General features: G+C 71.6%; 55 protein-coding genes and 2 pseudogenes (1 of these 57 cut by a window edge). 29 read left to right on the top strand and 28 right to left on the bottom strand.

The window, feature by feature from the left end; all coding sequences use genetic code 11:
- Positions 1–699 carry the 5' portion of an aldo/keto reductase gene (locus tag AB0A94_RS05730; protein ID WP_361739905.1) on the bottom strand. Its footprint begins 321 nt before the window's first position, so only the first 699 of its 1020 coding nucleotides appear in the window; the start codon lies at positions 697–699; its stop codon lies beyond the left edge, outside the window.
- Positions 699–1166, bottom strand: a complete 468-nt coding sequence (locus AB0A94_RS05725; RefSeq protein ID WP_361739330.1) for a MerR family transcriptional regulator — start codon at positions 1164–1166, stop codon at positions 699–701. The genes AB0A94_RS05730 and AB0A94_RS05725 overlap by 1 nt, the downstream gene beginning before the upstream one ends.
- Before the next feature lie 95 nt (positions 1167–1261).
- Between AB0A94_RS05725 and AB0A94_RS05720 the strand changes: the two genes are divergently transcribed.
- On the top strand, positions 1262–1732 hold the full coding sequence (locus tag AB0A94_RS05720) for a GNAT family N-acetyltransferase (protein WP_361739327.1): 471 nt from the start codon (positions 1262–1264) through the stop codon (positions 1730–1732).
- Positions 1733–1750: 18 nt separating this feature from the next.
- On the top strand, positions 1751–2572 hold the full coding sequence (locus AB0A94_RS05715) for a serine hydrolase domain-containing protein (RefSeq protein WP_361739324.1): 822 nt from the start codon (positions 1751–1753) through the stop codon (positions 2570–2572).
- Positions 2573–2632: 60 nt separating this feature from the next.
- Here AB0A94_RS05715 and AB0A94_RS05710 read toward each other — a convergent pair whose 3' ends face one another.
- Together AB0A94_RS05710 and AB0A94_RS05705 are read right to left on the bottom strand one after the other, a co-directional pair.
- A complete protein-coding gene (locus tag AB0A94_RS05710) occupies positions 2633–2902 on the bottom strand; it encodes a hypothetical protein (RefSeq protein ID WP_361739321.1) in 270 nt (89 codons plus the stop codon).
- A 226-nt stretch (positions 2903–3128) separates the two neighbouring features.
- Positions 3129–3449, bottom strand: a pseudogene (locus AB0A94_RS05705) (ATP-binding protein); the annotation flags it as partial.
- On the opposite strand from AB0A94_RS05705, the pseudogene AB0A94_RS05700 reads away from it, so the two are divergent.
- The 3 genes and pseudogenes from AB0A94_RS05700 to AB0A94_RS05690 all read left to right on the top strand — a co-directional run.
- A pseudogene (locus tag AB0A94_RS05700) lies at positions 3336–3611 on the top strand (hypothetical protein); the annotation flags it as partial. The pseudogenes AB0A94_RS05705 and AB0A94_RS05700 overlap by 114 nt on opposite strands.
- Entirely contained in the window at positions 3496–3753 is a 258-nt protein-coding gene (locus tag AB0A94_RS05695) for a DUF397 domain-containing protein (RefSeq protein WP_361739903.1), read from the top strand. The pseudogene AB0A94_RS05700 and the gene AB0A94_RS05695, both read left to right, overlap by 116 nt.
- Positions 3754–4077: 324 nt before the next feature.
- A complete protein-coding gene (locus tag AB0A94_RS05690) occupies positions 4078–5640 on the top strand; it encodes a serine/threonine-protein kinase (protein ID WP_361739318.1) in 1563 nt (520 codons plus the stop codon).
- A 30-nt stretch (positions 5641–5670) separates the two neighbouring features.
- Here the strand turns inward: AB0A94_RS05690 and AB0A94_RS05685 are convergent, their stop codons facing one another.
- Positions 5671–6330 carry a pirin family protein gene (locus AB0A94_RS05685; RefSeq protein ID WP_361739900.1) on the bottom strand — a complete coding sequence of 220 codons (660 nt, stop codon included), beginning with the start codon at positions 6328–6330 and terminating at the stop codon, positions 5671–5673.
- Positions 6331–6392: 62 nt separating this feature from the next.
- On the opposite strand from AB0A94_RS05685, the gene AB0A94_RS05680 reads away from it, so the two are divergent.
- From AB0A94_RS05680 to fabF, 5 genes are all read left to right on the top strand, one after another.
- Positions 6393–7598: a helix-turn-helix domain-containing protein gene (locus AB0A94_RS05680; protein WP_361739315.1), complete on the top strand. Its 1206-nt coding sequence runs from the start codon at positions 6393–6395 to the stop codon at positions 7596–7598.
- Between the two features lie 89 nt (positions 7599–7687).
- Positions 7688–8599 (top strand): ACP S-malonyltransferase, encoded by a 912-nt coding sequence (locus AB0A94_RS05675; RefSeq protein ID WP_361739897.1) that lies wholly within the window; start codon positions 7688–7690, stop codon positions 8597–8599.
- A 22-nt stretch (positions 8600–8621) separates the two neighbouring features.
- Complete coding sequence (locus AB0A94_RS05670; protein WP_361739312.1) at positions 8622–9623, top strand: ketoacyl-ACP synthase III; 1002 nt, start codon at positions 8622–8624, stop codon at positions 9621–9623.
- A gap of 80 nt (positions 9624–9703) precedes the next feature.
- A complete protein-coding gene (locus AB0A94_RS05665; protein ID WP_085571157.1) occupies positions 9704–9952 on the top strand; it encodes an acyl carrier protein in 249 nt (82 codons plus the stop codon).
- A 111-nt stretch (positions 9953–10063) separates the two neighbouring features.
- Entirely contained in the window at positions 10064–11335 is a 1272-nt protein-coding gene (gene fabF, locus AB0A94_RS05660) for a beta-ketoacyl-ACP synthase II (RefSeq protein WP_361739309.1), read from the top strand.
- A gap of 219 nt (positions 11336–11554) precedes the next feature.
- Here fabF and AB0A94_RS05655 read toward each other — a convergent pair whose 3' ends face one another.
- Positions 11555–12049: a DUF3145 domain-containing protein gene (locus AB0A94_RS05655; RefSeq protein ID WP_217128946.1), complete on the bottom strand. Its 495-nt coding sequence runs from the start codon at positions 12047–12049 to the stop codon at positions 11555–11557.
- A gap of 239 nt (positions 12050–12288) precedes the next feature.
- Here AB0A94_RS05655 and AB0A94_RS05650 point away from each other — a divergent pair, with 239 nt between their 5' ends.
- The 3 genes from AB0A94_RS05650 (at position 12289) to AB0A94_RS05640 (ending at position 15868) form a co-directional block, all read left to right on the top strand.
- Entirely contained in the window at positions 12289–13197 is a 909-nt protein-coding gene (locus AB0A94_RS05650) for an SGNH/GDSL hydrolase family protein (protein WP_361739306.1), read from the top strand.
- Positions 13198–13212: 15 nt separating this feature from the next.
- Positions 13213–14190, top strand: a complete 978-nt coding sequence (locus tag AB0A94_RS05645) for an aldose epimerase family protein (protein ID WP_361739304.1) — start codon at positions 13213–13215, stop codon at positions 14188–14190.
- A 427-nt stretch (positions 14191–14617) separates the two neighbouring features.
- The gene (locus AB0A94_RS05640; protein ID WP_361739302.1) at positions 14618–15868 is read left to right on the top strand and encodes a pyroglutamyl peptidase; all 1251 of its coding nucleotides are present in this window, start codon (positions 14618–14620) and stop codon (positions 15866–15868) included.
- On the opposite strand, the gene AB0A94_RS05635 is transcribed toward AB0A94_RS05640, so the two are convergent.
- The gene (locus tag AB0A94_RS05635; RefSeq protein ID WP_361739300.1) at positions 15840–16454 is read right to left on the bottom strand and encodes a LysE family transporter; all 615 of its coding nucleotides are present in this window, start codon (positions 16452–16454) and stop codon (positions 15840–15842) included. The two genes, AB0A94_RS05640 and AB0A94_RS05635, sit on opposite strands and share 29 nt — an antisense overlap.
- A complete protein-coding gene (locus tag AB0A94_RS05630) occupies positions 16451–17245 on the bottom strand; it encodes an EI24 domain-containing protein (RefSeq protein ID WP_361739297.1) in 795 nt (264 codons plus the stop codon). The genes AB0A94_RS05635 and AB0A94_RS05630 overlap by 4 nt, the downstream gene beginning before the upstream one ends.
- 68 nt (positions 17246–17313) lie before the next feature.
- Here AB0A94_RS05630 and AB0A94_RS05625 point away from each other — a divergent pair, with 68 nt between their 5' ends.
- Complete coding sequence (locus AB0A94_RS05625) at positions 17314–17922, top strand: hypothetical protein (RefSeq protein WP_361739294.1); 609 nt, start codon at positions 17314–17316, stop codon at positions 17920–17922.
- Positions 17923–18014: 92 nt separating this feature from the next.
- Here the strand turns inward: AB0A94_RS05625 and AB0A94_RS05620 are convergent, their stop codons facing one another.
- Complete coding sequence (locus tag AB0A94_RS05620) at positions 18015–19034, bottom strand: NADP-dependent oxidoreductase (protein WP_361739291.1); 1020 nt, start codon at positions 19032–19034, stop codon at positions 18015–18017.
- 93 nt (positions 19035–19127) lie between these two features.
- Between AB0A94_RS05620 and AB0A94_RS05615 the strand changes: the two genes are divergently transcribed.
- Positions 19128–19565: a MarR family transcriptional regulator gene (locus tag AB0A94_RS05615; protein WP_361739288.1), complete on the top strand. Its 438-nt coding sequence runs from the start codon at positions 19128–19130 to the stop codon at positions 19563–19565.
- Positions 19566–19752: 187 nt separating this feature from the next.
- Here the strand turns inward: AB0A94_RS05615 and AB0A94_RS05610 are convergent, their stop codons facing one another.
- Positions 19753–20544, bottom strand: coding sequence for a hypothetical protein (locus AB0A94_RS05610; RefSeq protein WP_361739285.1), 792 nt, complete (start codon positions 20542–20544; stop codon positions 19753–19755).
- Between the two features lie 241 nt (positions 20545–20785).
- Between AB0A94_RS05610 and AB0A94_RS05605 the strand changes: the two genes are divergently transcribed.
- The 8 genes from AB0A94_RS05605 to AB0A94_RS05570 all read left to right on the top strand — a co-directional run bounded on the left by AB0A94_RS05605 (position 20786) and on the right by AB0A94_RS05570 (position 31311).
- Complete coding sequence (locus tag AB0A94_RS05605; RefSeq protein WP_361739282.1) at positions 20786–21949, top strand: mandelate racemase/muconate lactonizing enzyme family protein; 1164 nt, start codon at positions 20786–20788, stop codon at positions 21947–21949.
- 25 nt (positions 21950–21974) lie between these two features.
- Complete coding sequence (locus AB0A94_RS05600) at positions 21975–22979, top strand: alcohol dehydrogenase catalytic domain-containing protein (RefSeq protein ID WP_361739279.1); 1005 nt, start codon at positions 21975–21977, stop codon at positions 22977–22979.
- A 123-nt stretch (positions 22980–23102) separates the two neighbouring features.
- A complete protein-coding gene (locus AB0A94_RS05595; RefSeq protein ID WP_361739277.1) occupies positions 23103–24071 on the top strand; it encodes a hypothetical protein in 969 nt (322 codons plus the stop codon).
- Positions 24072–24209: 138 nt separating this feature from the next.
- Entirely contained in the window at positions 24210–25319 is a 1110-nt protein-coding gene (gene chvE / locus AB0A94_RS05590; RefSeq protein WP_361739275.1) for a multiple monosaccharide ABC transporter substrate-binding protein, read from the top strand.
- 32 nt (positions 25320–25351) lie between these two features.
- On the top strand, positions 25352–26902 hold the full coding sequence (gene mmsA, locus AB0A94_RS05585; protein ID WP_361739272.1) for a multiple monosaccharide ABC transporter ATP-binding protein: 1551 nt from the start codon (positions 25352–25354) through the stop codon (positions 26900–26902).
- Entirely contained in the window at positions 26899–28146 is a 1248-nt protein-coding gene (gene mmsB / locus AB0A94_RS05580) for a multiple monosaccharide ABC transporter permease (RefSeq protein ID WP_361739269.1), read from the top strand. The genes mmsA and mmsB overlap by 4 nt, the downstream gene beginning before the upstream one ends.
- 55 nt (positions 28147–28201) lie before the next feature.
- Positions 28202–29356, top strand: coding sequence for an aldose epimerase family protein (locus tag AB0A94_RS05575; RefSeq protein ID WP_361739266.1), 1155 nt, complete (start codon positions 28202–28204; stop codon positions 29354–29356).
- Between the two features lie 158 nt (positions 29357–29514).
- A complete protein-coding gene (locus AB0A94_RS05570; RefSeq protein WP_361739263.1) occupies positions 29515–31311 on the top strand; it encodes a histidinol-phosphate transaminase in 1797 nt (598 codons plus the stop codon).
- Positions 31312–31323: 12 nt separating this feature from the next.
- Here AB0A94_RS05570 and AB0A94_RS05565 read toward each other — a convergent pair whose 3' ends face one another.
- The 17 genes from AB0A94_RS05565 to AB0A94_RS05485 form a co-directional block, all read right to left on the bottom strand.
- Positions 31324–32757 carry a family 43 glycosylhydrolase gene (locus AB0A94_RS05565; RefSeq protein ID WP_361739261.1) on the bottom strand — a complete coding sequence of 478 codons (1434 nt, stop codon included), beginning with the start codon at positions 32755–32757 and terminating at the stop codon, positions 31324–31326.
- Positions 32739–33716, bottom strand: coding sequence for an arabinan endo-1,5-alpha-L-arabinosidase (locus tag AB0A94_RS05560; RefSeq protein ID WP_361739258.1), 978 nt, complete (start codon positions 33714–33716; stop codon positions 32739–32741). The genes AB0A94_RS05565 and AB0A94_RS05560 overlap by 19 nt, the downstream gene beginning before the upstream one ends.
- Before the next feature lie 260 nt (positions 33717–33976).
- On the bottom strand, positions 33977–34429 hold the full coding sequence (locus tag AB0A94_RS05555; RefSeq protein WP_361739894.1) for an MmpS family transport accessory protein: 453 nt from the start codon (positions 34427–34429) through the stop codon (positions 33977–33979).
- Positions 34430–34516: 87 nt separating this feature from the next.
- Positions 34517–35776, bottom strand: coding sequence for a lytic transglycosylase domain-containing protein (locus AB0A94_RS05550; protein WP_361739255.1), 1260 nt, complete (start codon positions 35774–35776; stop codon positions 34517–34519).
- A 62-nt stretch (positions 35777–35838) separates the two neighbouring features.
- Complete coding sequence (locus AB0A94_RS05545; protein ID WP_361739253.1) at positions 35839–36660, bottom strand: hypothetical protein; 822 nt, start codon at positions 36658–36660, stop codon at positions 35839–35841.
- 45 nt (positions 36661–36705) lie between these two features.
- A complete protein-coding gene (locus AB0A94_RS05540) occupies positions 36706–37254 on the bottom strand; it encodes a nuclear transport factor 2 family protein (RefSeq protein ID WP_361739250.1) in 549 nt (182 codons plus the stop codon).
- Positions 37255–37281: 27 nt separating this feature from the next.
- Positions 37282–37965, bottom strand: a complete 684-nt coding sequence (locus tag AB0A94_RS05535; RefSeq protein ID WP_361739891.1) for a hypothetical protein — start codon at positions 37963–37965, stop codon at positions 37282–37284.
- A gap of 2 nt (positions 37966–37967) precedes the next feature.
- Positions 37968–38483, bottom strand: a complete 516-nt coding sequence (locus AB0A94_RS05530) for a hypothetical protein (RefSeq protein WP_361739248.1) — start codon at positions 38481–38483, stop codon at positions 37968–37970.
- Positions 38480–39757: an MlaD family protein gene (locus AB0A94_RS05525; protein ID WP_361739245.1), complete on the bottom strand. Its 1278-nt coding sequence runs from the start codon at positions 39755–39757 to the stop codon at positions 38480–38482. The genes AB0A94_RS05530 and AB0A94_RS05525 overlap by 4 nt, the downstream gene beginning before the upstream one ends.
- A complete protein-coding gene (locus AB0A94_RS05520) occupies positions 39754–41088 on the bottom strand; it encodes an MCE family protein (RefSeq protein WP_361739242.1) in 1335 nt (444 codons plus the stop codon). The genes AB0A94_RS05525 and AB0A94_RS05520 overlap by 4 nt, the downstream gene beginning before the upstream one ends.
- A complete protein-coding gene (locus tag AB0A94_RS05515; RefSeq protein ID WP_361739239.1) occupies positions 41085–42104 on the bottom strand; it encodes an MCE family protein in 1020 nt (339 codons plus the stop codon). The genes AB0A94_RS05520 and AB0A94_RS05515 overlap by 4 nt, the downstream gene beginning before the upstream one ends.
- Entirely contained in the window at positions 42101–43177 is a 1077-nt protein-coding gene (locus AB0A94_RS05510) for an MCE family protein (RefSeq protein ID WP_361739236.1), read from the bottom strand. The genes AB0A94_RS05515 and AB0A94_RS05510 overlap by 4 nt, the downstream gene beginning before the upstream one ends.
- Positions 43174–44232, bottom strand: coding sequence for an MCE family protein (locus AB0A94_RS05505; protein WP_361739233.1), 1059 nt, complete (start codon positions 44230–44232; stop codon positions 43174–43176). Before AB0A94_RS05505 ends, AB0A94_RS05510 begins: the two co-directional genes overlap by 4 nt.
- A complete protein-coding gene (locus AB0A94_RS05500; RefSeq protein ID WP_361739231.1) occupies positions 44229–45482 on the bottom strand; it encodes an MCE family protein in 1254 nt (417 codons plus the stop codon). The genes AB0A94_RS05505 and AB0A94_RS05500 overlap by 4 nt, the downstream gene beginning before the upstream one ends.
- Position 45483: 1 nt before the next feature.
- The gene (locus AB0A94_RS05495) at positions 45484–46290 is read right to left on the bottom strand and encodes an ABC transporter permease (protein WP_217128914.1); all 807 of its coding nucleotides are present in this window, start codon (positions 46288–46290) and stop codon (positions 45484–45486) included.
- A 6-nt stretch (positions 46291–46296) separates the two neighbouring features.
- Positions 46297–47061 carry an ABC transporter permease gene (locus AB0A94_RS05490; RefSeq protein WP_217128913.1) on the bottom strand — a complete coding sequence of 255 codons (765 nt, stop codon included), beginning with the start codon at positions 47059–47061 and terminating at the stop codon, positions 46297–46299.
- Entirely contained in the window at positions 47058–48068 is a 1011-nt protein-coding gene (locus AB0A94_RS05485; protein WP_361739226.1) for an ATP-binding cassette domain-containing protein, read from the bottom strand. Before AB0A94_RS05485 ends, AB0A94_RS05490 begins: the two co-directional genes overlap by 4 nt.
- A 718-nt stretch (positions 48069–48786) precedes the next feature.
- Between AB0A94_RS05485 and AB0A94_RS05480 the strand changes: the two genes are divergently transcribed.
- From AB0A94_RS05480 to AB0A94_RS05465, 4 genes are all read left to right on the top strand, one after another.
- Positions 48787–49422, top strand: a complete 636-nt coding sequence (locus AB0A94_RS05480; RefSeq protein WP_361739223.1) for a hypothetical protein — start codon at positions 48787–48789, stop codon at positions 49420–49422.
- 107 nt (positions 49423–49529) lie between these two features.
- Positions 49530–51092, top strand: a complete 1563-nt coding sequence (locus AB0A94_RS05475) for a DUF6801 domain-containing protein (protein WP_361739221.1) — start codon at positions 49530–49532, stop codon at positions 51090–51092.
- 40 nt (positions 51093–51132) lie between these two features.
- Entirely contained in the window at positions 51133–52074 is a 942-nt protein-coding gene (locus tag AB0A94_RS05470; RefSeq protein ID WP_361739218.1) for a hypothetical protein, read from the top strand.
- 217 nt (positions 52075–52291) lie between these two features.
- The gene (locus AB0A94_RS05465) at positions 52292–53503 is read left to right on the top strand and encodes a helix-turn-helix domain-containing protein (protein WP_361739216.1); all 1212 of its coding nucleotides are present in this window, start codon (positions 52292–52294) and stop codon (positions 53501–53503) included.
- A 51-nt stretch (positions 53504–53554) separates the two neighbouring features.
- Here AB0A94_RS05465 and AB0A94_RS05460 read toward each other — a convergent pair whose 3' ends face one another.
- Complete coding sequence (locus AB0A94_RS05460; RefSeq protein ID WP_361739213.1) at positions 53555–54016, bottom strand: ATP-binding protein; 462 nt, start codon at positions 54014–54016, stop codon at positions 53555–53557.
- A gap of 130 nt (positions 54017–54146) precedes the next feature.
- Here AB0A94_RS05460 and AB0A94_RS05455 point away from each other — a divergent pair, with 130 nt between their 5' ends.
- Positions 54147–54995, top strand: a complete 849-nt coding sequence (locus tag AB0A94_RS05455) for a helix-turn-helix transcriptional regulator (protein ID WP_361739210.1) — start codon at positions 54147–54149, stop codon at positions 54993–54995.
- Positions 54992–55174 (top strand): DUF397 domain-containing protein, encoded by a 183-nt coding sequence (locus tag AB0A94_RS05450; RefSeq protein WP_361739208.1) that lies wholly within the window; start codon positions 54992–54994, stop codon positions 55172–55174. The genes AB0A94_RS05455 and AB0A94_RS05450 overlap by 4 nt, the downstream gene beginning before the upstream one ends.
- Positions 55175–55273 lie beyond the last annotated feature (99 nt).

Genomic DNA, 55273 nt, shown 5'->3' with positions numbered 1-55273 from the left:
GAAGTCGTCGGCCGTCAGGTCCTGGTCGGCGTCGGCGAAGGAGCCGGTCAGGAAGCCCCGCCCCAGCGGGGAGTACGGGACGAGGGTCACGCCCAGTTCACGCGCGGCCGGTACGACCCTCGCCTCGATGTCCCGGCTGAACAGCGACCACTCCGACTGCACGGCGGCGATCGGGTGCGCCCCGTGCGCGGCGCGCAGTTCACCGGCCGTGACCTCGCTCAGGCCCAGCTGCTTGACCTTGCCCTCGCGCACCAGCTCGGCCATGACGCCGACGGTCTCCTCGATCGGCACGTCCAGATCGCGCCGGTGCATGTAGTAGAGGTCGATCACGTCGACGTCCAGGCGCTTCAGGCTCGCCTCGACGGCCTCGCGGATGTACGGCGCGTCGTTGCGGATGATCCGCCGGGTCGGGTCCTCCGGCGGGATCGACAGGGCGAACTTGGTGGCGACGACCACCTCGTCCCGGTGCGCCTTGAAGAAGGGGGCGAGGAACCGCTCGTTGTCGCCCGCGCCGTACGCGTCCGCCGTGTCGTAGAGCGTGACCCCGAGTTCCAGGGCCCGCTCCAGGGTCGCCCGGGAGGCGTCCGCGTCCGTGGGGCCGTAGGCGAAGCTCATGCCCATGCAGCCGAGGCCCTGCACGCCCACCGAGGGGCCGTCCTCGCCCAGTGCGGCCGTACCGATCCTGCCGACGTCGGTCATCATGCCCTCTCCGACGCCAGGGCCCGCCCGGCGTCCGCGTAGAACCCGATCTTCCGGTCGAGCACGGCGAGCGTGCCCTGGAGTTCGGCGATCCGGGACAGTACGTCCTCGCGGGTCTGCTGGAGCAGCTCGAAACGCTCGGTGTACGTGTGATCGCCCGCGCGGACCAGTTCCGCGTACCGCACCATGTCCGCGACCGGCATCCCGGTCAGGCGGAGCTTGCCGACGAGGGCGAGCCAGTCGAGGTCGCGGTTGCTGTAACGGCGCTGGCCGGTGTGGGACCGGTCGATGTGCGGCATCAGCCCGATGCGCTCGTACCAGCGCAGGGTGTGCGCCGTCAGCCCGGTGAGGGCGACGACCTCGCTGATCGTGTACTTGTCCGCGCCGTCCGGCCGTCGATTCCCCTGCGGCGGCCCGGCGCAGGTGTCGGCGCTGGCCCCCGTGGTCTCCGTCTCCGTCACCGTCATGCCCCCACGCTAAAACGCTGGAGTGCACTCCAAGCAAGCGGCGGAGGCGAGAAACGGGCGGGACTCGGAGGCGGGTGGCTGATTAGCGTGCGGTCATGACCTCTGTACGCCGTGCGACACCGAAGGACGCGGAGGAAGTGCTGCGTCTGCGCCAGGTGATGATCGACTCGATGCCCCTGTCCGACCCGTCCACGGCCTGGCACGCCGAGTCGCTGCCCGTGCTGCGCGACAGGCTGTCCGAGCCGGACGGCGCCTTCGTGGCGTTCGTCGTGGACCACCCGGAGCGGCCGGGCGCGCTGGCGGCACTGGTGGCCGGCTCGCTGGAGTACCGCATCGGCGGCGCGCGCAATCCGCACGGCACCGACGGTTACGTCTTCAGTGTCGCCACCGACCCGGGCGCCCGCCGCCGCGGCTACGCACGCGCGTGCGTGGAGGCACTGCTGGAGTGGTTCCGCGAGCACGGCGCCCGGCGGGTCCGCCTCACCGCGTCCCCGCAGGCCGAGCCGCTGTACGTCGCGCTGGGCTTCAGGCCCAAGCCGGACCCGTTGCTGGAGCTGACCCTCTGAGCGCTTAGGCTCGACGGCATGTCGTTGAAGAGCCTCGCGTTGATCGAGAACTGGCCGGTCCCCACCGCCGCGGCGGGTGTCGTACGGGCGGACGGCGCCGTCCTCGGCACCCGGGGTCCTGCCGGTCACCGTTTCCCGCTGGCCTCGGTCACCAAGCCGCTCGCGGCGTACGCGGTGCTCGTGGCGTACGAGGAGGGTGCGATCGAGCTGGACGAGCCGGCGGGCCCGGAGGGCTCGACGGTCCGGCACCTGCTCGCGCACACCTCGGGGCTCGCCTTCGACGAGCACCGGGTGACGTCGGCGCCCGGTGAGCGGCGGCTGTACTCCAACGCCGGGTTCGAGCAGCTCGGCGACCATGTCGCGAAGGCGACGGAGATCCCGTTCGCGGAGTACCTGCGGCAGGCGGTGCTGGAGCCGCTCGGGATGACGCGGACGTCTCTCGACGGCTCCCCCGCCAAGGACGCCGTCTCCACGGTGGACGACCTGCTGCGGTTCGCGGCCGAGGTGCAGGCCCCGCGCCTGCTGGACCCGCGCACGGTCGCCGCGGCGATGACGGTCCAGTACCCGGGCACCAAGGGCGTCCTGCCGGGTTACGGTCACCAGAACCCCAACGACTGGGGCCTCGGCTTCGAGATCCGGAACTCCAAGTCGCCGCACTGGACGGGCGCGTCGTCCTCCCCGCGCACCTTCGGCCACTTCGGCCAGTCGGGTACGTTCCTGTGGCTCGACCCCGACGCGGGCGCGGCCTGCGTGGCCCTCGCCGACCGTGCCTTCGGTCCCTGGGCGATCGAGGCGTGGCCGCCGTTCACCGACGCGGTGCTGGCGGAGCTGCGCGGCTGAGCATCGCGCGCCGGCCGGTGGCCCCCACGGCCACCGGCCGGCCCCGGCTTCCTGTGCCGGTCACCCGCCCGTCGGCGGCTGGTCCTTCGCGGGAAGGGCCCACAGGACCCAGTACGGGTCATCCCAGTCGCAGTAGAAGTTCACCCAACCCTGGGCGAGGAGCTCCTGCCCGTCCCGCGCGCACTCGAGCTGGCTCACCGTCCCACCGACCGCCCGGTAGCCCCAGGGGTTGGTCTCGGCGGCGGACGCCGGACCCGCGGTCAGCGGAATGGCGACCATCGCGGTGCCGACCGCGGCAGCGGCGGCGATACGCGAACGCCACGACTTCATACGTCTCTCCTCGTGGAAGGAGCCGGCCCCGGCGATGCCGGCCACCGGCCCGATGTGATGTGCCAGGGAGTATGACGGTGGAATCACGACTGCAGTTCAACGCGCAGAGGACGTCGGATGAACGCGGACGGGTCGACTCACAGCCGCACGAGCGGAATTGACGGTTCGTGACCTCATCGCGCGCACCTCGGGGTTCGCCCTCGACGAGCACCGTCCGACGTCGGCACAGGCACTCGAACCACACCGTCTTGCCCCGCCCGCCGGGGCGGACGGCGACACCCCACCGGTCGGTGACAGCGTCCACGATCACCAGCCCGCGCCCGCTCTCGCCGAGCCCTCCGCCGACGGCCGACGCGGGCAGCTTGGGGCAGTCGTCCGCGACCTCCACCCGCACTCCGCCGGGCTGGAGCAGGAAGCAGATACGACAGCGGCGATCCGGTACGCGCCGTACGGCGTGGGCGACCAGCTCGGTGAGCGCCGGCTCGGCCGCGTCGGTCACCTCGGCCAGCCCCGAGCCGACGAGATACGGCCGCAGGATGCGGCGCAGATGCCGGGCCGAGTGCTCCCCCCTGGCGAACTCGGCGTGGCACTCGGTGCGGACGGCCTGTTCTCCCGCCTCATCGGACTGGCCCTGCGCCGCCGACTCCCGAACCGGTTCCAGCCGTACGCGGAGACGGAGGCGAGGGCGGCGTACATCTCCACCGGGCAACACCGGCGGCGACTGCGTCGAGGCCGCCCCGCCCCACCGGTGCCGTCCCGTCCGCGACAGCAAGGACCCGTCCGGCCCTGTCGTCACCGTAGGCGCCGACGCCTGGCAGGCGTTCGTCGGCGGACTGCGCCGGGTCCCGTGACACCCATCTCCCTGAAAAGCGTGAGCACTCGGCAGGCGAATGCAACTCGCACGCTCAAACGAGCGTCGCATGAACGCAGAGGGCCGATCTGCTCACACATCTCGGAACACCACATGAGATCCGCGCCTCGGCGGAGCACCCCGAGCGGGGCCGGGCTCACACCGCGTGCATCTCCCACAGCGGGAGCTCCGCCGGCGCCGCCCCGATACGCGGCAGCGGGGCCCCGTCCGGCCCTGTCGTCGCCGTCGGCGCCCGTGCCCGGCAGGGACACACCTGTACCTGTGGAGTGACCCGACCTCACATCGGCCTCTCGCGAGCACGAATATGCTCGGAGTCCAACGAACGGGGGAGGACGCGGCATTGGACGGGCTCGCACCGAGCGATCCCCGGGAGGTCGGACCCTACCGGCTCCTCGGCAGACTCGGCAGTGGCGGAATGGGCCGTGTCTATCTCGGCCGGTCCCCGTCCGGCCGCAGGGTCGCGGTCAAGGTGGTCAGGAACGACATCGCCGACGACCCCGGTTTCCGTGGACGCTTCCGCCGCGAGGTCGAGTCGGCGATGAAGGTCGGCGGCTACTGGACCGCCGCGGTGGTGGACGCGGATCCGGAGGCCCCCGAGCCGTGGATCGCGAGCGAGTACGTCCCCGGGCCTTCGCTGCACAGCAGGATCGCCGACGGCGGCCCGCTTTCGGCAGCCGAGGTGCGCGACCTCGGCACCGGGCTGGCGGAGGCGCTGGCCTCCATCCACGCGCTGAACCTGGTCCACCGGGACCTGAAGCCCTCCAACATCCTGCTGACGGACACCGGCCCCCGCGTCATCGACTTCGGCATCTCCAAGGCTCTGGAGAGCTCGGGCGCGAGCACCGCGCTCACCCACACGGGCGTGGTCATCGGCACCCCCGGTTTCATGTCGCCGGAACAGGCCACCGGCGCGCAGGTCGGTACGCCGAGTGACGTCTTCTCCCTCGGCACGGTCCTCGCCCACGCCGCCACCGGTGTCGGGCCCTTCGGCACCGGCAGCCCGGTCGCTCTGCTCTACCGGGTCGTCGGCGAGGAACCGGACCTGTCCGCCGTCCCCGACGAACTGCGCGGCACCATCGCCCTGTGCCTCGCGAAGGACCCGGCGCGCAGGCCTTCGGCAGCCGCGTTGGTCGCCCTGCTCACGGGCGGAGAACACCCGACCGAGCCGGTCGGGGCGGCCGTGCCCACGGTCGCGTACACCCGCGGCATGGATGTCGCCGGTGCCGCGGGACCGGCGGCTCCCGCGGGGGCGGAAGCCCGGCCGGCTCACGCCGACGCTCCGCTGGAGCTCATCGACGGCGGCGAGGACCGCTTCCGGGGGATACGTCTCCGGCGCCTGTTCCAGGCCCTCCTGCAAGTGGCGGCGCTGGGGACGATACCCCTGGGCGTGGCCGTCGTGCAGGGCGTGGACGTGGTCGCCAACTGGGCCGCCGTCCTGGCCCTGTACCTGACCTTCGCGGTACCCACCGCCGTCTATTACTGGGCGGCCTGCCGCCCCTTCCGTGAAGTCTCCGAACTGGGCGTCGGCCACGAGGGAGTCACCCTCAGACGCGGCCACGGCATCGCCGAGCTGCCCTGGCGCGAGTTCGAACGCGTCCTGGTCTCGGTCGGCTCGGCTCCGTACTCCGTCACCCTCTTCTGCCGCTTCCGCGACCCCGGCGAGATCGACGTCACCGGTCTTCCGGCCAGAACGGTCTCCGTGCGTCCGCCGCTGGCGACCTTCACCCTCCTGGCCCTGAACCGGGCCGAACGCAACGCCTCCTGCTCCGAAGTCCACCAGGCGCTCCGTGCCTTCGCCCCGCCCGGCGTCTACCAGCCGCATCCCAAGGTCCTCAGGCGGAGCTCCCTGCAGACCTCCACCCGTTGAGGTCCCGGCGCCCCACCGGAGGGGCCCCGTCTAGACGGCCCGCATCTCCCACAGCAGCAGCTCCGCCGTCGGGCTCACGGCGACCGCCTCCACGTCCTTGGCGTCCGTGATGCGGGCCGCGTCGCCCGCGCCCAGCAGTTCGCCGTCCAGCTCCACCTCGCCGCGCACCACATGGGCGTACGCGTACGCGGCGTCCGGCACCGCCGTCCGCTCCCCCGCCGTCAGACGGCGTACGTGGAGCATCGCTCCCGCCTCCGGGAGGGCGTAGGGGGTGGAGTCCGCTATGCCGGGGACGACCTCGTAGGACGGGTCGCCGCCGGGCTCCAGCGGGGCCAGCCACATCTGGAGGAAGGTGAGAGGGCGGTCGCCGGCGTTGCGTTCCACGTGGCGGACGCCCGACGCGGCGCTCAGACGCTGTACGTCGCCGGGGCGGATCACCGTCTCCCGGCCCGTGGAGTCCTGGTGGGTCAGCTCGCCCTCCACCACCCAGGTCACGATCTCGGTGTGGCTGTGCGGATGCTCGCCGAAGCCGGCGCCGGGGGCCAGCCGCTCCTCGTTGCAGGCGATCACCGCGCCGAAGCGGAGGTTGTCCGGGTCGTAGTGGGGGCCGAAGGAGAAGGCGTGGCGGGTCTCGATCCCGGCCGCCGGATCGCCGCCCTGGTAGCGCTCGTGCGCACGCCGTACGTCCATCACGCCGTCCACCGTAGACCCGGCGACACGCGCGGCCGTACCGATAAGGCAGTCTTGTCCCCGTGCCCGAACCCGAAACCAGCACCACCGAAACCGCAGCGCGCCCCGCCCATCCGCACGCCGCGACGTTGAGGCGGCTGCAGAAGTCGTCCGGCAGCCTCGCCGCGCAGGCGATCGCGCGGATGGACGAGACGCTGTCCTGGTACCGGGCCATGCCTCCGGAGAACCGTTCCTGGATCGGCCTGGTCGCCCAGGCGGGCATCGCCGCCTTCACCGAGTGGTTCCGGCACCCCGAGGCCCCGCAGGCCATCTCCACCGATGTCTTCGGTACCGCGCCGCGCGAGCTGACCCGGGCGATCACGCTGCGGCAGACCGTGGAGATGGTGCGCACCACCATCGAGGTCATGGAGTCCGCCATCGATGAGGTGGCGGCGCCCGGCGACGAGAACGTGCTGCGTGAGGCACTGCTGGTGTACGCGCGGGAGATCGCCTTCGCCACGGCCCAGGTGTACGCCCAGGCCGCGGAGGCACGGGGTGCCTGGGACGCCCGGCTGGAGTCGCTGGTGGTGAACGCGGTGCTCAGCGGTGAGGCCGACGAGGGGGCCGTGTCGCGGGCCGCCGCCCTGGGGTGGAACTCGCCCGATCATGTGTGCGTGGTGCTGGGCACCGCGCCCGACGGGGACTCCGAACTGACCGTGGAGGCCATCCGGCGGGCCGCCCGGCACGCCAAGCTCCAGGTGCTGACCGGGGTGCTCGGCGACCGGCTGGTGGTGATCGCGGGCGGCAGCGACAACCCGCTCGGGGTCGCCAAGTCGCTGATCGGGCCGTACGCGGCGGGACCGGTCGTCGCCGGCCCGGTGGTGCCCGATCTGCTGGCCGCGACCCGGTCCGCGCAGGCCGCCGCGGCGGGGCTGAAGGCGTGCTCCGCCTGGCAGGACGCCCCGCGCCCGGTGCTGGCGGACGATCTGCTGCCGGAGCGCGCGATCGCCGGAGACCCCTCCGCGCGCGAGCAGTTGGTGGAGGAGATCTACAGACCGCTGGAGGAGGCCGGGGCCGCGCTGCTGGAGACGCTCAGTGTCTATCTCGAGCAGGCGAGCAGTCTCGAAGGCGCGGCGCGGATGCTGTTCGTTCACCCCAACACCGTTCGTTACCGGCTCCGACGTGTGACTGACGTCACCGGATGGTCACCCTCCGATGTACGCTCTGCGTTCACGCTGCGGATCGCGCTGATCCTGGGGCGTCTGGCTGATGGCGCTCTTCATCCCTGACCTTTTGTCGAGGCCCCACAAAAGCGCCTGCTGTTCTTCGTCCTTGTCCCCACGGGCGGCTGCGGCCGTCCCCAAGAGAGAGTGTGAGAGTGCTCGTACTCGTCGCTCCCGGCCAGGGTGCCCAGACTCCCGGCTTTCTGACTGAATGGCTCGCCCTCCCCGGTGCCGGGGACCGCGTCGCCGCGTGGTCCGACGCCATCGGACTCGACCTCGTCCACTACGGCACGAAGGCCGACGCGGACGAGATCCGTGACACGGCCGTCGCCCAGCCGCTGCTGGTCGCGGCCGGGCTGCTGTCCGCCTCCGCGCTCGGGGACGTGGCACCCGGTGCCGTCGCCGGTCACAGCGTCGGTGAGATCACCGCCGCCGCCTTCGCGGGCGTCCTCGACGACACCGCCGCGCTCTCGCTGGTCCGCAAGCGGGGTCTGGCCATGGCCGACGCCGCCGCGATCACCGAGACCGGCATGGCGGCGCTGCTCGGCGGCGACCCCGAGGTGACCGTGGCGCACCTGGAGAGGCTGGGCCTGACCCCGGCGAACATCAACGGCGCGGGCCAGGTCGTCGCGGCCGGCACCAAGGAGCAGCTCGCCGCGCTGGAGGCGGACAAGCCCGAGGGCGTGCGCAAGGTCGTCGCGCTCAAGGTGGCCGGCGCCTTCCACACCCACCACATGGGCCCCGCGGTCGACACGCTGGCGAAGGCCGCCGAGGCCCTGACGCCGGGAGACCCGCGGGTCGCCTACGTGTCGAACAAGGACGGCGGGGCGGTCGCGACCGGTGCCGAGGTGCTGGAGCGCCTGGTCGGCCAGGTCGCCAACCCGGTCCGCTGGGACCTGTGCATGGAGACGTTCAAGGAGCTCGGCGTCACCGCCCTCCTCGAGGTCTGCCCCGGCGGCACGCTGACCGGCCTCGCCAAGCGTGCGCTGCCCGGCGTCAAGACGCTGGCCCTGAAGACCCCCGCCGACCTCGACGCGGCCCGCGAGCTCATCGCCGAGCATGCCTGACGCCCTTAAGGAGCCGACCCGCATGGCGAAGATCAAGCCCAGCAAGGGCGCCCCGTACGCGCGCATCCTCGGCGTGGGCGGCTACCGGCCCACCCGGGTCGTGCCGAACGAGGTGATCCTGGAGACGATCGACTCGTCCGACGAGTGGATCCGTTCGCGCTCCGGCATCGAGACCCGGCACTGGGCGTCCGACGAGGAGACCGTCGCCGCGATGTCCGTCGAGGCGTCGGGCAAGGCGATCGCGGACGCCGGGATCGACGCCTCGCAGATCGGTGCCGTCGTCGTCTCGACCGTCTCGCACTTCAGCCAGACCCCGGCCGTCGCGACCGAGATCGCCGACAAGCTGGGCACGGACAAGGCCGCCGCCTTCGACATCTCGGCCGGCTGCGCGGGCTTCGGCTACGGCCTGACGCTGGCCAAGGGCATGGTGGTGGAGGGTTCGGCGGAGTACGTACTCGTCATCGGCGTGGAGCGGCTGAGCGATCTGACCGACCTGGAGGACCGGGCCACGGCCTTCCTGTTCGGCGACGGCGCGGGCGCGGTGGTCGTCGGCCCCTCCCAGGAGCCCGCGATCGGCCCGACCGTGTGGGGCTCGGAGGGCGACAAGTCCGAGACCATCAAGCAGACCGTGCCGTGGACGGACTACCGCGACGGGACCGTCGAGAAGTTCCCCGCGATCACTCAGGAAGGCCAGGCGGTGTTCCGCTGGGCCGTGTTCGAGATGGCGAAGGTCGCCAAGGAGGCGCTGGACGCCGCCGGGCTGACGCCGGACGAACTGGACGTCTTCATCCCGCACCAGGCCAATGTGCGGATCATCGACTCGATGGTGAAGACCCTGAAACTGCCGGAGCACGTCACGGTCGCCCGTGACATCCGCACCACCGGCAACACCTCGGCCGCCTCGATCCCGCTCGCGATGGAGCGGCTCCTGGCGACCGGCGAGGCGAAGAGCGGCGACACCGCGCTCGTCATCGGCTTCGGGGCGGGTCTCGTCTACGCCGCTACGGTCGTTACCCTCCCCTAGGCACTCCGTGCCGGATCATGTGTCCGGTACGCGAGGAAGCACCGCCACACCCTCTGGAATCACAAAGAAGGAGCGCCACCATGGCCGCCACGGAGAAAGAGATCGTCGACGGTCTCGCGGAGATCGTGAACGAGATCGCCGGCATCCCGGTCGAGGACGTCGAGCTGGACAAGTCCTTCACCGACGACCTGGACGTCGACTCGCTGTCCATGGTCGAGGTCGTCGTCGCCGCCGAAGAGCGCTTCGACGTCAAGATCCCGGACGACGACGTCAAGAACCTCAAGACCGTCGGCGACGCGACCAAGTACATCCTCGAGCACCAGGCCTGAGCCCTGCCGGGCCTTCCGTCCGTACGGGAGGCCCGGGGGCCGGGACCCCGGCCCCGCCACCCGGCGGTGGCGCCGTACGCATCCTCGTCACACGTTGGAGAAAGAATTCCGATGAGCCCGACCAATCGCACCGTGGTCGTCACCGGTATCGGCGCAACCACACCGCTGGGTGGCGACGCAGCCTCGACCTGGGAGGGCCTGGTCGCCGGACGTTCCGGCGTCAAGCCCCTCACGGAGGAGTGGGCCGCCGAGCAGGCGGTCCGTATCGCGGCCCGGGTGGCCGTGGAGCCCACCGAGGTCATCCCCCGGCCGCAGGCCCGCCGTCTGGACCGCTCGGCGCAGTTCGCGCTGATCGCGGCCAAGGAGGCGTGGGCCGACGCCGGTTTTGAAGCCAAGGCCGGCGAGGACCCGAACGTCGACCCCGACCGGCTCGGCGCGGTCATCGCCTCCGGCATCGGCGGTGTGACGACCCTGCTGGACCAGTACGACGTGCTGAAGGAGAAGGGCGTACGCCGCGTCTCCCCGCACACCGTCCCCATGCTGATGCCGAACGGCCCGTCCGCGAACGTGGGTCTCGCGGTGGGCGCCCGCGCCGGTGTGCACACCCCGGTCTCCGCGTGCGCGTCGGGCGCCGAGGCCATCGGTTACGCCATCGAGATGATCCGCACCGGCCGTGCCGACGTCGTCGTCGCGGGCGGCACGGAGGCGGCGATCCACCCGCTGCCGATCGCCGCGTTCGGCAACATGATGGCGATGTCCAAGAACAACGACGACCCCGAGGGCGCCTCGCGTCCCTACGACGTCGCCCGGGACGGCTTCGTCATGGGTGAGGGGGCGGGTGTGATCGTCCTGGAGTCCGCCGAGCACGCCGCCGCGCGCGGCGCCCGCGTGTACGCGGAGGCGGTCGGTCAGGGCGTCTCGGCCGACGCGCACGACATCGTGCAGCCGGAGCCGGAGGGTCGGGGCATCTCGCAGGCCCTGCAGAACCTGCTGGAGCGGACGGATCTCGATCCGGCGGAGATCGTGCACGTCAACGCGCACGCGACGTCCACGCCGGCCGGTGACATCGCGGAGCTGAAGGCGCTGCGGAAGGTGTTCGGGGACGACGCGGACCACTTCGCGGTCTCCGCGACGAAGTCGATGACGGGTCATCTGCTGGGCGGGGCGGGTGGGGTGGAGTCGGTGGCCACCGTGCTCGCGCTGTACCACCGGGTGGCTCCGCCGACCATCAACGTCGAGAACCTCGACCCCGAGGCCGAGGCGGCTGCGGACGTCGTCCGTGGTGAGGCGCGGAAACTGCCCGTGGACGGGCGGATCGCCGCGCTGAACGACTCGTTCGGGTTCGGTGGGCACAACGTGGTGCTGGCGTTCCGGTCCGTGTGACGGACGTCGGCTGCGGCGGTTCGAAGGGCTTCCACCTTTGGGTGGAAGCCCTTTGCCGTGCGGCGCGGTGGGGGTGTGCCGGGGGTTCCTTCGCCCCCGCCGCCCTTACCCGTCCCGTCCTCAAAGGGCTTCGCCCCTTTGACCCCAGGGGGAAGTCGGTCGGGTGCGGGGCCGTTGGGGCTTGTCGCGCAGTTCCCCGCGCCCCTTTCAGGGGCGCTTCTAGACCACCTGGTGGAGCCAGCGGACCGGGGCGCCTTCTCCCGCGTATCTGAAGGGTTCCAGTTCGTCGTCCCAGGGCTTGCCGAGGAGTTTGGCGATGTCCGACTCCAGGTCGGTCTCGCCGGTCCGGGAGCGGACCAGGGCGGCGCGGAGGCGGTCCTCGGGGATGAGGATGTCGCCGTGGATGCCGGTGACGGCGTGGAAGATGCCCAGGTCGGGGGTGCAGCTGTAGCGCTCGCCCTCGGCGGTGGGGCAGGGCTCGGAGGTGACCTCGAAGCGCAGCATCTGCCAGCCGCGCAGCGCGGAGGCGAGTTTGGAGGCGGTGCCGGCCTGGCCCTGCCAGGAGAACTCCGATCGCCAGGTGCCGGGGGCGGCGGGCTGGCGGATCCAGTCCAGGCTGACGCGCGTGCCGAGCACCCCGGCGACGGCCCACTCGACGTGCGGGCACAGCGCGCGCGGCGCGGAGTGCACGTACAGAACTCCACGAGTCGTCACCGGAACCTCCGGGCTGAGCGGGTCGTCTTGGAACGGACGGAACGGGCGCGGCCCGGGCGGACCACGTTGATGGCGAGGCTACCGTGCGACGGCGCAAGGAGTGTGACGTACCGTCGGTCCCGGTGCCGGGAAACGTACGTCATTCACCCGGCAGGACGCCTGTACGGGTGGGGGCGGGAACCCTCGTGCGTTGTCATGGGTGGGGGACGGACCGATCACGACCCGCGGGGAGGCGACGGATGGAGCAGGCGAGGCGGAGGCGCGGGCGCCCTTCACGGGCCGTGCTCGCCGTGGTGACGGCCGCCGCGCTGGGCGTGGCCGGCTGCGACGCCGTCGGCGACTCCCCCGCCCCGTCGGGCACGGGGGCGCGGAAGGAGCGGCCGTCCCCGAAGCCCACGCCCGTGTGGGACACCAGCCCGGAGTCGGTCGCCGCCGTGGGGGACTCCATCACGCGCGGCTTCGACGCGTGCGGGGTGCTGACGGACTGCCCCGAGGTGTCGTGGGCGACGGGCGGCAGCGAGGAGGTCGACAGCCTCGCCGTACGGCTGCTGGGGCGGGCGGGGGCGGATGAGCGGAGCTGGAACTACTCGGTGACCGGGGCCCGGATGGCGGATCTGCCGGGGCAGATGGCGCGGGCGGTGCGGCGGAGCCCGGAGCTGGTGGCGGTGATGGCCGGGGCGAACGACGCCTGCCGGGAGACGACGTCGGCGATGACGCCGGTGGCGGACTTCCGCGCCGACTTCCAGGAAGCCATGCGCACGCTGCGCGAGGCACTGCCCAAGGCGCAGGTGTATGTGGCGAGCGTGCCGAACCTGAAGCGGCTCTGGTCGCAGGGGCGGACCAATCCGCTGGGCAAGCAGGTGTGGAAGCTGGGCATCTGCCCGTCGATGCTGGGCGACGCGGACGCCCTGGACGCGGCGGCGACACTGCGGCGCGAGACGGTGCAGAACCGGGTGGAGGACTACAACGAGGTGCTGGAGGAGGTCTGCGCGGAGGACCGCCGCTGCCGCTTCGACGGCGGCGCGGTGTACGAGTACCGTTTCGGCACCGAACAGTTGAGCCACTGGGACTGGTTCCACCCCAGTGTCGACGGGCAGGCCGAGCTGGCCGAGATCGCGTACCGGACGGTCACGGCGAAGCAGCCGTGACCTATTGTTTCGCACATGAACGAACTCTTCGGCACACTTTCCGACGGCACTCCGGTGCACCGTTGGACCCTGGAGCGGGCGGGCGTACGGGTACGGATCCTGTCCTACGGCGGGATCGTGCAGGACGTCGAGGTGCCGGACCGGGACGGGCGGCCCGGGAACGTGGTGCTGGGGTTCTCCGACCTGGACGGCTACCTCCGGCATCCGGAACCGTTCCTGGGCGCCCTGATCGGCCGGTACGCCAACCGGATCGCGGGCGCCCGCTTCTCCCTGGAGGGGCGCGAGCACACCCTCGCCGCGAACAACGGGCCGAACTCGCTGCACGGCGGTGAGCGGGGCTTCGACAAGCGGGTGTGGGACGTCAGCCCGGTCGAGCACGGGCTGCGCCTCTCCCTGGTCAGCGCGGACGGCGAGGAGGGCTTCCCGGGCCGTCTGGAGGTCTCGGTGACGTACACGCTGGACGAGCGGGGCGCGCTGGGGATCGCGTACGAGGCGGTGACGGACGCGCCGACGCATGTGAACCTGACGAACCACTCGTACTGGAACCTGGCCGGCGCCGGCTCGGGCAGCGCGGCCGGGCACGAGCTGCGGCTCGCGGCCTCCCGCTACACCCCGTCGGACGCGGACCTGATCCCGGGCGGTGAGCTCGCCGACGTCTCCGGCACCCGCTTCGACTTCCGTGCGGCGCGGAAGGCGGGCACCGGGTACGACGACAACTTCGTGCTCGACAAGGGGGTGACGGCGGCCGCCGAGGAGGTCGCCGAGCTGTACGACCCGGCGTCGGGCCGGGTGCTGACGGTGGCGACCACCGAGCCCGGGATGCAGCTGTACACCGCCGACCACATCGGGGAGCCCTTCGCCCCCGGTGACGGCATCGCGCTGGAGACCCAGCACTTCCCCGACTCCCCGAACCGTCCGGAGTTCCCGAGCACGGTGCTGAAGCCGGGCGAGGTGTTCCGGTCCGAGACGGTGTACGGCTTCGGCGTGCAGTAGCCGGAGCGGGGCGGGGCGGGCCGCTGCGCACATGAGCCCCGGTCCGGGGTCAGGGTCCCGGGCCGGGGCTGCTCATGTGGGTGCTTCCCGGATCAGACGTTAATCGCTGCGGTGACATCGTGGTCCTCGATCAGCATGCCCGCTTGAATTCCGTACGAAGCCTTCACATATGACCGTGATGCGGTGGGGTTGCGCTGCCCGGTGCTCTGCGGGGCGCCCCGCGTGGGCGCGGGCCGGGGGGAGGTGGTTGCGCAACCCGGCGCCGGCGGGGTGCCTCCCAGGCCTTCAAGGCACTGGGGGAGGCACGACTGCCCGCGGATCGCGGGACGGGCGCCCGCTCACGCCCCGTGGCGTGGAGCGCGCCGGGCGCGCGATACTGCGGCCTTCGGCATCCCCGTGCCCCACGACGACGGAAGGCCCAACCCCCTTGAGATCCGTACGTGTTCGCATCGGTGTTCTCGGTCTGGCCCTGCTGACCGGTCTCGCCGCCCCCATGACCACCGCGACCGCCGCCGACACGACCGCGGCCCCCACCGTCGAGGAACGCCGCCTCGACGGGGCCGTCCCGCAGGAGATACTCCACCGCTCCGGATTCGCCGACGTGGCACCGGACTTCGCCCGCGCGCTCGACCGCGCGCACTCCTACGCCCAGGCCCGCCGCGCCGTCGTACGCGAGGGGACGGAGCTGTGGCGCAGGGCCGTCGACCGGGCGCAGGGGCGCGGACCGGCGGGCGGTGACCTCAGCCGGGACGACGACCGGCCGCTGTACTGGGCGCGGCTCGGGATGACCCGGGAACTGCGCGCCTGGGAGCCCGGGTTCCGGCTGGGCGAGGAGCGACGGGCGCGGCTGCTCGACGAGCTGGAGCGGACCTCGCGCGGACAGACCGCGATCGGCTATCCGCACGGCACGGGCATGAAGCGCGTCCTGGTGACCGGTTTCGACCCGTTCACCCTGGACCGGGACATCCGCATCTCCAACCCGTCCGGTGCCGTCGCGCTCGCCCTCGACGGCACGGTGATCGAGACCGCGGACGGTCCGGCGCGCATCGAGACGGCCGTGTTCCCGGTCCGCTGGCGGGACTTCGCGGAGGGGACGGTGGAGCGGGCGCTGCGGCCGCAACTGCCGAGGGTCGACCTGTTCACGACCGTCAGCCAGGGCCGGGTGGGCCGCTTCGACGTCGAGCGGACCAACGGGGCGTGGCGGGGCGGCTTCGGGGACAACGAGAACATCGGCCGCACGGAGACGATCCCGGTCACCGACCCTGCCTCGCAGCCGCAGTGGACGTCCACGACACTGCCGTACGCGGAGATCGTCGCCGCGGACACCGGGCGGTTCCCGGTGTACGACAACACGAGTGTGACGGAGATCCCGGCGGGAGGCACCGAGCCCGTCGTGCGGCCGCAGGGGCCGACGCCCGGCTCGACGGCGCGGGCCGGGGGCGGCGGCGACTACCTGTCCAACGAGATCGCCTACCGGGCGACGCTGCTGCGGGACCGGCTCGGGCTGCACGGGGAGCTGCCGGGCGGGCACGTGCACACGCCCGTCCTGCAGTTCGGCGCCGGGAACACCACCGAGGTCACCGACCCCGAGTTCGTACGGAACCGGCTGGACATCATCGAGCAGGTGCGGTCGATCGTGACCGTGGCGGTCAGTGCGACGGAGCGAACGCGAGGCTGACGCCGAGGCCGGCCAGGACGGACCCGATCACCTTGTTGAGGACCTTCTGGCCGCGCAGCATCAGGGTGCGCATCCGGTCGTGGGAGAAGAACACCGCGACGACGCCGAACCACAGCAGGTGGGCCAGCGACATGAACAGGCCGTAGCCCACCTGCTGGAGGACCGGCGTGCCGGGGCTGACGACCTGCGCGAAGGTCGAGACGACGAAGAGGGTCGTCTTCGGGTTGAGGACGTTGGTCAGGAAACCGGTGCGCAGCGCCGCGAACGGGGTCAGCCCCGTCTTGTTCCCCAGGTCGACGGTGACCTCGCCGCGGGTGCGGAAGGTGCGCACGCCGATGTACACGAGGTAGGCCGCGCCGGCCAGCTTGATGACCGTGAACAGGAAGGCCGAGGAGGCGATCAGCAGTCCGACGCCGAGCATCGTGTAGGTGACGTGCACCAGGACGCCGGCGGCGACCCCGAGCGCGCCGAGCAGCCCGGTGCGACGGCCGTGGAGGTAGCTGTTGCGCACCACCATGGCGAAGTCGGCGCCCGGGGCGATCACGGCCAGGACGGTGATGACGGCGACGGCGAGCACCTCGGTCATGACCGGGCGCCCTCCTCCTCGGACTCCTCGGCTCCGTCCCCGGCGGTCTCCTCACCGAGCAGGTCGCGGGCCATCAGCGTGGCACCGGCGACCGCACCGGGCATCAGGAACACGGCGACGAACGGGACGAGGAAGGCCACCGCCAGGGGTGTGCCGAAGCCCCAGACGAGGGTCTTGCGGGACCGCAGCAGGCCGAGCCGCTCGCGCAGTTCGACGCCGCGCCGCTGGAGCGCGACGGCGGTGAGCTCCTCGGTGAGGAAGAAGCCGGTGACGAAGAACCCGATCACCGGTACGACGGTCTGCCCGAGCACCGGGACGAACCCGAGCGCGAACAGCAGCACGGCCCAGAGCAGGGCGCGCACGACGATGCGGAGGCTGTCGCGGGCGGAGATCCACAGTTCCCGCAGCAGGGGCAGTCCGGACTCGGGTGCGGTGCCGTCGGGTGAGACGTCGCGGTCGACCTTCTCGGAGAGGTTCTCGTAGAACGGCTGCCCGATGAGCAGGGTCACCGCGGTGAAGGTGAGCACGGACAGCAGCAGGCCGAGCGCGAACAGCACGGCGGTGAGGAAGCCGCGGAACAGCCCGGCCCAGGGGCTGGACCAGTCGTCGGCGAACGGCGTCGCCCAGGTGACGAAGTCCTCGCCCCACAGCGCCAGCGCGACGAGCGCCGCCACGTACAGCACGAGGGTGATCAGCCCCGGCAGCAGCCCGAACCCGAACTGCTTGCCGTGCCGGGCCACCCACCGCTGGCCCGCCAGGAGATACCGGAAACCCGCCCCAAGATCGCGCATGACAAAACCCTATCGGGGACCTGCCGGGCGGTCCCACCCCGGCACCGGCCAAGGGGGAAGCGGGGCACATGACCACCACGCGATTCCAGCTCGTACGTACGGAATCCGAGCGCGACCGGCTGCTGAGGCGGGCCACACGCACGTGGAGCGGGACACTGCCCGGCATCGGGGCGGTCGAGCTGACCTGCCCCAAGGAGGCCTGGTACTCCTCGAGCGACCAGACCGTGCGGGTGTCGGGCGGGGCGGTTCCCTCGATGGTCTTCCGCGGCATCGGCTTCCGCGGTCTTCCCCGTATGGCGCGCGTGAAGCTCACCGCCGACGCGCACCAGGGCAGGCTGCACCGCCGTCACCTGGCCGTCACCCGGCGCGGCCGCGCCCTGCACGTCGACCTCGCGGGGCGCTCCTACCGGTACCGGGTGCTGGACAGCAAGCTCCGGCACGAGTTGTCGCGCAAGGGTGTCGTCGTCACCATGACCCGGTCGCGGTGGCGGCGTCCGGAAACCCTCTCGGGTGTCGCGCAGGGGGGTGCCGACGGGCTGGACCTCGCGCTCGCGATCCTGCTGGAGGGCGTGTACACCCGCAACCTCTCCTTCGGCGGCGCGGTCTACTCCTGGCCGGGGCGCTTCCTGAGCCGGGAGGACCTGGTGATCGACGTCCTGCTCGCGCCCTTCAGCTGACGGCGCCCGCGAAGCGAGGGCCGCACCCCACGTCCAAGGGTGCGGCCCTCGTCGTACGCAACGACCGCCGGGGGCACGGCGTCACGGTCGGATCAGAGCTTGACGATCATCTTTCCGGTGTTGTCGCCGCGCAGGACGCCGAGGAACGCCTCCAGGTTGTTCTCGATGCCCTCGACGACCGTCTCGCGGTACTTCAGCTCGCCCGAGCGGACCCAGGGGCCGACCTCCTGGACGAACTGCGGCTGGAGGTCGTAGTGGTCGCCGACGAGGAAGCCCTCGATGCGGCCGCGGGTCTGGATCAGCCGGGCGAGGTTGCGGGGGCCGGGGGCGGGCTCGGTGTTGTTGTAGACGGAGATCATGCCGCAGACGGCGATCCGGCCGTCCCGGTTGAGCCTGCCGATGGCCGCCTCCAAGTGGTCGCCGCCGACGTTGTCGAAGTAGACGTCGATCCCGTCCGGGGCGGCGTCGCGCAGCTGCTCGCTCACGGGGCCGGTCTTGTAGTTGAAGGCGGCGTCGAAGCCGTACTCCTCGACGAGCAGCTTCACCTTCTCGTCGGATCCGGCGGAGCCGATCACCCGTGAGGCGCCCTTGAGCTTCGCGAGCTGTCCGACCTGGCTGCCGACGGCGCCCGCCGCGCCGGAGACGAAGACGGAGTCGCCCTCCTTGAAGGCGGCGGTGCGCAGCAGGCCGGCGTAGGCGGTGAGGCCGGTCATGCCCAGCACGCCCAGGTACGCCGAGAGGGGTGCCGCCTCCGGGTCCACCTTGACGGCGTTCTTCGCGTCCACGACGGCGTACTCGCGCCAGCCGAAGAAGTGCAGGACGTGGTCGCCGACGGCGATCCCCTCGGCGTCCGACGCGACGACCTCGCCGACGGCGCCGCCCTGCATGGCCTTGCCCAGTTCGTACGGGGCGACGTACGACTTGGCCGCCGACATCCTGCCGCGCATGTACGGGTCGACGGAGAGGTACTTGTTCCGTACGAGCACCTGTCCCTCGGCCGGGGCGGGGACCTCCGTCTCGACGAGGGCGAAGTCCTCGGGCTTCGGCCAGCCGACGGGTCGGCTCAGCAGATGCCACTCGCGGCCGGTGGTGGGGGGTGTGGGGGCGGTCATGGCCTGGCACCTTTCCTCGAAATGGTTCACTACCTGAAACAACCATGCGGCTGAATATTTCAGGTTGTCAAGCAACCGGGTACCCTGGAGGGCATGGCCACACCCCCCGCCCCCTCGCGCCGCCCCGACGCCCTCACCCTGGAGGTCGTCGAGCTCATCGGTTCGGTGGTGGCCCGCTACCACGAGGAGTACGAGGAAGCCGCCGCCGGTCACGCCCTCACGGGTGCCCAGGCGAAGCTGTTGAGCCTGCTGTGCCTGGAGCCGCTGCCGATGCGGAAGCTGGCGCAGCGGCTGAAGTGCGAGCCGTCGAACGTCACGGGCATCGTCGACCGGCTGGAGTCCCGGGGCCTGGTGGAGCGCCGGCCGGATCCGGCGGACCGGCGCGTGAAGCTGGCGGCGGCGACGGCCGAGGGGCGTCGGGTGGCGCGGAGCCTGCGGGAGTCGCTGCGGTTCGCGCGCGAGCCGCTGGCGGGGCTCTCGGAGGCGGAGCGGGTGGCGCTGCGGGACGCGTTGCGGAGGATGCTGGGGTAGCGGCTACGGCCGGGGGGCGGGTGCCCCGTGTGGGCGCCGGGGAGTGTTCACACAGCCCAGCGCTTTGCGGGTGCCCCGCGTCGGTGTGGACCGGGGGTGGGTTGCGCGGCCCGGCGCTTGCGGGGTGCCGTCGCGCCCACCCGTGCCGCCCCAGCGGCACGACTGCCCGCGGAGGGCGGGGGCCGGCTCAGGTGCACCACCACAGGAAGCGGTCGCACGTCTCCGTGGGCTCCGGTTCCGGTTCGGGTTCCTGCGTGGTCGGGGCCGGCTCGGGGGTCTCCGGTTCCTCCGGGGACTCGGGGGCCTCCGGGGCATCCGGGGCCTCCGACGGTGGCGTCGCGGGGTCGGTCGTGGGCGTCTCCCCGGGGGCCGACGAGGCGTCCTTCCCGGTCTCGTCGGCCGCCTTCTCCGACTCCTCGTCCTTCGGGGACCCGGAGGCCGACGGGGAGCCGGACGCCCCCGGACCGGGGGACTCCGCGGACGTGACCGCGGCCGGGGCACCGCCCGGGGACTTCGCCGGCCCGAGCTCCGTCCCGCCGCCGTCGGTGGTCTCCTCCCCGGCCGCCGCAGGCTCGGGCGACGACCCGGGCGCGTCCAGTCCGAGTTCCGCGAGGCTCAGTCCGCCCGCCGCGAGGACGAAGCCCGCCGCGATCAGCAGCGTGCGGTTGCGCCGGCGCCGGTGCGCCGCGGCCTTGCGGTCCCGGCGGCTCTGCCCCGCCGCAGGACCCTCGTCCGGTTCCGGTTCCGGCCCTCGGCGCCGGGCCGCCCGGCGCCCGCGCGGCTCGTCGTCCCGCGCGTCCTCGTCGTCGTACTCCCCGGAGGCTTCCCCGGCTCGGGCCACCCCGTACGCCGCGCCCTCGTGCCCCGCGGGCGCGGCGGGCTCCTGCTGCTGGGCGCGGAGCGTCTCGGCGGGCGTGCCGCAGCCGGGGCAGGCCAGGGCGCCGTTGAGGTGCCGTCGGCACGGGTGGCAAAAGTCCATGACGCGGGAAGGTTAGGTTCCGTTCCGGCCCGCTTCATAGACCTTGCTGTGAAGGTTTGGTGCGGACCCTTGCCCAATGGTTTCGAAACTGTCGAAACCGTTATGCGCGCGACCCATTGACACCCCCGCCACCCCGTCCTTACTGTCACGCCAGCATTTCGAACGCGTGACGAAATATCGAACACGTCGAACTGCGAACACCGACGACAAGGTCCACCACCACAGCGAGGGGCTAACTGCCGTGCGCATCACCGGAATCAGCACACACGTGGTCGGGACGCCGTGGCGCAACCTGACGTACGTCCAGGTGCACACCGACGAGGGCATCACCGGAGTCGGCGAGACCCGGATGCTGGGCCACACCGACGCCCTCCTGGGTTACCTGAAGGAAGCCGAGGTCAACCACATTCTCGGCTCCGACCCGTTCGCTGTCGAGGACCTGGTCCGCCGGATGAAGTACGGCGACTACGGCCGCGCCGGCGAGATCGTGATGTCCGGTATCGCCGTCATCGAGATGGCCTGCTGGGACATCAAGGGCAAGGCCCTCGGCGTGCCCGTCTGGCAGCTCCTCGGCGGCAAGGTCACCGACAAGGTCAAGGCGTACGCCAACGGCTGGTACACCACCGAGCGCACCCCCGAGGCGTACCACAAGGCCGCGCAGGCCGTGATGGAGCGCGGTTACCGGGCGCTGAAGATCGACCCGTTCGGCACCGGGCACTTCGAGCTCGACCACCAGCAGAGCCTGTACGCGGTCTCCCTGATCGAGGCGGTCCGTGACGCCATCGGCCCCGACGCCGAGCTGATGCTGGAGATGCACGGCCGCTTCTCCCCCGCCACCGCCGTGCGCCTGGCCAAGGAGCTCGCGCCGTTCAAGCCGGCCTGGCTGGAGGAGCCGGTTCCGCCGGAGAACCTCAAGGCGCTGGAGAAGGTCGCCGCGAAGGTCGACATGCCGGTCGCCACCGGTGAACGCATCCACGACCGGATCGAGTTCCGCGAGCTGTTCGAGAGCCAGGCCGTGGACATCCTGCAGCCGGACGTCGGCCACATCGGCGGCATCTGGGAGACGCGCAAGCTCGCCGCGACCGCCGAGACCCACTACATGCTGGTCGCCCCGCACAACGTCGGCGGCCCCGTGCTGACCGCCGCGTCCCTCCAGGTCGGCTTCACCTCCCCGAACTTCAAGATCTTGGAGCACTTCAACGACTTCGCGGACGCGGAGATCAAGAAGGTCGTCAAGGGCGCGCCCCAGGTGAACCCGGAGGACGGCTGCTTCCACCTCTCCGACGCCCCCGGCCTCGGTGTGGAGCTGGACGTCGACGCGGCGGCCGAGTTCCCGCAGCAGCAAGCCCGGTTCGACCTGTGGGCCGAGGGCTGGGAGCAGCGCAAGCCCAAGGGCACCAAGTGACCGCCGGCCGCCCGGGAGGGGCTCGATGAGCACCCAGGTCGTCATCGAGGGGCCCGGCGAGCACCGCCTGGTCCCGCACGAGCCGCGCGAGCCCGGGGCCGGCGAGGCCCTGGTCCGGGTCCACGCCTCCGGCATCTGCGGCAGTGACCGCGAGGTGTACCAGGGCAACCGGCCCGAGGGGTACGTGCGTTACCCGCTCACGCCGGGCCACGAGTGGTCCGGGACGGTGGAGCGGGTGGGCGCGGGGGTGCCTCGGTCGCTGGTCGGCCGCAAGGTGGTCGGCGAGGGCTTCCGCAACTGCCAGGTCTGCGACCGCTGCCACGCCGGTGAGACGACGCTGTGCTCGGCGGGCTACGAGGAGACCGGCTTCACCCAGCCGGGCGCCATGGCCGCCACGCTGACCCTCCCGGCCCGGCTGCTGCACGTCCTGCCCGACGACGCCGACCTGAGCGCCGCCGCGCTGCTCGAGCCGGCCGCCTGCATCGCCGCCGCCGCGCTGAAGGCGAACGCCGTGCCCGGTGAGCGGGTGGCGGTGGTCGGCACCGGCACGCTGGGAATGTTCGCCGTGCAGTTCCTGCGGGCCAACTCCCCTGCCGAGCTGCTGGTGGTGGGCTCCCGGGGCGACCGTGAGGCGCTGTCCCGGCAGTACGGGGCCACCGACTTCCGCACCAAGGACAGGGAGCTCCCGGACGACTTCGACGTGGTGATCGAGACCGCCGGGTCCGCGGACGCGGCCCGTACGGCGGCCTCGCTGCTGCGGCGCGGCGGGCGGCTGGTCCTCACCGGCATCCCGGCGCCGGGGGCCGACGGGCTCGACCCCACGGACCTGGTCGTACGGCAGCTGGAGGTGCACACCGTCTTCGGCGCGCCGCCGGACGCCTGGGCGCACACCGTGCGGGTGTTCGCCGCCGGGCTGCTCGATCCGCTGCCGCTGGTGAGCCACGAGCTGCCGCTCACCGAGTTCCCGGAGGCCATCGAGCTGGTGGGGTCCGGCGACCCGAAGGTGGGCAAGGTCCTGCTGCGTCCCTAGTCCGTACGCCGGTACGGGGGCGACCTGACGGTCCCCGTACCGGCGTGCGCCCGGCCCCCTTCCCGCCCGACTCGTACCCCGAGCCGCGAACTTCGTCCGACATACCGAACCAAAGGACACCCTGTGACCGACGCTTCCGCCACGGCTCCCCGCAGGCCCGGTGAGCAGACCCTCACCGCGCTCGGCCTGAGCGCGCCCGCCCTCGACCCCGCCGACGCCTCGCCGCACACCTTCCCCGGCGGCGGCCGCTGGCGCACCGAGATCCCCTCGTGCGAGGGCCCCGAGGCGCTGGCCGTGGTCCTGAAGGAGGCCTCGCGCCTCGACGTGCCGATCCACCGGATCAGCCAGGGCAGCGGCGTCTGGATGCTGACCGACGCCGAGATCACCGAGATGGTCGAGGCCACCGCGGAGCGCGACATCGAGCTCTGCCTGTTCACCGGTCCGCGCGGCACCTGGGACATCGGCGGCTCCACCCGTACCGACTCGGGCGGCGCCGGACTGCGCGCCCGGGGCCACGACGCGGTCGCCGGCTGTGTCGAGGACGCCGTGCGCGCCACGGAGCTGGGCGTGAAGTGCCTGCTCGTCGCCGACGAGGGCGTGCTGTGGACGCTGCACCGGGCGCGGGCGGCCGGGCTGCTGCCCGCCGACACCACGCTGAAGCTCTCGGCGCTCGTCGGGCCGGTCAACCCGGCCTCGTTCGCGGTCTACGAGCGGCTCGGCGCCGACTCGATCAACGTCCCCAGCGACCTGACGCTCGATCACCTCACCGAGATACGGCGGGTTTCGGCCACGCCGATGGACATGTACATCGAGGCCCCCGACGACCTCGGCGGCTACGTGCGGATGTACGAGGTCGCCGAACTCATCCGGCGCGGCGCCCCGCTGTACCTGAAGTTCGGCCTGTCCAAGGCGCCCGGGATCTACCCGTACGGGCACCACCTGCGGGAGCTGACCCTGGCGACCGCGAAGGAGCGCGTGCGGCGCGGCCGGCTGGCCCTGGACCTGCTGGCCCGGCACGGCGCGGACGGCGACATGGCGCCGCTCGGGTCCCGGCTTCCGGGCGATCTGAGCCGGTTCGAAATTTCGTCATAACGTTCCGGAAACTCGACTTCACAGAAGTAGACACAGCCGCGCACAATCGCACGCACCTCTTTCTCGGTCCCCTGGTTCCACCCCCGGAAGCGCCCCGCACGTCCGGACCGACCCGCACCCACATCAAGGATGATGATCATGCGTAACCGCAGAGCCGCACTCGCCGCCGTCGCCTCGGCCGCCTCCCTCGCCCTCACCCTGACCGCCTGCGGCCAGAACAGCGAGGGCGGCAGCGAGGAGGACAAGGGCGGCTCGGACGGGGCCACCATCGGCATCGCGATGCCGACCAAGTCCTCCGAGCGCTGGATCGCCGACGGCGCCAACGTCGAGAAGGAGCTGAAGGCCAAGGGGTTCAAGACCAAGCTGGTCTTCGGCGAGGACGACCCGGACCAGCAGGTCTCGCAGATCGAGAACATGATCACGCAGGGTGTGGACGCCCTGATCGTGGCGGCGATCGACAACAAGTCCCTGGGCAACGTCCTGCAGCAGGCCAAGGACGCCGACATCCCGGTCGTCTCCTACGACCGGCTGATCCTCGGCACGGAGAACGTCGACTACTACGCCTCGTTCGACAACGAGAAGGTCGGCGAGCTGCAGGGCGGCTACATCGTCGACAAGCTGGGTCTGAAGGCCGGCAAGAAGGGCCCCTTCAACATCGAGCTGTTCGCCGGCTCCAACGACGACAACAACACCCGGTACTTCTTCCAGGGCGCGATGAACGTCCTGAAGCCGTACATGGACAAGGGCCAGCTGGTCGTCCGCTCCAAGCAGACCGACCTCAACCAGGTCACCACGCTGCGCTGGGACGGCGGCACCGCGCAGAAGCGCATGGACGACCTGCTCACCTCCAGCTACCGCAGCGCCCGGGTCGACGCGGTGCTCTCGCCCTACGACGGCATCTCCATCGGCATCCTGTCCGCCCTGAAGTCGGACGGCTACGGCTCCGGCAGCAAGGCCATGCCCGTCGTCACCGGCCAGGACGCCGAGGTCGCCTCGCTGAAGTCGATCATCTCGGGCCAGCAGACCCAGACCGTCTTCAAGGACCTGCGCGAGCTCGCCAAGGTCGCCGCGAACATGGTCGACGCGGTCCTCAACGACAAGGAGCCCGAGGTCAACGACACCAAGTCGTACGACAACGGCGCCAAGGTCGTCCCCGCCTACCTGCTGCAGCCGGTCAGCGTCGACAAGTCCAACTACAAGCAGGTCCTGGTCGACGGCGGCTACTACACCGAGGACCAGCTCAAGTAACCGGGCCCCTTCAAGGATTGGAAGGCACGACCATGGCGGGACCCGTCCTGGAAATGCGCTCGATCGTCAAGACCTTTCCCGGCGTCAAGGCGCTGTCGGACGTCACGCTGACCGTCCGGAAGGGCGAGGTCCACGCCATCTGCGGTGAGAACGGCGCCGGCAAGTCGACCCTCATGAAGGTCCTCTCCGGCGTCCACCCGCACGGCACTTACGAGGGGGACATCCTCTTCGAGGGGGAGCCCTGCGAGTTCAAGGACATCCGGGCCAGCGAGCAGCGCGGCATCGTCATCATCCACCAGGAACTGGCGCTGTCGCCGTTCCTCTCCCTCGCCGAGAACATCTTCCTCGGCAATGAGCACGCCACGCGCGGGTTCATCAACTGGAACGCCACCCTCAAGCACGCCACCGAACTGCTGCGCCGGGTCGGTCTGTCCGACCACCCGGACACCCGCGTCGCCGACATCGGCGTGGGCAAGCAGCAGCTGGTGGAGATCGCGAAGGCGCTCTCGAAGAAGGTGAAGCTGCTCATCCTGGATGAGCCGACCGCGGCCCTGAACGACGAGGACAGCGACAAACTCCTCGATCTGATCCTGGAGCTGAAGGAACAGGGCATCACCTCGATCATCATCTCCCACAAGCTCAACGAGATCCGCAAGGTCGCCGACTCGGTGACGATCCTGCGGGACGGGCGGACCATCGAGACGCTCGACGTGAAGGCCGCGGATACCAGCGAGGACCGGATCATCTCCGGCATGGTGGGCCGCGACCTGGAGCACCGCTTCCCGGAGCGCACCCCGCACCAGCCGGAGGAGGGCGCCGCCCCGGCCCTGGAGGTCCGCAACTGGACCGTGCACCACCCGATCGACCAGCAGCGCAAGGTCGTCGACGACGTGTCCCTCGAGGTGCGGCGCGGTGAGATCGTCGGCATCGCCGGCCTGATGGGCGCGGGCCGTACCGAGCTCGCGATGAGCATCTTCGGCCGCACCTACGGCCGGTACGCCGCCGGCACCGTCCTCAAGGACGGCACGGAGATCCGTACGAAGACCGTCCCCGAGGCGGTCGGCCACGGCATCGCGTACGTCACCGAGGACCGCAAGCACTACGGCCTGAACCTCATCGACACCATCAACCGCAACATCTCGCTCAGCGCCCTGAAGAAGGTCGCCCGGCGCGGTGTGGTGGACGAGCACGAGGAGCGGCAGGTCTCCGAGCGCTTCCGGAAGTCGATGAACATCAAGGCCCCGACGGTGTTCGAGCCGGTGGGCAAGCTGTCCGGCGGCAACCAGCAGAAGGTCGTGCTCAGCAAGTGGATCTTCGCGGGTCCCGATGTGCTGATCCTCGACGAGCCGACGCGCGGCATCGACGTCGGCGCCAAGTACGAGATCTACACGGTCATCGACAAGCTGGCCGCCGAGGGCAAGGCGGTCGTCTTCATCTCCTCCGAGCTGCCCGAACTGCTCGGCATGTGCGACCGCATCTACACGATGGCCGCGGGGCGGCTGACCGGTGAGTTCTCGCGGGCCGAGGCCTCCCAGGAATCGCTGATGCGTCAGATGACGAAGGACAAAGAGGTATCCCGATGAGCAGCACCGAAGTCACCGACAAGACCCCGGCGGCCGCGCCGCCGGGCAGGAACGGGGCGGGCGGCGGTGACGGCCTGCTCCAGCTGATGCTGGACGGCATGCGCCGCAACATGCGCCAGTACGGCATGCTGATCGCCCTCGGCCTCATCGTGGCGCTCTTCGCGGTGTGGACCGGCGGCGACCTGCTGCTGCCGCGCAACGTGTCCAACCTGGTGCTGCAGAACAGCTACATCCTGATCCTCGCGATCGGCATGATGCTGGTCATCATCGCGGGCCACATCGACCTGTCGGTCGGCTCGCTGACGGCGTTCGTCGGCTCGATGGCCGCCGTGTTCATGGTCAAGAACGACATGCCCTGGCCCGTCGCGGTGATCCTGTGCCTGGCCGTGGGCGCCCTCGCGGGCGCGGTACAGGGCTGGTTCATCGCCTACGGCGGCATACCGTCGTTCATCGTGACCCTCGCGGGCATGCTGACCTTCCGCGGTCTCACCGAGATCTTCCTGGAGGGCCAGACCCTCGGCCCGTTCCCCAAGGGTCTGCAGACGGTCGCCAACGGCTTCATGCCCGAGGTCGGTCCCGAGACCAACTACCACAACCTCACCCTGCTCCTCGGCTTCGCGCTGATCGCGCTCGTGGTCCTCCAGGAGGTCCGCGACCGCCGCCGCCAGAAGGAGTTCGACCTCGACGTCCTGCCCGCCAAGCTGTTCCTGCTGAAGCTCGTCGCGCTCGGCTCCGCCATCCTGGTCGTGACGATGCTGCTGGCCAGCTACAAGGGCGCCCCGATCGTGCTGCTGATCCTCGGCGCGCTGCTCGTCGGCTTCGGCTACGTGATGCGCAACGCCGTCATCGGCCGCCACATCTACGCCATCGGCGGCAACCTGCCCGCGGCCAAGCTGTCGGGCGTGCGGGACAAGAAGGTCACCTTCCTGGTCTTCCTGAACATGGGCATGCTCGCGGCCCTGGCGGGTCTGGTCTTCGCCGCCCGCTTCAACGCGGCCTCTCCCAAGGCCGGCCTCAACTTCGAGCTGGAGGCCATCGCCGCCGCGTTCATCGGCGGCGCGTCGATGAGCGGCGGCGTCGGCACGGTCCTCGGCGCGATCATCGGCGGCCTGGTCCTGGGCGTGCTGAACAACGGTATGAACCTCGTCGGCGTCGGCACCGACTGGCAGCAGGTCATCAAGGGCCTGGTGCTGCTGGCCGCGGTCGGCTTCGACGTGTGGAACAAGCGCAAGTCCGGTTCGTAAGTCAGCTCGGGCCCCGCCGGACGGCGGGGCCCCTTCCTTCTCGGGAGCCGCACGGATGGAACTGAACAGACGCACGGTCATCGCAGGAGCCGCGGCGGCCGGTGTCGCCGCCACCACCTCCCTCGGCGGAACGGCGCACGCCTCGTCGGGCAGGGGCGGACCGGTGAGGTCGCTCTTCGGCAGGCTCGCGGACGGCACCAAGGTCCACAGCTGGTCGCTGGAGAACGGCGGCACCCGGATGAAGGTCCTCTCCTACGGCGGCATCGTCCAGTCCCTGGAGATCCCCGACCGCCGCGGCCGGTACGCCAACGTCTCCCTCGGCTTCGGCACCCTCGAGGAGTACGTCGCCTCCAGCCCTTACTTCGGCGCCCTGATCGGCCGCTACGGCAACCGCATCGACAAGGGCCGCTTCACCCTCGACGGCACCGCGTACCAGCTCTCCGTCAACGACGGCGAGAACAGCCTGCACGGCGGCTCCCAGGGCTTCGACAAGCGGGTCTGGGACGTCGAGCCGTTCACCCGGGGCTCCGACGTCGGCCTGTACCTGTACCACACGAGCGTCGACGGCGAGATGGGCTACCCGGGCACGCTGCGCGCCAAGGTCACGTACACCCTCACCCGCGGCGGCGACTGGCGCGTCGACTACGAGGCCACCACCGACAAGGCCACCGTGGTCAACCTCACCAGCCACGTCTACTGGAACCTCGCCGGCGAGGGCAGCGGCTCCATCCACGACCACGAGCTGTCCATCGCCGCCTCCCGCTACACGCCGGTCGACTCGGGGCTGATCCCCACGGGCGAACTGGCGCGGGTCGCGGCCACCCCCTTCGACTTCCGCCGGGCCAAGCCGATCGGCCGGGACATCCGCACCGCGCACCAGCAGGTGCTGTACGGGCAGGGCTTCGACCACAACTGGGTGCTCGACAAGGGCGTCACCAGCCGTCCCGAGCAGGTCGCGCTGCTGCGTGAGCCGTCCTCCGGCCGCACGCTGAGGATCGCGACGAACGAACCGGGCCTGCAGTTCTACTCCGGCAACTTCCTCGACGGCACCCTCGTGGGCACCGGCGGCCGGGTCTACCGGCAGGGCGACGGACTGTGCCTGGAGACCCAGCACTTCCCGGACGCGCCGAACCAGCCGTCGTTCCCGTCGACCGTGCTGCGGCCGGGGCAGACGTACCGGACGACGACGGTCCATTCGTTCGGGGCATGAGCCCCGGGGGATCGCCGCCGTCACATTTTCCTCACACGAGCTGAACGGCGGCGCTTCCCGCTCCGTACCCCTGGGTGGCCCGTGCTCCCCCGCGCGGGCCATCCAGGCATGACGGGCCCGGCCCCCTCCCCGGCGGGCCCGTCGCACACGGAGGTTCCATGGCCGGCAACGTCACCTCGTTGTTCCGCAGCACCGCGGCGCACAGTCCGTCGATGGCGGCGCTGACACGGGAGAGCGACGGGGCCGGCCCGGTGGACTTCTGCATCCCCTGCAACCCGTACTTCCCCACCCCCGCCATGTTCGAGGACATGGCGGCCCGGCTGCGCGACATCATCACGTACTACCCGAGCAGCGCCGACACCATCACGGCCGAGCTGTGCGGCCTGCTCCGGCTGCCGCCGCAGTGCGTGGCGATGGGCAACGGTTCCACGGAGCTGATCACCTGGATCGACCACCTCCTGGTCCGTGAGTCCCTCGCCGTCCCCGTCCCCACCTTCGGCCGCTGGACCGACCAGCCCATGGAGACCGGCAAACGGGTCGACATGTTCCCGCTCCAGGAGGCCGGCGGCTTCGCCCTCGACCTCGCGCAGTACGCGGAGTTCATCCGGACCAGGGGCACCCGGGTGGCGGTGATCTGCAACCCGAACAACCCCGACGGCGGCTTCCTGCACAAGCACGCGATCGTGCAGTTCATGGACGCCATGGCCGACCTGGACCTGGTGGTGGTCGACGAGTCCTTCCTGGAGTTCGCCGACGCGGAGAACGAACCGAGCGTGGTGCAGGAGGCGATGCTGCGCCCCAACGTCATCGTGCTGCGCAGCCTCGGCAAGAACTTCGGCCTGCACGGCATCCGCTTCGGCTACCTGGTCGCCAACCCGGCGCTCGCGGGGCGGATCCGTTCCATGCTCCCCAAGTGGAACCTCAACTCCTTCGCCGAGCACGTGGTGTTCATGCTGAAGGAGCACGGCGCCGAGTACGCCCAGAGCCTGCACCAGGTCCGCCGCGACCGGATGGACATGTCCGGCCAGCTCTCCTCGCTGCCCGGACTGACGGTCTACCCGTCCCAGGGCAACTTCCTCTTCGTGCGCCTCCCCGTGGGCGCCGAAGGCACCGTGGTCCGGGACCGGATGCTCACCGAGCACCGGATCCTGGTCCGCGAGTGCGGCAACAAGATCGGCTCGTCCAGCCGCTTCCTGCGTCTCGTGGTACGCCCCCAGGTGGACGTGCGCCGCCTGGTGTCCGGCCTGGAACAGGTGCTCTACGGGACGTCCAGGAAGGGGGCCGCCGCGCCGGGGCAGGCCGCGGGCACCGGCTACAGCTCGGGCACGGCGGCCGTGGACCGCCTGGTGAGCCGGACCAACGGGTCGGGCACGCGGGGGCTCGCCGCCCAGGCCGCCGGTGCCGGCGCTCCGGGGCTCGCCGCCACTCCGACCACCGGCACCGGCATGCCGCTCCCCGCCGCCGTGCCCGCCCCCGCGGCGGGCACGGGCGGCGGGATGCCGGTGCCGGCAGCGGCTTCGGTGGTGACGGGGGTGCCTCAGCCGGTTGCTCAGCCGGTTGCTCAGCCCGAGCCGCAGTTCGTGCCGCAGCCCGTGCCCCAGCCCGCGCCGCAGTTCATGCCGCAGCCCGTGCCCCAGCCCGCGCCGCAGCCCGTGCCACAGGAGATCCCGCAGCCCGCGCCCCAGCGGGTTCCGGAGCCGGTCCCGCAGCCCGCGCAGCCGCTCGCGCCCGTGGCGCAGACGGCTCAGGCGCCGATGCCCGCCGCGGCGGCGTACCCGGCACCGGCGCAGATGCCGCCGCCCCCCGTTCTCACCCCGCCCGGTGTCCCCGCCCGCGGCGGCCTGACGGCCGCCCAGGTCAGGGGCACCGACGGCCTCTCCGCGGCCCCGGCGACGGGCTGGCCGGGACCGCAGACCGCCTGGCCCGACGCGGCGGGGATGGGCCGGACGGGCTGAACCACCGCGGACCTACGCCGGATCGAGCCGCCACTGCTGGCAGCCGTTGTTCAGCCAGGTCCACTGCCGTACGTCGGCGCCGTCCGCGGTGGAGCAGTCGGCGACGTCGGCGACCTTGCCGGTGGCCTGGTTGACGATCCGGACGTGCCCGCTGTCCGTCGCCACGAACCGGAACCGCTGACAGGTGTTGTCCAGCCACGACCACTGCCGCAGGTCGGCGCCGTCGGCGGACGAGCAGTTCTCGGTGTCCAGCACCTTGCCGGTGGCGGCGTTCACCAGCCGGTGGGTGTCGTCCCCGAGGTCCTCGAGCCGCCACCGCTGGTTGGCGCCGCCGTTGCAGGCGTACTGCCGCACGTCGGCGCCGTCGGCGGACGAACTCCCGGTCAGGTCGAGGCACTTGCCGCTGTTGCGGTTGGTGAGGGTGTAGGTGGTGGAGACGGCGGCCGACTCCCCCGAGGGCCCGTTCTGGCTCGCCCCGAGGCGGACGGGCGTACCGAAGTTCGGCGATCCGTCCGCGTTCCAGGTGAACTTCTGCGCCCGTGCCGTACGCCCGTTGTCGCACCCCTCGGACGCGGAGTCGTTGGCGTGGTAGACGATCCAGCTCTCCGTTCCGTCCGGCGAGGTGAAGAACCCGTTGTGGCCCGGCCCGTAGACGCCGTTGCCGTCGCTGCGCTGGAAGACGGGCGTGGACTTCTTGGTCCACGAGGAGGCGGAGGCCGGGTTCGACCCGGTGAGGGTGAGCTGGCCGAGCTTGTAGTCGGGGGTCCAGCAGCCGCTCGCGGAGTAGATCAGGAAGGTGCGGCCGCCCCGCTGGAGTATCTCCGGGCCCTCGTTGACGGTGCCGCCCTGCCGCTCCCAGTCGTACGTGGGCGTGGAGATCGTCGAGAAGGACGAACTCACCGTGTAGGGGTTCGACATGCGCGCGGCGACGACGTTCTGCGTCCCGTCGTGCGTGCTGCCGAAGAGGTACAGCTGCCCGTTGACGGTGGCGACCGTCGGGTCCAGCATCCAGGAGGAGTTGAGCTGCCCCTTGTAGCCGTACGGTCCCATGGGGTCGGATCCGGCGCTCTCCAGGACGTGGCTGCGCTGGGTGGGGTTGTAGTCGGCGACGTTCTGCCCGGCGACGTAGTACAGGTACCAGCGGCCGTTGAGGTAGTGCAGCTCCGGCGCCCAGATGTTGCAGCACCGGGAGGCCGCGTCGCCCTGCCACACCTGCACGCTGGGGGCGGTGGCGAGGCCGCCGAGGGTGGGCGACTTGCGGATGGTGATGACGTCGGTCCAGGACGTGCTGATCAGGTAGTAGTTCCCGTCGTGGCGGACGATCCAGGGGTCCGCGCCCTTCTGCGCCTTGACGGGGTTGGTGAAGGAGGCCGCCTGCGCGGACGACTGCCCGAGCGAGAGGGCGAGCAGCAGCGCGGCCAGCAGGGTCAGTAGGCGACGGGCCATCCGCTGCTCCAGTTCAGGAGGTTGATGCCGAGCTTGGGGGTGCCGTTGTCGTTGCCGTCGTAGTAGTGGTAGACGATCAGGTCCCCGTCGACGTCGTTCATGATCGACTGGCCGCCGGGGCCGATGACGCTGCCGTGCGACTCGAGGACGGGCGTGCCGCCGTTGTTCATCATCGAGACGCCGTTCTTGTCGCGGTACGGCCCGGTGACGCTGGTGGCGCGGCCGACCTTGACCTTGTAGGTGGAGCCGGTGCCGGCGCAGCAGGTGTCGTACGAGGCGAAGAGGTAGTAGTAGCCGTTCCGTTTGACGATGAACGGCGCCTCGACGGCCTTCGTCCCGGAGGGGCGGGAGGCGAGGGAGTAGCGGGTGGTGTTGGTGGAGAGCTGCTTCCCGGTGGAGGGGTTGATCTGGATCATCTTGATGCCGGTCCACCAACTGCCGAAGGACAGCCACCACTTGCCGTCGTCGTCGACGAAGAGGTTGGGGTCGATGGCGTTGAAGTCGCTGGAGGAGTTCGAGGTGTAGACAGTGCCGTAGTCGGTCCAGCTGCCCGGCTGTCCGGTGGTGGAGCCGGCCAGCCCGATGGCGGAGGTGTTAGACCCGAACTTCGAGACGGAGTAGTACATCAGGTACTTGCCGCCGTGGTACGAGATGTCCGGCGCCCAGGCCTCCGGCACGGAGGAGTAGTTCCGCCACCAGCTCGGCCGGGACGAGAACGCGTCGGCGCCGGCGGAGAAGGCGGTGCGGTCGCTGGAGGTCTTGCTGGCGATGCCGCCGCCGGTGGCGTAGAGGAGGTACTGCCCGGAGGAGGTCCGGATCATCGACGGGTCGTGCGTGACGACGGACCCGGTGACGCGGCCGGGGTTGGGGTACGCCGACGCGGTGGTCGGCATCAGGGCGAGCAGCGCGGCGGTGGGGAGCGCGAGCAGGGCGGTGCGCTTGCGGAGGGTGCGGCTCATACGGGGTTCTCCTTGCGGTGGGGGTCAGCGTGCGTTCGGCATCCCGAACGGCGATCGCAAGTTCGAACGGACCGTAGAATCGAACCACTTGCGCGTCAATGGTCCGCGCAGCCCCTCTTGCGGGCTGCGCGGAGCGAACCCGAAACACCGGGTGGGCATACGCACGGCAAACGGGCTTTGCCGGATCCGCCGGGGACGGAGGCGTACGCGGTGATCGCGGCGGGCGGGGACGTACGCGGTGATCGCGGCGTCCGGAGGAGTCAGCCGGTGACCGGTGAGACGGCGACGCAGCCGGCCGCGGAGACGGCGCCCGCACCGGACTTCTCGGCCAGCACCTCGCCCTCGTGGACGATCCGGCAGGACAGCTCACCGGAACCGCCCCCGGTGTCCAGGGTCACCGGTATGACGGCGGGAGCCTCGATGCCGCGCAGCGTCACCGTCTTCTTCCACGGCAGGGTGGGGTCGTCCACCGTCTCGAACTTCGGGTCGGCCGCGCTCCCGCCGCCCGCGTTGAAGTCGATGGAGTCGACCTTCCCGCCGGTCACCTCGTAGGTGACCTGGTACTCCTCGTCGACGCGCTCGTCGACTTCCTCGACCACTTCGTCCTCGGCCCGGTCGGCGGCCTCCTCGGAGCAGGCGCCGAGGCCGAGGGCCAGGCAGCCCGCGACGAGCGCGGACGTGAGGGAGCGGTGGATGCGGTTCATGCAGTTCATGCGGTTCATGCGGAAGGACCCCCATTCGAATGAACTGCCTTTGAAAAGAAGGTAGTTGAAGGGTGAGTCAGGTCAAACCGGGCTCTCTCACCCGGACGAGGTGGCCGACGGAGTCGGGCAGGACGGGGCGGTCGGGGAGGTGCTGGGGTCGGGAGACGGGGAGCCGGAGCCGGACCCGGCGGAGCAGTCGTCCGGGTCGGCGGGCGAGGGGCTCGGGCCGGTCGGGTCCGGCGACGGCGACGGGCTCTGCGTGGGGGATCCGCCGGGTGACTCCGAGGGCTCCTGGCTCGTCGGAGGCGCCGTCGGGGAGGTGCTGGGGCCGGGGGACGGGGAGGAGGACGGCCGCGGAGTGGGTGAGGAGGGGCCCGGGGACGGCGCGGGGCTACCGGGGGTGCTCGGGTCCGGGCCGATGACGATGCCGCCGCCGTCGTTCCCCTTTCCGCCGCTGCCCTTGTCCACGGGTTCGGTCGCCGGGGTGTCGCCTCCCGCGCCGGGACTCCTCGGGACGACGCCCTCGCCGTCGGGGACGGTGTGGACCCCCCGGCTGTAGAAGTCCAGCCAGTACCTGACCAGCCTCAGATAGGGGCGCGAGTGGTTGTAGCTGAGGATCGCCCGGTCCAGGTCGGCGGCCCGGCCCAGGTCCCGGTCGCCCGCGCACAGGTAGTGGCCGGCCGCCAGGGCCGCGTCGAAGACGTTGTTCGGGTCGGCGCGGCCGTCGCCGTTGCCGTCCGTGCCCCAGCGGGCCCAGGTGGACGGCAGGAACTGCATCGGTCCCACCGCGCGGTCGTAGACCGTGTCGCCGTCGTGGGCACCCCCGTCCGTGTCCCGGATCAGGGCGAACCCCCGGCCGTTGAGCGGTGGTCCGGTGATCCGGCCCCGGGTGGTGCCGTTCCGGTCGACCGCGCCGCCGCGCGCCTGGCCGGACTCGACCTTGCCGATCGCCGCGAGCAGTTCCCAGGGCAGCCGGCAGCCGGGGTCCGTCCTGCCGACGGAGGTCTCGGCGGCGCGGTAGGCGCGCAGCACGGTGGCCGGGATGCCGGACTGGGAGCGGAGGTCCCGCGTGAGCGCCGGGGAGGCCGACGCGGCGTCCCGGGTCCTCAGGGGCGGGAGTTCGGTGTGGTAGGAACCGTCGCCCGGCGGAACGAGTTCGGCGTACGGACCGCCTGCCGCCGTCCCGCGGGCGTCGTCGTCGGCGGGCGGGGCGGCGTGGGCGTCCCGCGCGTCCCCGAGGATTCCGGGGGCCTGGGAGGCCGTGAGGGCCGCCATCGCCGCCACGGTGACGGCGGTCGTCCGCAGTCCCCTGCGGGTCCGGCCGGTGCGCGGACGTCGTGTGCGGCGTACGGGCATGGCTGTCACTCCTGTCGGATGCGGGGCGGTCGCGCCCATGGGTTCCGTCGGCCGCGCGGTCCTCAGCGGCCGAAGGTGTCGATGCCGGAGACGAGCCACCGTCCGTCGCGGTGCACGACGTCGACGGCGAGCATGGCGCCCGCGTACACGCCCTCGTCCTGCGTGTCCTCGGCGTCCTTGGCGTCCTTGGCGCCCTTCGGGTCCTTCGCGTTCTTCGCGTCCTTCGTGCTTCCGGCGGTGGCGACGCTGCTCTGGTCGGCGTAGACGAGGACCCGGGCCCGGTGGCCGTCGATCCGTTCGACCGCGCTCTCGGTGACCGTCGTGGTGATCACCGCCTTCTGCTCGTCGGCCCGTTTCCGGACGTCGGCGAGCAGGGTGCGGTGCTGGTCGACGGCCTTCCCCGTGAGGAGGTCCCGCGCGGCTTTCCCGAGGGCGCCGGGGTCGGTGTGGTCGTAGGAGAAGAGCCGGTCGACGGCCTTGGACGTCTGCCCCTTGATCTCGCCGGTGCGGGCGAGGTCGGTCAGGGCGGTGTTGCGCCGCGCGGGGTCGTCCCGGAGCGCTTCGGCCTTCGCGTGCGCCCAGCCGGCGAAGCCGCCGAGGAGGACGGTCAGCGCGCAGAGCACCACGAGGCCCACCGGGCGGCGCGACCGGGTCCGGTCCGCCTTCCCCTCCTCGGTCGTCCGGGCCGTTCCGGTCGTCCCGGTCGTCCGCGCGGAGGACGAGGACGAGGGCGAGGTCGAGGGGCCGGGAGAGGACAGGACGGCCGTACCGCCCGTGCGGGTCCGGCTTCCGGTGCTCTCCGGGGCCCCGGTGGAAGCGGCGGGCCGGTTCTCGCGGGCCTGGCGGCGCCGCTGGCGGTTGATGTGGTGGCGGGTCGTCGACATCGTGCTGTCCTCTCGGTGCGGCGGCTTGCGCGGTGCGGAACCGGGTCAGCCGGTCGGTGCGCCGCCCACGGGGGCCTGTCCCAGGGCGCTCAGCTTCCACCGGCCCCCGGTGCGGGTGAGTTCGCCGAGCATGCGGCTGTCCTTGTCCGTCTTCGCGCCGTCGGACGCCCTGACGGTGACGCGCAGGGCGACCAGCACCCGGGCGCGGCCCGCGCGGTCGTCGAGCTCGGTGACGGCGCCCGACAGCACCCGGGCCGTGGTGACCGTCTTCGCCGCCTTCACCTGCTCGGCGAACTCGTCGCGCCCCGACGCCAGTTGTTCGTGCAGTTCACCGGTGGTCGACGACTCCCACAGGTCGAGGCCCCGGTTCAGGTCCCGGTGGTCGAGCGTGTTGAGGTTCTGCACGGCCTGCTCCCCGGCGGCGAGCGCCTCGTCCCGTTGCGCGGCGTACGCGGCCCGGTCGTCGTGGGCAGCGCGGTACCAGTCCTGCCCCGTCCAGGCCGCGAAGCCGCCCGCGAGGAGGGTGAGGGCGAGGAGCAGGGACGGCAGGGGCCGGGGGCGGTGTGCGGTGAGGACGCGGACCGCGCGTTCCATGGGGTGCTCCAGTCTCCCGCGCACGGGTCAGCGGGCCTTGAGGTCGACGATCCGCCACCGGTCGTTCTCGAGCCGGGCCGTGACGGTGAGCTGGGCCGCCGCGGTGGTGGCCTCGTCCTTGCCGCGGCGGGAGGTCTGGTCGAGGAAGACCAGCAGGCGCGCCCTGTCGCCGTCGAGTTCGATCACCCCGGTGCGGACGGCCCGGGTGCTCAGGGTGACGCGCTGCTCGGTGAGGTCGTCGCGGACCTGGTCGAAGAGGTCCTGGTACTGGCGGGCGGCGCGCCCGTCGAGGACGGAGCGTGCGGAGCGCTCGGCGGCCGCGGTGCCGTCCGGTGTGTAGGAGAAGACACGGGCGAGGGCGTTGGCGACCTCGCCGGCGACGCGGTGGGTAGCCTCGGCGTCGGTGAGCGCGCGGTTCCGGGCGGACTCGGCCGACGTGAGCCGGTGGGCGCCGTAGAGGAAGCCGCAGCCGCCGAGGACGAGCACGGCGGCGATCCCGGCGAGGACGGCCCGCCGTGTCCGGCGGGCGCGGACACCGTCCGCCGGGTCCGCGGAGGACTCCTCCGCAAGGCCCTCCGCATCGGAGCGCCCGTCCCCGGAACGCCGGTCCCCGGGTCCCGTCCCGGAAGCCTGGTCCGGTTCGGGGCCCGCTTCCGGGTCCGCGTCCCCCGCGGAATCCTGTGCTCTGCCCCCGCGCAGCAGCCGTACCAGTGTCATCGGTCCCCGTCCTCCTGCTCCCCCGAGAGCGGTACCGCGCTCAGCGCCCTCACCTTCCACTCCCCCTCGCCCGTGCGGGCCAGGACCGCCTCCAGGCGCTTGCGGTCGGTGGCCGGCTTCTTCGTCCCGGCGGGGGTGACCTCGACGCGGACGGTGGTGATCAGCTTGGCCGTGCCGGCCCGTGTGTCGAGCGCGGTGACGGCCGCCTCGGTGACCGTGCCGCGCGCCGAGGCGCCCGCCTTCGCCTCGGTGCGGCCCAGTTCCTCGCGCAGCGGCCCGGTGGAGGCGTCGCGCCAGGCCCGGATGCCCTGCTCGGCCCGCTGCCGGGTGGTGGCGTCGAGCGTGGTGAGCACGGCGATGCCCGCCCGTCCGTCGGCGAGCGCCCGGTCGCGCTCCCGGCCGTACGCGAGCGCGTCGTCGGTGCGTGCCTGCGCGTATGTCCACGCGCCGGTGCCGAAGAGGCCGAGCGCCAGGGTGAGGCCCACGCCGGTGAGGATCCGGGCCCTGTTCATCGCGTGCTCCCGCCGGCCGGGGCGAGGAGGCCCGCCAGGTCCCCCGGTGCCTCGCCGTCCTGGCCGGGCAGGGCGAGGGCGCCGGGGAGTGCGGCCGGTCCGCCCGTCCGTGCCCCGCCGCTGCCGGAGGGCAGGGATCCGGGCCTGGCCGGGTCGGGCACCGGGCCGCCCTTCGGGGCGTTCGCCGAGCCGCGCACGTTGACCCCGTCCGCGGCGGGGGCGGTGCAGGCCGCGCCGGTGTTGAGGGCGGGCGTGGTGCCGAGGTCGAGCCCGTTGCGGTAGCGCGTGGCGCCGTATCCGTCGGTGCAGGGCAGGGGCTTGAAGAAGGTGACGGCCATGCCGAGGTTCAGCTTCCCTCCGTCGACGGCGGTGGCGCCGGCGGCGACGGCCGCCGGGAACTTCACGAGGAGTTCCTCCGTGCCGCGCTGCCGGGTGACGGCGATCTCGGAGGTGGTGAGCAGATTGGCGAGGACGACGCCCAGGCTCGGGTCCAGGTCCCGCAGGACGCCGCTGACCTGGGTGGCGGCCTCGGGGGCGACGGTGAGGAGGCGGCGCAGGTCGGCGTCGGAGCCCTTGAGGGTGCGGGCCAGTTCCTCCGCCCCAACGGCGAAGTCACGGATGGCCTGCTCCTCCTCGGCCTGGGTGCGCAGGACGGTCTCGCCGTCGGTGATGAGCCTGGTGGTGGACGGCAGGGCGCGGTCGGCGGCCTCCACGAAGTCGCTGCCGCTGTCGAGCAGGGCCTGGAGGTCGTCGCCGTGGCCCTCGAAGGCCTTGCCGAACTCGTCCACGACCGTGCGCAGGTCGTCGAGCGGGACGGAGCGGGTGAGGTCGTCGATGCTGCTGAGCACGTCGGTGACGGGTCTGGGCACCTGGGTGTCGGCCTGTTCGATGCGGGCGCCCTCTGCGAGGTAGGGGCCGCCGTCGCCCTCGGGCCGCAGGTCGATGTACTGCTCGCCCACCGCGGAGAGCCCGGCGACCACGGCGCGGGTGTCGGCGGGGATGCGCGGGGCGGACTTCTTGATGCGGAGTTCGGCGACGACACCGTCCGCGGTCAGGCCGATCGGTCCGACGCGGCCCACGGAGACGCCCCGGTAGGTGACGTCGGAGTGGGTGAACAGACCGCCGGTGCGCGGGAGTCGCACGTCGACGGTGTAGTAGTCGGCGACGCCGACGTACCGCCCGAGGTCGGCGTAGCGGATGCCGAGGAAGGAGAGGGCGAGGACGGCGACGACGAGGAAGGCGAGGTTCTTCAGCCGTACGGCGAGGGTGATCAACCCGGTTCACCTCCCCGGGCGGCCGCCGGATCCGCCGGCGTTCCGGTGACGGGGACGGAGGGCAGGGGCAGCGGGGAGGAGGGCGTCGGTGAGGGCCGCCGGGACGGGGCCGCCGACGGCGCGGCGGACTTCCGTTCCCCGTCCGCCCTTCCCCCGGACCGCTCCCCGGACCGCTTCTCCCCGGCCGCTCCCGGCCCGCCGTCCGCCGGGGCGGAGGGCGAGGCCGTGCCCCGCGGCACCAGCGGCGGGATCACCCGGGTCCCGGGCACGGCGGTCATGTCCAGGTACACGTTGAGGTAGTCGCCCTTCACGCCCCGCAGCACCTCGTCGGTGAACGGGTACGTCAGCAGCACCTCCAGGGAGTCGGGCAGGTCCGTGCCCGCGTCCGCGAGCGCCTTCAGGGTCGGCGCGATGGCCTTGAGGTCGGCGATCATGTCGTCCTTGCTCGCGTCGATGGTGGTGACGGCGACGCCGGAGAGCGTGTCGAGGGAGCGCAGCATGGTCAGCAGTGAGCCGCGCTGCTTCTCGAGCGTCTTCAGGCCGGGCGAGAGGCCGGTGAGGACGGTGCCGACGTCGTCCTTGCGGGTGGCGAGGGTCGTGGAGAGCCGGTTGACGGCGTCGAGGGCGTCGGTGATGTCGCCCCGGTGGTCGTCGAGGTCGGTCACCAGGGTGTCGACCCGTTTCAGCACGGAGCGGACCTCGGGCTCGCGGCCGCCGAGCGCCGCGTTGAGTTCCCGGGTGATGGTCTTGAGCTGGTTGACCCCGCCGCCGTTGAGGAGCAGGGACAGCGCGCCGAACACCTCCTCCACCTCGGTGTTGCGGCTGGTGCGGGAGACCGGGATGACGGCCCCGTCCGCCAGCCTCGCGGCTCCGGTCTCCCGGTCGGGTGCGACGAGCTGGACGTACTTCTCGCCCAGCAGGCTGGACTGTTCGAGGCGGGCGGTGGCGTCGGCGGGCAGCCGTACATCGCCGTTGATCTTCATGGTGACGCGGGCCGACCAGTCGTCGCGGCCGAGCTCGACGGCGGTGACCCGGCCGACGGCGACGTCGTTGACCTTCACCGCGGACTGCGGGACCAGGCTGAGCACGTCCCGGAGTTCCGCGGTGACGGTGTAGGGGTGGTCGCCGAGGTCGGCGCCGCCGGGCAGCGGCAGGTCCTCGATGCCGTCGAAGCGCGGCGGTCCGACGGTGACCGCGCCGAGGGCCAGGGCGAAGCCGAGGCCGAGGGCGAGCAGTCCGCCCAGGGTGAGGCCGGCGGCGCCGCCCGTGGTGAGCACGCCGCGCCGCACCGCCGCGGCCCGCGGGCCGGGGTTCCGTGTGCCGCCCCTCATCGCTCCCCCTCTCCGGTGGCGGAGGAGCCGGTCGCGGGCAGCGGCAGCAGCGGTCCGCCCATGCTGATCTCGTTGAGGTTGGCGCGGCCGTCGAGGGTGCGGGTGTCGGGGTTGTAGGCGTTCACGACGTTGCCCGTGGCCAGCGGCGCCACGTCCAGCGCCTCGGCGAGCGAGGTCCGCTGCTCGACGAGGGTCCGGGTGAGGGGGACGAGCCGGTCGACGTTCTCCTTCAGCTCGTCCCGGTTGTCCTCGATGAAGGTCTTGACCTGGCCGAGGGCGGTGCCGAGTTCCTCGAGCGCGCCGGCCAGGTCGTCCTTGTTGTCGGCGAAGAAGCCGACGACCTCGTCCAGGCGTTCCTGCGCGGTGCGCACGTCGGTGTCCTTCTCCTTCAGCATGGTGGTGAAGGTCTGGAGGCTGCGCAGTGTGCCGAACAGGTCGCCGCTGCTGCCGTCGAGGGTCTTGGCCGCCTTGCCGAACTCCTCGACGCTCTCGCCGATGGCCTCGCCGTTGCCGTCGAGGTTGGCGGCGCCGGTGCTCAGCAGTTCGGACAGGGCGCCGCTGGAGTTGGCGCCGTCCGGGCCGAGTGCCTCGCCGAGTTCGGTGACCGAGTCGTAGAGCTGGTCGATCTCGACGGGGGTGCGGTTGCGCGCGGCGGGCAGGACGGCGCCCTCGGCGAGGGCGGGGCCCGCGCTGTATGCGGGGGTGAGCTGGACGTAGCGGTCGGCGACGACGCTCGGCGCGACGACGACGGCCCGCGCGCCCTCGGGGACCTTCACGCCCTCGTCCAGGAGGAGGCCGACGCGCACCGTGGTGCCCTGGGGCCGCACCGACTCCACCTCGCCGACCCGCACCCCGAGGATGCGCAGGTCGGACCCGGCGTAGACGCCGACGGCGCGGTCGAAGTAGGCGGTGACGCGGGTGCCGTCGGAGTCGAGGACCCGGACGGCGGTGAGGCCGCCGGCGGCCAGCACCGCGAGGGCGAGCAGGCCGGTGAGGACTTTTCTGCGTCTGCTCATCGCTCACCGTTCCCCTGGGCCGCCGTCTGTTTCGGCGGCAGGCAGCCGGTATCGGGCAGGGACGTCTCGGGCAGGTAGTCGCGGGGGACGACGCCGCACAGGTAGCTGTCGAACCAGCGGCCGTTGCCCAGGGTGTTGCCGACGAGGCGGTAGTACGGGCCGACCAGCGCGAGGGTCTTGCCGAGCTGGGCGTTGTTCTTCTCCAGGACGCCGGTGACCCGGCCGAGGGCCTTGAGGGTGGGGCCGAGCTGCTTCTCGTTGTCGTCGACGAGGCCGCTGATCTCGGTGCCGAGTTCCCTGCTGCCCTTGAGCAGGGCCCGGATGGCGCCGCGGCGTTCCCTCAGTTCGCCGAGCAGGGAGCCGCCGTCCTCGATGAGGGTCTCGAAGCTGGACTTCTTGTTCTCCAGCGTCTTGGTGAACCGGGCGCTTCCTTTGAGGAGTTCGGAGAGCTTCGCGTCGCGTTTGGAGACGGACTTCGACAGCGCGGACAGGCCGTCGGCGGCGGTGCGCACATGGGGCGGGGAGTTCTCGAAGGTGTCGGAGAGGGTCTCGAAGCTCTCCGCGAGCCGCCGGGTGTCGATGTCCTCGACGGTGGAGCCGAGGTCCTGGAACGCCTGGGTCACGTCGTAGGGGGAGGTGGTGCGGGACAGCGGGATGCGGCTGCCGGGGTCCTGCCGGGCGGAACCGAGCGGGTCGAGCGCCAGGTACTTGTCGCCGAGGAGGGTCTTGATGGCGATGGCGGCGGTCGTCCGGTCGCCGATCCAGGCGTCCTCGACCTCGAAGGTGACCTTCACCTTGGCGCCGTCGAGGGCGACGCCGGTGACCTCGCCCGCCTTGACGCCGGCGATGCGCACCTCGTCGCCCTCGCCGAGGCCGGCGGCCTCGGAGAAGTCGGCGCTGTAGTGCGTGCCGCCGCCGAACGGCAGCCGGTCCACGCGGTAGACGAGGACGGTGAGCAGGGCGAGGGCGAGCAGCCCGACGACGGCGACGGCGACGGGGTCGCGTTCCTTGACCGGCTTGAACCACGGGCGCCGGGCCCCGGTGGTCCGCTCGCGCCGCGCGGAGGGCCTCATCCGCGGCACCTCGATTCGGTGATCGCGATGCCGGTCGGCGGCTTCGAACCGTCGGAGGTGGTCACTCCGCTCACACGTGCCTCGCAGAGGTAGAGGTTGAACCACGATCCGTAGGAGGACAGGCGGGCCAGGGCGGTCATCTTGGCGGGGGTGCGCTCGAGGAAGTCCTCGATCTGCGGCGTGTGTGCGCCCAGGTTCGCCGAGAGCCGGCCCAGTTCGCGGATGTCCTGCTCGAGGGGGGCGCGTCCGTCCTCGAGGAGATCGGCGGTGACGGTGGTCAGGTCGCCCATGGCCTCGACGGCCTCGCCGAGGGGTTCCCGGTCGTCGTTGAAGCCGGTGACGATGTCCCGCAGGGTGACGACGAGGTCGTCGAAGCCGTCCTCGCGGTCGTTGAGCGTCTCCAGGACGGTGGTGAGGTTGTCGACGACCTGGCCGATCACCTTGTCCTTGGCGGCGACGGTCGTGCTGAGCGAGCCGATGTGGCGGATCAGGCTGTCGACGGTGGCGCCCTCGCCCTGGAGCACCTGCACGATCGATCCGGCGAGTTCGTTGACGTCCTTCGGGGACAGCCCTTCGAACAGCGGCTTGAACCCGTTGAAGAGCAGGGTCAGGTCGAGGGCGGGCGTGGTGCGGTCGAGCGGGATGGTGTCGCCCGCCTCGAGCGTGCCGGTGAGGTCGCCGCTGCCGCGGTCGAGGGCGACGTAGCGCTGGCCGACCATGTTGAGGTACTTCACGGCGGCGGTGGCCGACCGGGGCAGCCGGCGGTCGTCGCGGACGGTGAAGGTGACCTGGGCGGTGCGCCGTTGCACGACGCGGACGTCGGTCACCTCGCCGACCTCCACCCCGGAGATCCGTACGCTGTCGCCGTCGACGAGTCCGGTGACGTCGGTGAACAGGGCCCGGTAGGTGCTGGTGCCGGTGCTGACACCGGTGTTGGCGACGCTGAGACCGAGCACGGTCGTGGCGAGGCCGGTGACCACCACGAAGACCAGGGACTTGAGCAGCGGCCCGGTCAGCGGGCGGCGCCGGGTGTGCGCGTTGCCGGGGGCGGTCATCCGAGGGTCACCTCCGTACCGCGGTAGGCCGGGCCGACGAGCAGGCTGCTCCAGTCGGGCAGTTCACCGGGGTGCCGGCCGGCGGCGGGTGCGAGCAGTTCGTTGACCAGGTCGTTCTCCTGCGGGGAGTTGGCGGGCCCGAGGTCCTGGCCGGCCGCCGCGGACGCCTGCGCGGCGGGCCGGGCGAGGGTGCCGAGGTAGGGCACGGCGGGGCAGCGGGGGCCGCCGCCGGAGTCGTACACCGGGGTGTCGCGGCCGGGGCGGTAGGCGCCGCGCGAGGGGACGGTGGTGACGTCGACGTGGATGCCGGGCCGGTCGGTACCCTTGCCGAGCGCCCGGTCCATGGCGGGCACGAACTCGGCGAGGGTGCGCAGGGTGCAGGGGAAGGAGGGGGAGTACTCGGCGAGCAGTTCCAGGGTGGGCCTGCCGGTGGCGCCGAGCCGGATGATGTTGTCCTCGTTCTTCCGCAGGAAGGCCGTCATGTCCTCGGCCGTCCGGGTGGTGGCGCCGAGGGTGCGGGCGTAGGCGGCCTCCTGCTCGGCGAGGGTGCCGCTGGTGGTGGTGAAGTCGGTGAGCGCCGTGACGATGTCGGGTGCGGCGTCCGCGTAGACGTGGCCGACCTTCACGAGGTGCTTGAGGTCCCGGTTGAGGGTGGGCAGGTGGGGGTTGAACTCCTCCAGGTGCGCGTCCAGTTGTTCGAGCGTGTCGCCGAGCCGGTCGCCGCGTCCCTCCAGGGCCCGTGAGACGGCCGACAGGGTCGCGGACAGCTTCTGCGGCTGGACCGCGGTGAGCATCGGCAGGACGTCGTCGAGGACCTGCTGGAGTTCGACGGCGTTCTCGGAGCGGTCCTGGGGGATGACGGCTCCGGCGGCCAGCGGTTCGGCCGACGGCCGCTCCGGCGGTACGAGGGCCACGAACCGTTCGCCGAACAGGGTGGTCGGCAGCATCTGCGCGCGGACGTCGGAGGGTACGTCGTCGAGGGCGCCGGGCTTCATGGCGAGGGTGAGCCGGGCCCCGTCGCCGGTGGCGTCGACGGCGCGGACCTCGCCGACGACGACGCCGCGCAGTTTGACCTCGGCGCCCAGGTGCATCTCGTTGCCGACGCTGCCGGTCTCGACGACCACCGGGTCGGAGTCGGTGAATTTCTTGTCGTAGACGGCGACGGCCAGCCAGACCAGCAGGGCGGGCACCAGCAGGAACACCACCCCGGCGGACCGGCGGCGCAGCGTCTCGCCTCGGGTCGCGCTCATCTCACCCCGCCACCTTCACGGTCGTGGTCGCGCCCCACAGGGCGAGCGACAGGAAGAAGTCGGTGACGCTGATCAGCACGATGGCGTTGCGCACCGACCGGCCGACGGCGACGCCGACGCCGGCGGGGCCGCCCGTGGCGCGGTAGCCGTAGTAGCAGTGGGCGAGGATCACCATCACGCTGAAGACCAGCACCTTCAGCACCGAGAGCAGGACGTCCGTCGGGGAGAGGAAGAGGTTGAAGTAGTGGTCGTAGGTGCCCCGGGACTGGCCGTTGAACAGGACGGTCACGTAGCGGGACGCCAGGTAGGAGGAGAGCAGCCCGATCGCGTAGAGCGGGACGATGGCGACGACCCCGGCGATGATGCGGGTGGTGACCAGGTAGGGCATGGAGCGGATGCCCATCCCCTCGAGGGCGTCGACCTCCTCGTTGATGCGCATGGCGCCGAGCTGGGCGGTGAAGCCGGCGCCGACGGTCGCCGAGAGGGCGAGTCCGGCGACGAGGGGGGCGATCTCGCGGGTGTTGAAGTAGGCGGAGACGAAGCCGGTGAACGCGGCCGTACCGATCTGGTCGAGGGCCGCGTAGCCCTGGAGTCCGACGACGGTTCCGGTGAAGAGCGTCATCGCGATCATCACGCCGATGGTGCCGCCGATGACGCCGAGGCCGCCGGAGCCGAAGGCGACCTCGGCGAGGAGGCGCTGCACCTCCTTGAGGTAGCGGCGCAGGGTCCGCGGGATCCACAGCAGCGCCCGGGCGTAGAAGAGCAGGTGGTCGCCGGAGCGGTCGAGCAGGGCGAGCGGGGAGGCCATCGGGCCTCAGCCTCCCTTCGGCGGGACGATCTGGAGGTAGACGCCCGTCATCACCATGTTCACGAAGAAGAGCAGGAGGAAGGTGATGACGACGGACTGGTTGACGGCGTCGCCGACGCCCTTGGGGCCGCCGCGCGGGTTGAGTCCCCGGTGGGCGGCGACGATGCCCGCGATGAACCCGAAGACCAGCGCCTTGAGTTCGCTGATGTACAGGTCGGCCGGCTGGGCGAGGGCGGAGAAGCTGGACAGGTAGGCGCCGGGGGTGCCGTCCTGCAGGATGACGTTGAAGAAGTAGCCGCCGAGGGTGCCGACGACGGAGACCAGTCCGTTGAGCAGGACCGCCACGCCCATGGTGGCCAGGACCCGGGGCACGACGAGGCGTTGCACGGGTGAGACGCCCATGACCTCCATGGCGTCGAGTTCCTCGCGGATCTTGCGGGAGCCGAGGTCGGCGCAGATGGCGGAGCCGCCGGCGCCGGCGATCAGCAGGGCCACGATGAGCGGGCTCGCCTGCTGGACGACGGCGAGGACGCTGGCGCCTCCGGTGAACGACTGGGCGCCCAGCTGCTGGGTCAGGGAGCCGACCTGGAGCGCGATGACGGCGCCGAAGGGGATCGAGACGAGGGCGGCGGGCAGGATGGTGACGCTCGCGATGAACCAGAACTGCTCGACGAACTCGCGGAACTGGAAGGGTCTTCGGAAGACGGCGCGGCCCACTTCGGCGGCGAGCGCGAAGAGCCGGCCGGTCTGCCGAAGGGCGCCGGTGATCATGTGCCGCTCCCGGCGGCGGGCATCGGCAGGGTGGGTGCCCCGGCGCTCTCCGCGTAGGTCCTGCGGATGGCGGAGCGCGCGGCGGGCGGCAACTGGTCGATCATGCCCATGACGCGGTCGCGCCGCCGGGCGACGGCCCGGCGCGGCGGGAGGCCGGGTGACGGCTCGAGCTGCGGGACGATGGTCCGGGGCCGGGCCGCGGCGGCGTCCGCGGCGTCCGCCTCGGCGGCGAGGGTGGCCGCGTCCTTCTCCTCGGACATCCCGATGGGGCCCTCGCGCCGGCCGTCGAGGAACTGGGCCACCACCGGCTCCTCGCTGGTGAGCAGCACCTCGCGCGGGCCGAAGGTGACGAGCTCGCGCCGGAAGAGCATGCCCATGTTGTCGGGTACGGTCGCGGCGATGTCGAGGTTGTGGGTGACGATCAGCATCGTCGCGTCGATCTGCGCGTTCAGGTCGATCAGCAGCTGGGAGAGGTAGGCGGTGCGGACCGGGTCGAGCCCGGAGTCCGGTTCGTCGCAGAGGATGATCTGCGGGTCCAGCACGAGCGCGCGGGCCAGGCCGGCCCGCTTGCGCATGCCGCCGCTGATCTCCCCCGGGAGCTTGCCCTCCGCGCCCAGCAGCCCGACGACCTCGATCCGCTCCATGACGATGCGGCGGATCTCGGACTCCTTCTTGCGGGTGTGCTCGCGCAGCGGGAAGGCGATGTTGTCGAAGAGGGACATGGACCCGAAGAGGGCTCCGTCCTGGAACATGAGCCCGAACAATTTCCGGGTTTCGTATACATCCCTTTCGGGACTGTTCACCATGTCCACCCCGTTGATGAGAACACGGCCCTTCTCGGGTTTGAGCAACCCTATGAGCGACTTCAGGAAGACGGTCTTCCCGGTGCCGGACGGCCCCAGCATCACGCTCACCTCTCCGGCAGGAAGGGTGAGTGTCACGTCCCGCCAGATGCTCTGCTTGCCGAAGGACTTGGTCAGGCCCTCGACCACGACTTCGATTCCCATATCACCTCCAGCGGACGTGTGTCCTCACGCGCTTCGCCGGCGCACGTTAAGTCGGCGCGGAACGCACTGACAACGGGTGCGACGCCGGTTTCCCGCCGTCTTTCCGGACTTTGTCACCGTGCAGACAACCCGCCGGCCCGCACTTGTCTCCGGGGAGACAGGCAGGGTCTCGCGGCTCCGGGGGGTGTGGATCCGCGAGACCCTGCCGACGGACGTCCGACCCGGTGGAAGGGCGCGGCCGGAAAGCATCCGTCATGGTTCCGGCCGACGGGGGCCACCGACCTGGAACCGAGCACCACACCGGCACGTTACGGCTGAGTAACCTCGACGGGCAAGAGTGGAATCCGAGTTTTCCAGGGCATCCTGTTCGGCCATACGGAACCTGTCAGGGCGGAGACAAAAAGCGGTCGCGAAATTATCACCGGGCGAGCATCACGGAACGGCGCCGAGCAGTCGGCAGGCAACCCGCGCGCCACTGGCCGAAAATTCCACATTGACAGTCGGTGACTAATCCGGTCCGTGATCAACTCACCCCGGGAACAGATGATTGGCCTTTTCAAAGAATCATGAGCAGTGCCATTGTTCGGCTAAGTTTCCCGCAAGTAACGTCATGGTTCGCGGACAGGAAACACCGAGCCGCGGGCCGCCCGGCCGCCCCTCGACCGCTTCGGCCACGGCCCATCTCTGCCGGTCAATCCACAAGGAGACTCCCCGAGCCATGAAGAAAACCCTCAGAAGGACCGCTGTCGTGGCGGGTGCGGCCGCGGCCGCCTTCGGTCTCACCGTCGGTCCCGCCTCGGCGGTGCCCTCCACCACGTGGACCGTCACCCCCACGGGCAGCTACACGGCGACGAACAGCGGCAACATCGTGCTGACCGCCACCATCCCGATGACGTGCACGACCTCGGGCGCCTCGGGCACCATGTCGAGCGCCACGGGCAACCCGGCCACGGTCGCCGCCATCAACGCCATCAACTTCGGCACCTCCGCCTCGCCGTGCACCAGCGTCCTGGGCAACGTCACCACCGTGGCGGTCACCCCCTGGACCGTCGTCGCGCAGGACTACACCGCCTCGACCGGCGTCACCAAGGGCTATGTCGGCAACGTCAAGGCCAACGTGACCGCCGGCGCCTGCAAGTTCACGGTGACGGGCAAGGCCTCGGCCACCTACACCAACGCCACCGGCGTCCTGGACGTCAACAGCGTCTCCGGTGACCTGGCCGTCAGCTCCAACCCCGCCCCCGTCAACTGCGGCTCGGTGGTCACGACCGCCACCAAGCCCATCTTCAAGGGCAAGTACGTCATCAAGGCGTCGAACGGCGCCGTCCCGCAGATCGTCGGCTCCAACCCGTAAGGCGCCACCCCTCGCGTCCGCCCCGCCGGCGTTCCCGGCCGGGCGGACGCGGACTGCCCGGCCGAACCCTCCGGAACCCGCTTCCGAACGAACCCTGGTGGAGCTGTATGAGAGGCCATCGTGCCGCCGCGTCGCGGCCGCCCCGTGTCCGTGCCAGGAGCGCGGCGATCGGCGCGTTCGTCGTGCTCGCCGCCACGGTCCCGGCCGCGGCGTCCGCCGCGGGCACCCAGGAGGTGGACACCGCGCTCCCCTACGTCTGCGCGCTGCCGTCCGGACGACAGCCCGTGACGGTCCGGGTCTCGGCGGTGTTCCCGGACCGGGCGGAACCGGGCGAGGCGTTCTCACCCACCGACGTCACCACCACGGTGGAACTCCCGGCGGAGGCGGTCGCGGACCTCACCGCGCTCGGGGCCGCCACCGCGCGGGCCGCCACCCGCCTCACCGTCGGCGTCACCCAGGACGAGGCCGCCGCCGAGGCGACCTGGCGCGGCACCGCGGAGCCGGTCCCCGTTCCCGGTTCCGGACCGCTGACGCTGACCACGGTGGGCGACGTCCCCTCGGTGACCGGGCAGGGCGACGGCGACCTGACGTTCACCGCCGGGAACCTCGCCGTCGACCTGGAGCTCGGCACGGCGGACGGGACCGCCACCGACCCCGGCGCACTGACCCTCGACTGCTCCCCCGCCGGGGACGCGCCGGGGAGCGGACCGCTGGCCACCGTGCCGGTCGGTACGGGCACGCCCGGGCCGAGCGGTTCGCCGTCCGCGCCCGGCTCCTCCCCCGGAACGCCGGACCCGTCCCCCGGGACACCGGAGGACGAGCAGGGCAACCGCGCGCCGGAGGTGGCGGAGGACCCGTCCACCACAACCGCGGACCGCGACGCGCCGCCCTGCCGCTACGACGACGCGAACCCGTCCACCTCGGCGTCGCTGAACGCCTACATCACCGGCTACTCCAACGTGCGGAAGCTGCGGGGGGCCTCGCTCATCCCCGTGTCCTGCGTACTCGTCGAACAAGGTCCTCTGGACGTCGTCGAGCTCTTCCCCGACTTCAGCGGCGCCTACCTGAAACAGCACTCGGAGGGCAGGCTCCACCACCAGGGGCGCGAGCGGACCCCGCCGTTCCAGGCCGACTTCCTGACCTTCGGCTTCGTTCCGACGAAGGCCACGATGGTGCTGGAGCAGACCGGTCCCCTCACCCTGGACGTCGCCGGCGAGACCGTGTTCGAGACCGGATACACCAGCTTCGAGACCCGTACCCGGGTTCCGCTGGTGCTCCGGGTGACCGCTCTCACCGTCAACGGGACCCCTCTGGACGTCGGGCCCGGCTGCAGGACGGAGCGGCCTCTGTACTCCCCCGAACCCGAGCCCTCGAAGTACCCGGGCGACCACTTGGTGCTGTTCGGGAGCAGTACGCATCAACCCCCCGCCATGCCCGTCGGCTACCTGCTCAGTTCCGGCGGTCCCCTGACCGGGGAGGCGACCATCCCCGCCTTCACCGGCTGCGGGACCGGCGGCGAGGACCTCGACCGCCTCCTCACCGCCTCCGTCTCCGGCCCGGGCAACCACATCAAGCAGATCCAGGGCCAGACGTGCGCGGTGCAGGTCTTCAACCCCGCCGAGTGCACCGAGGACCTCCAGCCCCTCAAGATCCCCGTTCCCGAGCGCTGAGCCGCGCCTCCCCTCCCTCCTCCACGGAAGGCCACCACCCATGCCTCTGCCCACCACCCGCGCCAGGATCGCCACCGTCTCCGCCCTGACCGCGCTCGGCGCCTTCGCCTCCTTGGGCACCGCGACCGCCGCCGAGCCCGCGCTGAACGGCGCGTGGGCGCCCTTCACCCGCTGCCCCGTGGACGCCCCGGCGATGCTGGCCGCCGACGGCTTCGACAAGACCCCGCAGTGCGTGGTCTCCACCTCCGCCGGCGGCTCCATCAAGCTGGGCAAGACCACCGTGGTCACGGGGAGGACCAACCTCCAGATCGGCGTCGTCCAGAACGCGGACGGCACCAGCAGCGTCGTCGCCCCGCCCTCCGGCGCGCTCGTCGCCGACTCCGCCACCGTGCCCGGCGGCCTGCTCGGCCTGATGTGCCCGAGCAACATCCCGGTGATCACGGGCATCTGCGAGACGCTCGAGAACTCCAGCCTCAACAAGATCACCGCCACCATGGAGTCCGTCGGCGCCCCCTACGCCTTCGACCAGACCGCGGGCGTCCTCACGGACATGCCCATCGTCGCCCTGCCGGTCCGCATCCACCTGGAGAACCCGCTGCTGGGCAGCAAGTGCTACATCGGAACGGCCGCCAACCCCATCCTCCTGCGCCCGGAGAACCGCAACTACCCGGAGTTCGGGATGAGCTTCTTCCAGGGCGACGGCACCCCCGACGAGGCCGGCGAGATGAGCCGGATCGACCTCACCGGCGCCACCCAGAACGACAGCACCTTCGCGGTCCCCGGAGCCACCGGCTGCGGCCTGAACGTCGGCCTGATCAACGCCGCGGTCAACGCGAAGACCGGGTTGCCCTCCGCCTCCGGGAACAACAGCCTCACCCTCAACGACACGCAGACCCACCTCACCGGCCTCAACGCGCCCGGCACCGCCGCCCCCGAGGCCGGCCGGGTGCTCGCGGAGAACTGGCACTCCGCCGTCAGGTGACGGCCACGCGGCGGCGGTTCCCGGCCGCCACAACGGCCGGCCCGCGCAACGGTGAAGCAGTTCTGCCCAAATGGTGTACATGAAAAGGAAGTTGATTTACTTTCAGCTTCTCGGACCGGCATGACCGGGTGGACCGGTCCGGGCGCCGTCCGCCATCCGGCCGGACGCCGCCCGCCCGGCCACCCCGCCGGACACGTCGGAGAGCAAGGGGTGGCTGATGCCCTCGACCACACGGTCCCCGGAGGTCGGTGAACCGCTCGAACCCTTACCCCGGCAGTTCGCGGCCTTCATACGGCCGGAACTGCCGGGACTGCTGAACGAGATACGGGCCGAGGTCACCCGCGCCTACCCGGTGTACGGGCGGCTGCTCAACGGCCCGGACGGAGACGCGATCCGCCAGGGCGTGGAACAGGCGTTGGTCGCCTTCGTGGACCGGGTGGCCGACCCGGGCAGGAGCCCGGACCTGCGGGACGAACTGCTGCGCAGGTTCGGCCGGGTGGAGGCCTACGAGGGCCGCGACCTGGAGACCCTGCAGGGCGCCTACCGGCTCGGCGCCCGCATCGCGCTGCGCCGGGCCAAGTCGGTGGGACGGCAGTACAACCTCTCCCCCGCCCTCATCCTCGCCTTCGCGGACGCCCTCTTCGCGTACGTCGAGGAGCTGGAGACGGTCACCCGCGAGGGGTACGCGGAGGTGCGGGAGCGGGCCGCGTCCGAGGTGTCCGCGTTACGAAGACAGTTGCTGCACCTGATCCTGGCCTCGTCGCCGCTGCCCCAGACGACCGTCTCCGAACTGTGCGAGGCCGCCGCCTGGGAACTCCCCCGCACCTGCACCCTCATCGCCCTCCGCCCTCCGGTGCCGGACCACATCCAGGCGGTTCTCGACGGCGACGTCCTCGCCGACCTCGACATCCCGCAGCCGCACCTGCTCGTCCCCGGGGACCTCACCCCGCAGCGCCTCGCGATGCTCGGCACGGCCCTGTCCGGCACCCGCGCCGCGGCGGGCCTGACCGTGCCGCTCGCGCAGGCCGCCGACTCCGTCCGCTGGGCGCGCCGGGTGCTCCAGCTCGTCGACGACGGCGTGGTGCCCGACGCCCCGCTGGTCCGCTGCGAGGACCACCTGGTCACGCTGTGGCTGCTGTCCGACCCGGCCCTGGTCGACCAGCTCGCGGCGCGCGAACTGGCCCCGCTCGACGGGCTGCCCGCCGGCCGGCGCCAGCGGCTCGTCGAGACGCTCCGGGTCCACGTCTCCACCAGGGCGCCCGCCGAGCAGGTCGGCGAGATGCTGGGCGTGCACGCCCAGACCGTCCGCTACCGCCTGCGGAACCTGGACGCCCACCTGGGCGACCGGCTCACCGACCCCGACCACCGCTTCGCCCTCGAGGTGGCCCTGCGCTCGCTCCACCTGCGCGGTCACGACGGCGGGGAATGACTGCTCCCCTCCCTGGCGGCACGGAGCCGGGGGCCGGCCGAGAGGTCCCGGTCAACGGGTTCCGAACCCCGCGCCCCCACGGGGCAGGTCGACCTCGGCGCGGACGGTCTTGACGGGCGGCCTTCCGTCCAGCACCTCCCATCGGTCGGCGAGCGCCTCGACGAGGACCAGGCCCCTGCCGTGTTCGTCGAGGGACCGCGCGGACCGCACCCCGGGGTACGGCGGCCCGCTGTGGGTGTCGGTCACCTCGACGCGGACGCCGGCGCCGAGATGCGTGAGCCGCAACTCGAAGTCCCGGCCGGGCACACGGCCGTGCGTGACGGCGTTGGCGGCGAGCTCGGCGACGATCACCGCGAGGGCGTCGGAGAGGTCGGAGCCGTACGGGACGCCCCAGGCGTGCAGTCGGTCCACGGCGAGGTGCCGGGCGAGGCGGGCACCTCGCGGTGTGGAGCCGAAGCGCCGGGTGAACACACGTACGGTAACCGGTTCTTGCTGGGCGGGTTGTGCAGTCATGCGCCCAATCTGGCGTCCCGAAGGGGCGGTTCTCCAGGTCGCGGCCGCGTACGCCGCGGCGGCGTACGCGGTGACGGAATGGACAGTACCGGTGACCAACCGTGACCATGGCGGCGGGAGGTGACCGACAGTGGTCGATGGCGCGGTGGGGGCGGGCACGGGTGCGGGCGGCGAGCCCGAGTCGTCGGACAGCCTGCGGACGTTCGGGGCGGTGGTCCAGGGACTCCGGGAGCACGCGGGGCTGAGCAGGGAGCAGTTCGGCGAACTGGTGCGGTACTCCAAGCACACGGTGGCGTCCGTGGAGTTGGGAAGGCGCATGCCGGACGCCGCGTTCGTGGAACGCGCGGAGGAGGCGCTCGGCAACACGGGTGCGCTGCGGAGGGCGGCGGGGTGCCTGGCGCGGCAGCCGGGACTGGCGGCCTGGTTCCGGCGGTGGGCGCGGCTGGAAAGGACTGCGATCGCGCTGTGTACGTACGAGTGCCGGATGGTGCCTGGGCTGTTGCAGACCGAGGCCTACGCGCGGGCCATGGCCGTCGACCATCTGCCACCGCTTGACGACGAGCAGGTCGAGGAGCGGTGGGCCGCCCGGGCCGAGCGGCAAGAGCTGTTGCGGAAGCAGCCGAACACCGCGTTCAGCTTCATCGTCGAAGAGCACACGTTTCTACGGCGGACCGGCGGCAGAGACGTAACGCACGGGCTCATCACACACGTACTGGAACTCGCTGCACTGCGTAACGTCGAGCTCCAGGTCATGCCGCTCGTCCAGGAGTCGCACACTGGGCTACAAGGCCCCCTCCAGCTGTTGGAAACGCAGGAGAACAGATGGTTCGGTTACCTGGAAGGCCAGGAGAGCGGCCAACTCATCACCGACCGAAAAGTCGTCAGCGTGCTCCAGATGCGGTATGCCAGGATGCGCTCGCAGGCTCTGCCCCTCGAAGACTCCGTGAGCCTGTTGCAGCGGATGCGAGGAGACCTATGAGCACCGACCAACCGACCTGGTTCAAGTCGACTTACAGCAGCAGCGCTTCCGGCGACTGCGTCGAGGTCGCCAACCACCCCGGCGCCGTCCACGTACGCGACTCCAAGGACAAGGCCGGCCCCCGGCTCGCCCTCTCCCCCACCGCCTGGGCCGACTTCCTCGCGCACGTCGCGAAGTGACCGGGGGCCACTCGCTTCTTTGTCAGTGTCGTGCTTCCGCGAGCCGCGTCAAGGGCGCTGTGTTGCGCTGCGCTCCACTTCGCGTCGCCTTCGGCGATG

This window comes from Streptomyces sp. NPDC044984 (assembly GCF_040646935.1).
Lineage (GTDB): Bacteria > Actinomycetota > Actinomycetes > Streptomycetales > Streptomycetaceae > Streptomyces.
Note: the sequence above shows the minus strand (reverse complement) of the source record. Positions and strands in the feature narration are given on the sequence as shown.

Bases quoted from the DNA above. Each gene is read 5' to 3' on its own strand.
- AB0A94_RS05725 (WP_361739330.1), bottom strand. From the start codon at position 1,166: ATGACGGTGACGGAGACGGAGACCACGGGGGCCAGCGCCGACACCTGC.
- AB0A94_RS05720 (WP_361739327.1), top strand. From the start codon at position 1,262: ATGACCTCTGTACGCCGTGCGACACCGAAGGACGCGGAGGAAGTGCTG.
- AB0A94_RS05715 (WP_361739324.1), top strand. From the start codon at position 1,751: ATGTCGTTGAAGAGCCTCGCGTTGATCGAGAACTGGCCGGTCCCCACC.
- AB0A94_RS05710 (WP_361739321.1), bottom strand. From the start codon at position 2,902: ATGAAGTCGTGGCGTTCGCGTATCGCCGCCGCTGCCGCGGTCGGCACC.
- AB0A94_RS05690 (WP_361739318.1), top strand. From the start codon at position 4,078: ATGCTCGGAGTCCAACGAACGGGGGAGGACGCGGCATTGGACGGGCTC.
- AB0A94_RS05685 (WP_361739900.1), bottom strand. From the start codon at position 6,330: ATGGACGTACGGCGTGCGCACGAGCGCTACCAGGGCGGCGATCCGGCG.
- AB0A94_RS05670 (WP_361739312.1), top strand. From the start codon at position 8,622: ATGGCGAAGATCAAGCCCAGCAAGGGCGCCCCGTACGCGCGCATCCTC.
- AB0A94_RS05665 (WP_085571157.1), top strand. From the start codon at position 9,704: ATGGCCGCCACGGAGAAAGAGATCGTCGACGGTCTCGCGGAGATCGTG.
- fabF (WP_361739309.1), top strand. From the start codon at position 10,064: ATGAGCCCGACCAATCGCACCGTGGTCGTCACCGGTATCGGCGCAACC.
- AB0A94_RS05650 (WP_361739306.1), top strand. From the start codon at position 12,289: ATGGAGCAGGCGAGGCGGAGGCGCGGGCGCCCTTCACGGGCCGTGCTC.
- AB0A94_RS05645 (WP_361739304.1), top strand. From the start codon at position 13,213: ATGAACGAACTCTTCGGCACACTTTCCGACGGCACTCCGGTGCACCGT.
- AB0A94_RS05635 (WP_361739300.1), bottom strand. From the start codon at position 16,454: ATGACCGAGGTGCTCGCCGTCGCCGTCATCACCGTCCTGGCCGTGATC.
- AB0A94_RS05630 (WP_361739297.1), bottom strand. From the start codon at position 17,245: ATGCGCGATCTTGGGGCGGGTTTCCGGTATCTCCTGGCGGGCCAGCGG.
- AB0A94_RS05625 (WP_361739294.1), top strand. From the start codon at position 17,314: ATGACCACCACGCGATTCCAGCTCGTACGTACGGAATCCGAGCGCGAC.
- AB0A94_RS05620 (WP_361739291.1), bottom strand. From the start codon at position 19,034: ATGACCGCCCCCACACCCCCCACCACCGGCCGCGAGTGGCATCTGCTG.
- AB0A94_RS05615 (WP_361739288.1), top strand. From the start codon at position 19,128: ATGGCCACACCCCCCGCCCCCTCGCGCCGCCCCGACGCCCTCACCCTG.
- AB0A94_RS05610 (WP_361739285.1), bottom strand. From the start codon at position 20,544: ATGGACTTTTGCCACCCGTGCCGACGGCACCTCAACGGCGCCCTGGCC.
- AB0A94_RS05600 (WP_361739279.1), top strand. From the start codon at position 21,975: ATGAGCACCCAGGTCGTCATCGAGGGGCCCGGCGAGCACCGCCTGGTC.
- chvE (WP_361739275.1), top strand. From the start codon at position 24,210: ATGCGTAACCGCAGAGCCGCACTCGCCGCCGTCGCCTCGGCCGCCTCC.
- mmsA (WP_361739272.1), top strand. From the start codon at position 25,352: ATGGCGGGACCCGTCCTGGAAATGCGCTCGATCGTCAAGACCTTTCCC.
- mmsB (WP_361739269.1), top strand. From the start codon at position 26,899: ATGAGCAGCACCGAAGTCACCGACAAGACCCCGGCGGCCGCGCCGCCG.
- AB0A94_RS05575 (WP_361739266.1), top strand. From the start codon at position 28,202: ATGGAACTGAACAGACGCACGGTCATCGCAGGAGCCGCGGCGGCCGGT.
- AB0A94_RS05570 (WP_361739263.1), top strand. From the start codon at position 29,515: ATGGCCGGCAACGTCACCTCGTTGTTCCGCAGCACCGCGGCGCACAGT.
- AB0A94_RS05565 (WP_361739261.1), bottom strand. From the start codon at position 32,757: ATGGCCCGTCGCCTACTGACCCTGCTGGCCGCGCTGCTGCTCGCCCTC.
- AB0A94_RS05560 (WP_361739258.1), bottom strand. From the start codon at position 33,716: ATGAGCCGCACCCTCCGCAAGCGCACCGCCCTGCTCGCGCTCCCCACC.
- AB0A94_RS05555 (WP_361739894.1), bottom strand. From the start codon at position 34,429: ATGAACTGCATGAACCGCATCCACCGCTCCCTCACGTCCGCGCTCGTC.
- AB0A94_RS05550 (WP_361739255.1), bottom strand. From the start codon at position 35,776: ATGCCCGTACGCCGCACACGACGTCCGCGCACCGGCCGGACCCGCAGG.
- AB0A94_RS05545 (WP_361739253.1), bottom strand. From the start codon at position 36,660: ATGTCGACGACCCGCCACCACATCAACCGCCAGCGGCGCCGCCAGGCC.
- AB0A94_RS05540 (WP_361739250.1), bottom strand. From the start codon at position 37,254: ATGGAACGCGCGGTCCGCGTCCTCACCGCACACCGCCCCCGGCCCCTG.
- AB0A94_RS05530 (WP_361739248.1), bottom strand. From the start codon at position 38,483: ATGAACAGGGCCCGGATCCTCACCGGCGTGGGCCTCACCCTGGCGCTC.
- AB0A94_RS05520 (WP_361739242.1), bottom strand. From the start codon at position 41,088: ATGAGGGGCGGCACACGGAACCCCGGCCCGCGGGCCGCGGCGGTGCGG.
- AB0A94_RS05515 (WP_361739239.1), bottom strand. From the start codon at position 42,104: ATGAGCAGACGCAGAAAAGTCCTCACCGGCCTGCTCGCCCTCGCGGTG.
- AB0A94_RS05510 (WP_361739236.1), bottom strand. From the start codon at position 43,177: ATGAGGCCCTCCGCGCGGCGCGAGCGGACCACCGGGGCCCGGCGCCCG.
- AB0A94_RS05505 (WP_361739233.1), bottom strand. From the start codon at position 44,232: ATGACCGCCCCCGGCAACGCGCACACCCGGCGCCGCCCGCTGACCGGG.
- AB0A94_RS05500 (WP_361739231.1), bottom strand. From the start codon at position 45,482: ATGAGCGCGACCCGAGGCGAGACGCTGCGCCGCCGGTCCGCCGGGGTG.
- AB0A94_RS05495 (WP_217128914.1), bottom strand. From the start codon at position 46,290: ATGGCCTCCCCGCTCGCCCTGCTCGACCGCTCCGGCGACCACCTGCTC.
- AB0A94_RS05490 (WP_217128913.1), bottom strand. From the start codon at position 47,061: ATGATCACCGGCGCCCTTCGGCAGACCGGCCGGCTCTTCGCGCTCGCC.
- AB0A94_RS05485 (WP_361739226.1), bottom strand. From the start codon at position 48,068: ATGGGAATCGAAGTCGTGGTCGAGGGCCTGACCAAGTCCTTCGGCAAG.
- AB0A94_RS05480 (WP_361739223.1), top strand. From the start codon at position 48,787: ATGAAGAAAACCCTCAGAAGGACCGCTGTCGTGGCGGGTGCGGCCGCG.
- AB0A94_RS05475 (WP_361739221.1), top strand. From the start codon at position 49,530: ATGAGAGGCCATCGTGCCGCCGCGTCGCGGCCGCCCCGTGTCCGTGCC.
- AB0A94_RS05470 (WP_361739218.1), top strand. From the start codon at position 51,133: ATGCCTCTGCCCACCACCCGCGCCAGGATCGCCACCGTCTCCGCCCTG.
- AB0A94_RS05465 (WP_361739216.1), top strand. From the start codon at position 52,292: ATGCCCTCGACCACACGGTCCCCGGAGGTCGGTGAACCGCTCGAACCC.
- AB0A94_RS05460 (WP_361739213.1), bottom strand. From the start codon at position 54,016: ATGACTGCACAACCCGCCCAGCAAGAACCGGTTACCGTACGTGTGTTC.
- AB0A94_RS05450 (WP_361739208.1), top strand. From the start codon at position 54,992: ATGAGCACCGACCAACCGACCTGGTTCAAGTCGACTTACAGCAGCAGC.